Raw genomic sequence first — 54872 nt, 5'->3', positions numbered from 1 at the left:
TCGAAGTGCCGGCCGCCGAGCGGCGAGCGGTGCAGGTTGACGGTCGGCGCGAGCAGCACGTCGACGTTCTTCCGCCGGGCCTCGGCGGCGAGCAGTCGCCCGAGCCGCTCCACCAGCGCCCGGTCCCAGGAGGCCGCGAGCGCCGTCGGCGACGGAATGTTCGCCGACCGATCACGTTCGTCCCAATTGTTCCCACGTACTCCGGCCGGGCCGTCGGACACGACGATCTTGCGCAGCCCGATCGCCGGTTCGGCGTAGAGCGACCAGAAGTCCTCGCCGGTCAGCAGCCGGACCTTCTGCTCCAGGGTCAGATCCTTCATGCCACACTCCGAACTCTCGTCACGAGCAGCGCGCCGACGATTCCGACGACGGCTCCGGCGGCGAACAGCAGCGGGTAACCGCCGATCGCCAGGAACACCGGCGCGATCGCCGGGGCCAGGGACTGGGGAAGCGCGTTGGCGATGTTGATGATGCCGAGGTCCTTGCCGGTGTCGTCCGTGCTCGGCAGCACCTGCGTGACCAGCGCCAGGTCGACCGCGTAGAAGCACCCGGTGCCGATGCCGAAGATCACGAACCCGACGACGACCTGCGAGAACGTCCCGGCGAAGGCCACCACGAGCAGACCGGCCATCGCGACGACGGCGGCGACCATCACGAACGGCTTCCGCCGTCCGATCCGGTCGGAGAGCAGGCCCCCGACGACGCTGGTCACGACCGTCAGGATCGTCAGGACGACGGTGGCGAGCGCGACCTTGCCGGGGACGTCGTCCTTCGGGATGCCGATCTCGTCGGTGAGGAAGTACGGCAGGTAGGTGACGCCGGTGGCGGTCGCGAACATGAACGCGAACCGGGTCAGCCAGGTCCAGGCGAAGTCGGGGTGGCGGCGCGGGTCGAACACGAACGTGCCGAGCAGCTGCCGTAATCCGAGGGCCGTGGCCGGGCGGGTCGCCAGCACGCGGTCGCGCAGCACCGCGGCGAAGACCCCGATCAAAACCAGCGCGATGGCCGCCGGCACCAGGAACCGGGCCAGGTCACCGGAGAAGACCGCCGCGGTCACCGCGCCGGCCACGATCGCCACCTGCAGGGCGATCCCGGCCAGGCCGCTGACCGCGCCCCGGCGCGCGTCCGGCACCTGGTCCGGCAGCGTCGCGGTCAGCGCGGCGAGCGCGCCGTTGTACGACACCTGCGTGATGCACCAGCCGACGCCGATGAGCGGGACGTCTTCCGCGGTGGCGACGAGCACCAGACCGGCCGTACCGAGGAGCGTGCCGCCGATCAGCCACGGGCGGCGCATGCCGAAGCGGGAGGCGGTGCGATCGGAGAGCCGGCCCGCGATCGGGTTGCTGATCATCGCCAGCAACGCCCCGACGCCGAGCACCAGGCCGAGATCGCGCTCTTTGCTGCCGGGCGCCACCGCCTCGACCTTCAGCGCGAGCGTCACCACGACCGGCGTCAGCAGCGCCACGTAGAGCCCGAACCCGGCGAGCGGCATCGTCGCGACGAACACGCCCAGCGGGGTCCTGCGCTCGACGGCCTGGGTCATGGACCGCTCCTCTGCGGTTTCTCGGCCGGGGGTCGAAAACCGACTGGCCGATAGGTTTTCATCTTAGGGTGTGTGGTGTGACAAAGCCACGCGGCAGCTATACCAAGGGGCGGGCCAAGCGTGCGGAGATCCTGCACGAAGCGATGGCCGTGTTCGCCGAGTCCGGCTACCGCGGCGGCTCGCTGAAGGAGATCGCCGACCGGGTCGGGCTGAGCCAGGCCGGGCTGCTGCACCACTTTTCGTCCAAAGAGCACCTACTGGCCGAGGTGATCGCGCTCCGTGACGCGTCGGACCAGGCCAGGCGTTTTGCGGAGTCGACGCCGTCGGGCCGGGACGCGCTGGCCGGCCTGGCCGAGCAGGTCCGCCACAACACGACGGTGCCGGGGCTCGTTCAGCTGTACGTGACGCTGTCGGGCGAGGCGGTGGCGGAGGGTCATCCTGCGCACACGTCGTTCGTGGAGCGGTACCGGGCGCTTCGTCGGTATCTGGGGGTGGCGGTGGCCGAGGGGCAGCGGGCCGGGGACGTCGATCCGGCCCTCGATCCGGCGGTGATCGCTACCGCGCTGATCGCGCTGATGGACGGTTTGCAGATCCAGTGGCTACTCGACCCGGCCGCCGTCGACATGCCCACGGTCGTCGAGTCCTACCTGAAGTCCCTCGGCCCCTAACGGGCCTACCGGGGCCGTCGCGCGCTCACTGGTAGTAAGAGCATCCGCACGCAGGTAAGTGCATCCGCAGGCCTGACAGTTCAATTGCTGCACCCGACGTTTAACGCTCGCACCAGGGGTATCTGCCTCGGTGCGGATGGGGCCGCCGGGCTCTCGAGTGAGCCGTTCCGGCCGGCAAACGACTCCCCCGCGACTACCGAACGCTGCCGCTGGAAGGGAGCCGCCGATGCGTGTGCTCGGCATCAACGCGCTGTTCCACGATCCCTCCGCGTGCCTCGTGGTGGACGGAAAGGTCGTGGCCGCAGCTGAAGAAGAGCGATTCTCCCGGCGCAAGCACGGCAAGCGTCCGCTGCCGTTCTCGGCCTGGGAGCTGCCCGAGAAAGCGGCCGCCTGGTGCCTCGCGCAGGCCGGCCTCCGTCCGCAGGACATCGACTACGTGGGGTACTCGTACGACCCCGCACTGTCGGAGCCGGCCGAGGACCTCGGACTGAACGACCCCTGGGACCACCTTCGACAGAGATACGCCCGAGAAGCTCCGGGCTTCCTGGCCGAGGCCCTGCCCGGCCTCGACCCGGCCAAGGTCAAGTTCGTCCGCCACCACGTCGCCCACGCCGCCTCGGCCGCGTACGCGGCTCCGGACTCCGCGACCGGCTCCGTGCTGGTGCTCGACGGCCGCGGCGAGGCGACGTCCCACCTCGCCGGACGCCGGGTCGGCAACGAACTGCACACGCTCGCCTCGCAGCGGCTCCCGCACTCGCTCGGTCTGTTCTACGAGGACCTCACCGCCCACCTCGGTTTCCTCCGCTCGTCGGACGAGTTCAAGGTGATGGCGCTGGCCTCCTACGGGTCGCCACGGATGGCCGACGAACTACGCAAGCGGGTGTACTCCACCCAGGACGGCGGCTTCCACGCCACCGGCATCGACTGGACCGAGTTCGCCCCGATCCGCGGCGAGAACGAGGCCTGGACCCAGGAGCACGCCGACATCGCCGCCTCCGCCCAGCTGGTGCTCGAGGACGTCCTGCTCGACCTGGCCCGCTGGCTGCACGGCCAGACCGGCGACTCGCTGCTCACGATGGCCGGCGGCACCGCGCTGAACTGCGTCGCGAACTCCCGGATCGTCCGCGAAGGGCCGTTCGACCGGGTCTGGGTGCAGCCGGCCGCGGGCGACGCGGGCACCGCGCTGGGCGCCGCGGTCTTCCTGTCGGCCCTCAACGGGATCGATCCCGAACCGCTGTCCGGCGCCGACCTCGGCCGCGGCTGGCCCGACGCCGAGATCGAGGCCTGGCTGAAGACCGCCGCCGTCCCCTACGAGCGGCCCGACGACGTGGCCGAGACGGTCGCCGAGGCGCTGGCCGACAACCAGGTCGTCGCGTGGTTCCAGGGCCGGTCCGAGTTCGGTCCGCGCGCGCTCGGCCATCGGTCGCTGATGGCCCACCCCGGTCACTCCGGCAACCTCGAGCGGCTCAACGACGTCAAGGGCCGGGAGCAGTTCCGGCCGGTCGCGCCGATGGTGCTGGCCGACCGGGCCCCCGACATCTTCACCGGCGGCCCGTTCCCCAGCCCGTACATGCTGTTCGTCCACGACACCAAGCCGGAGTGGAAGGACCGCATCCCGGCCGTCGTGCACGTCGACGGCACCGCACGGATCCAGACCGTGGACCCGGCGACCGAACCCCGGGTGGCGGCGATGCTGCGCGGGTTCGAACGCCGGACCGGGCTGCCGGTCGTCGTCAACACCAGCCTGAACACGGCCGGTCGCCCGATGGTCGACGACGTCCGGGACGCGCTGGAGTGCTTCGGCTCGGCCCCGGTGGACCTGCTCGCGCTCGGCCCGTTCGTGGTCCGGCGGGGCCGGATGTTCGCATGACCTACTCGGTGGTGATCCCGACCGTCGGCCGTGCGTCGCTGGCCGACTGTCTGCGGGCTCTCGCCGAGAGCGCCGGTCCGGCTCCGGCCGAGGTCGTCGTGGTGGACGACCGGCCGCTGACCGACTGCGGGCCGCTCGGCGTCGGCCTCGACCGGGTCGACCGGGTCGTCTACAGCTGCGGGAACGGGCCGGCCGCGGCCCGGAACGCGGGCTGGCGGGCGACGACGACGCCGTGGGTCGTGTTCCTGGACGACGACGTCGTGCCGTCGCGGACCTGGGCCGCCGACCTCGCTCGCGACCTGGACGAAGCCGATCCGGCGACGGCCGCGGTGCAGGGGCGGATCACGGTGCCGCTGCCGGCCGGTCGCCGGCCGACCGACTTCGAGCGGAACACCGCCGGGCTCGAGACCTCCCGGTGGATCACCGCGGACATCGCCTACCGCCGGTCGGCGCTGGCCGCCGTCAGCGGCTTCGACGAGCGCTTCCCCCGCGCGTTCCGCGAGGACGCGGACCTCGCGCTGCGGGTCGCCGACGCCGGGTGGGGCCTGACCGTGGGACGGCGGGTCACCGTCCATCCGGTCCGGACGGCCGGCCCGCTCGTGTCGGTCTCCGCTCAAGCCGGCAATGCGGACGACGTCCTGATGCGACGGTTGCACGGGGCAGACTGGGCCGAGCGGGCCGAGGCGCCGCGCGGGCGGATCACGCGGCACGCGGTGATCGCCGCGGCCGGGGCGGCGGCGGTGGGGCTGGCGGTGTCCGGCCGGCGGCGGGCGGCGCTGGCCGCAGCGGGCGCCTGGGCGGTGGGCACGGCCGAGTTCGCGGCCGCCCGGATCGCGCCCGGCCCGCGCAGCCGGTCCGAGGTGCTCACGATGCTCGCGACCAGCGCGGTGATCCCGTTCGCGGCGGTCGGCCACCGGCTCCGCGGCGAGTGGCGCCACCGCCGAGCGACGCCCTGGCCGCCCCCGGCCGCTGCGGGCGCCGCCGCTCCCGGCGGAAGCGTGGACACTTCGGCGGCCCCGAGCCGGTCGGACGTTCCACACTCGGCGGTGGCGCGGTGAGGCACGTCCCGGCTCGCTCCGCGTTCGCGCCCGACGCGTGGGTGTACGTGGACCCGGCGCGACCCCGACCCCGGGACAGCGGCTCCGGGCTGCCCCGGGCGGTGCTGTTCGACCGGGACGGCACGCTGACCGAGGACGACCCGCCCTACAACGGCGACCCGGACAACGTCGTGCTCCGCCCGGGCGCCAAAGAGGCGGTGCTGCTCCTGCGGGCCCGCCGCATCGCGGTCGGCGTCGTCAGCAATCAGTCGGGCGTCGGCCGCGGCCTGCTCACCCGGGCCCAGGTCGAGTCCGTCGCCGACCGCATCCAGCACCTCCTCGACGACCCCCTCGACGTCTGGACGTTCTGCCCGCACACCCCGGGCGAGGGCTGCGCCTGCCGCAAACCCGAGCCGGGGATGGTGCTCGCCGGCACCGAGGCGCTCGGCGTCGATCCGGCCGACACGGTCGTGATCGGCGACATCGGCGCGGACCTCGGCGCCGCGGCCGCCGCGGGAGCCGGCGGCATCCTGGTCCCGACCCCGGTGACCAGGGCCGAGGAGATCGCCGCCGCCCCGGGCACGGCCCCGGACCTGTTCAGCGCCGTCTCGCACCTGCTCCGCCCGGGCCCGCGGTCGCTCCCGCTGGCCCGCGAGGTCTCCCGATGAGGACGCTGATCGCCCGGCTCGACAGCGCCGGTGATGTGCTGCTCGCCGGGCCCACGGTCCGGGCCGCGGCCGCGTCCTCGGCCTGGGTGACGCTGCTGTGCGGCCCGCAGGGAGCGGCCGCGGCCCGCCTGCTGCCCGGCGTCGACGACGTGATCGTCTGGGACGCGCCCTGGGTCGGCCTCGAGCCGCCGCCGGTCCGCGCCGACGACATCGCCGCGATCACCGCGTCGCTGGCCGACCGGCGCCTCGACCGCGCGCTGATCCTGACCAGCTTCCACCAGAGCCCGCTGCCGACCGCGCTGCTGCTGCGCCTGGCCGGCGTCGGCTGGATCGGCGCCGACAGCGTCGACTACCCGGGCTCGCTGCTCGACCTGCGTCACCAGCGGGGCGACGACCGCCACGAGGCCGACGCGGCCCTCGACCTGGCCCGCGCGGCCGGCTTCGCGCTCCCGTCCAACGACGACGGCCGCCTCGCGATCACGGCGCCCCCGAACGTCACCGGCCTGACCGGCCCCGAGCCTTACGTCGTCGTCCATCCGGGAGCCGCGGTTCCGGCCCGGGCGCCCGGCTTCGGGACCGCGGTGGAGATCACGACCGCGCTGCTGCAGGCCGGCCACCGCGTCGTCCTCACCGGCGGGCCCGGCGAGACCGCGCTGACCTCGTCGGTCGCCTACCGCACGGGCGCGCTCGACCTCGGCGGACGCACCGACCTGCACGGCCTGGCCGGCATCCTCGCCGGAGCCGACGCGGTCGTCGTCGGCAACACCGGCCCGGCGCACCTGGCCGCGGCCGTCGGCACCCCGGTCGTCTCATTGTTCGCGCCGGTCGTCCCGGCCCAGCGCTGGGCGCCCTACCGCGTCCCGTCGGTGGTGCTCGGCGACCAGCGGGCGGCCTGCCGGGACACCCGTGCCCGGACCTGCCCGATCCCCGGCCATCCCTGCCTCACCTCGATCCGCGGCGAGGACGTCCTGGCCGCGGTCGACGGACTCATCCCCCGGGTCAAGAAGCGGCCCGCTCCTCAGAACACCCGGGAGGTGACCGCGTGAACATCCTGCTCTGGCACGTACACGGAGCCTGGACGACGGCTTTCGTCCACGGCCCGCACCGCTACCTGATACCGATGACGCCGGACCGTGGGCCGGACGGCCTGGGACGTGCGCGCACGTACGACTGGCCGGCCACCGCCGTCGAGCTGACCCCGCAGCAGCTGCGCGAGGCCGAGATCGACGTCGTGATCGTCCAGCGCCCGCACGAGATCGCGCTGGCCCGCGAGTGGACCGGTCGCGACCTCCCGGCGATCTACCTGGAGCACAACGCCCCGGGCACCGACGGCGCCGGCACCGGGTCGGTGCCCGACACGCGTCACCCGATGGCGGACGCCGGCCTGCCGATCGTCCACGTGACGCACTTCAACCGGTTGTTCTGGGACAACGGCGGGAGCCGGACCGCGGTGATCGAGCACGGGATCCCGGACCCCGGCCACCGGTACACGGGCACCGTCGAACGGGCCGCGGTCGTCATCAACGACCCGGTCCGGCGGGGCCGGACGACCGGGACCGACCTGCTGCCGCGGCTGTCGGCCGCGGCCCCGCTGGACGTCTTCGGCATGCGCGCCGATCAGCTCCGGCTGACCGGCGTGCGGACGTTCGACCTGGCCCAGGCCGACCTGCACGACGCGATGGCGGCCCGCCGTTGCTACCTGCACCCGATCCGGTGGACGTCGCTGGGCCTGTCGTTGCTGGAGGCGATGCACCTGGGGATGCCGGTGGTCGCGCTGGCCACGACCGAGGTGTACCGCGCGGTTCCGGACGGCGCCGGGGTGATCTCGACCGACCCGGACGAGCTGGCCGCGGCCGCCCGCCGCTACCTCGACGACCCGGACCTGGCCGCCGCCCACGGCACCGCGGCCCGGCAGGCCGCGCTCGAGCGGTACGGACTCAAACGATTCCTCGACGACTGGGACGTGCTCCTGGAGGAGGTGGTCGCGTGAGGATCTCCCTGGTCTCCGAACACGCGAGCCCGCTGGCCGTCCTCGGTGAGGTCGACGCAGGCGGGCAGAACGTCCACGTGGCCAGCCTGGCCGTCGCGCTGGCCGAGCGCGGCCACCAGGTGACCGTCCACACCCGCCGGGACGACCCGGCGCTGCCCGAGACGATGCCGTTCGCGCCGGGCGTCACCGTGCACCACGTGACCGCGGGCCCGGCGTCGGTGATCCCGAAGGACGACCTGCTGCCGTACATGCCGACGTTCGGCGCCGAGCTGGCACGGTTCTGGCGGACGTCCGAGCCGGACGTCGTGCACGCGCACTTCTGGATGTCGGGGCTGGCCGCGCTGGCCGGGGCGCGGGACTTCCCCGGGCTGCCGGTCGTGCAGACGTTCCACGCGCTGGGCAGCGTCAAGCGGCGCCACCAGGGCGACGACGACACCAGCCCGCCCGACCGGGTCGAGTACGAGACGACGATCGGGCACAGCGTCGCCACGACGATCGCGACCTGCACCGACGAGGTGCGCGAGCTGCGCGCGCTCGGGATCCCGGCCGGCCGGCTGCAGGTCGTGCCGTGCGGGGTGGACGTCACCGCGTTCGCCCCGGCCGGGCCGGTCGAGCCGCGGTCCGGGCGGCCGCGGCTGCTGCAGGTCGGCCGGCTGGTCCGGCGCAAGGGCGCCGACGTCGCCCTGCGCGCGCTGACGTCGATCCCCGACGCCGAGCTGGTGCTGGCCGGTGGTCCGCCCGCCGACCGGCTGGACGCCGACCCCGAGGCGCAGCGGCTGCGGGCGCTGGCCGCGTCGCTGGGGCTGGCCGACCGGTTCGTGCTGCTCGGCGGCGTCGAGCGGAGCCGGATGCCGGCCCTGTTCCGCAGCGCCGACCTGGTGCTCTGCCCGCCGCACTACGAGCCGTTCGGCATCGTCCCGCTGGAGGCCATGGCCTGCGCGCGGCCGGTCGTGGCCAGCGCCGTCGGCGGGCACCTCGACACGGTCGCCGAGGGCCGCACCGGCCGCCTGGTGCCGCCGGGCGACCCGGACGCGCTGGCCGGCGCCGTGACCGCGCTGCTGGCCGACCCGGCCGGCCGGAGCGCGTTCGGCGCGGCCGGACGTCGCCGGGCCGAGGCCCACTACGGCTGGGACCGCGTCGCCGCGGCGACCGAAGCCGCCTACCGGGGCGTGTGCGCGCCCCCCGTCCCCCGTCGCATCTCGGCGGTCCGGCGCAGCCGGTCGGCCGCCACCGCCACAGGAGCAACCCGATGACCTCTCAACTCGACCGGGTGGGCACGAGCGCCGCCGCGGACCACTGTCTCGCGCTGGAGCAGACGCTGGCCCGGCTGCGCCGGACCCAGATCCCGCTGCTGACGGGCTGGGGCGAGACGCTCGCGGCCCGGCTGCCGTCCGGGTCGCGGTTGCTCGCGGCCGGCAACGGCGGCAGCGCCGCGCAGGCCCAGCACCTGACCGCCGAGTTGGTCGGCCGCTACCGCGACGACCGGCCCGCGTACTCGGCGATCGCGCTGCACGCGGAGACGTCGACGCTGACCGCGATCGGCAACGACTACGGGTTCGAGGAGCTGTTCGCCCGGCAGGTCGCCGCGCACGGCCGGCCCGGTGACGTCCTGGTCGCGATGTCGACGTCGGGCAGCAGCCGCAACCTGCTGCGCGCGGTCGAGGTGGCCAGGGACCTCGGGATCACGGTGTGGGCGATGACCGGGCCGCAGCCCAACCCGCTCGCGGCCGCGGCCGACTCGGCGCTGTGCGTCGACGCCGACGCGACCGCGACCGTGCAGGAGGCGCACCTGGTCGCGCTGCATCTGATGTGTGCGGCGTTCGACGAGGCGCTGCTCGGCCGCAGGCTCTCGGCATGACCGCTCCGCTGGTCGTGGTCGGCGACGCGCTGCTCGACCGGGACGTGACCGGGACCGCGACGCGGCTGGCACCGGACGCTCCGGTGCCGGTAGTCGACGTGTCCGGGTCGCGGGACCGGCCGGGCGGTGCGGCGCTGGCCGCGTGCCTGGCCGCGGAGCGGACCCATCGCGAGGTCGTGCTGGTCACCGCGATCGGGTCGGGGCCCGACGCCGACGCGCTGCGGGAGTTGCTGGCCGGGCGGGTGCGGCTGGTCGAGCTGCCGCTGCGGGGCACGGTGCCGGTGAAGACGCGCGTGCTGGCCGGTGGGCGTCCGGTGGTGCGGCTGGATCGCGGGGACGGGGTTCCGCTGCCCTATCCGGACGCCGGAGTGGGGGCGCTGCTCTCGCGGGCGGCCGGGGTGCTGGTGGCCGACTACGGGCGGGGTGTGGCCGACGCGGTGCGTCCGGAGCTGGCCGCGGTGGCGTCCCGGGTGCTGTGGGATCCGCATCCGCGGGGGTCGGCGCCGGTGGCGGGGGTGCGGCTGGCTACGCCGAACGCCTCGGAGGCCGGGGGGCGGTCGGCGTCTTCGCTGGCCGAATCGTGGGGTGCTTCGTCGGTGGTGATCACGATGGGTGCCCGGGGGGCGATGCTGAGCCGCGGGACCGCGTCGCCGATGCTGGTGCCCGCGCCGTTCGAGGCGTCGGGTGATCCGTGCGGAGCCGGGGACTGTTTCGCCGCTACCGCGGCGGCCGCGCTCGCCGACGGGGCGCTGCCCGAGGAGGCGGTGGCGCGCGCGGTGGCGTCGGCCACGGCTTTCGTGGACGCCGGAGGCGCGTTCGCCTGGCCCGGCCGGGGCGCCGGTGCGCCGCGCAGCGGCGCGGGCGGGGCCGGAGCACGCGGCGGCGTGAGCGGGGCCGGAGCCCGCGGCGGCGCGGGCGGGGCGGGTATCGGGCTGGCGGAGGCCGTTGGGCTGGCGGAGGCCGTGCGGGCCGAGGGCGGGACCGTGGTGGCTACCGGGGGGTGCTTCGATCTCGTGCACGCGGGGCACGTCGGGTTGCTGGAGGCGGCCCGGCGAGCCGGGGACTGCCTGATCGTGCTGCTCAACTCGGACGCCTCGGTGACCCGGCTGAAGGGCGCCGGGCGGCCGCTGAACACCGCCGCCGACCGGGCCGCCGTCCTCTCCGGGCTGGCCGCCGTCGACGCGGTCGTCGTGTTCGACGAGGACACCCCCGAGCAGGTGCTGAACGAGCTGCGCCCGGACCGCTGGGTCAAGGGCGGCGACTACACGGTGGACGCGCTGCCCGAGGCCGCGGCCGTGCGGTCCTGGGGCGGCGAGGCCGTCGTGCTGCCCTATCTGGACGGACGGTCGACGACCGGGCTGCTGGAACGGGCCCGGGGATGACGGCCAGGGTACTGGTGCTGCGGGCGCTCGGACTGGGCGACCTGCTCACCGCGGTGCCGGCCCTGCGGGGCCTGCGCCGAGCGCTGCCCGACGCCGAGATCGTGCTGGCCGCGCCGGACCGCTTCGCGGCGGTCGCGCTGGCCTCCGGTGCGGTCGACCGGGTGCTGCCGACGACCGCGCCGGGCCGGTCGGTGCCGCCGGTGCTGCCCTGGGACGGGCCGGCGCCGGACGTCGCGGTGGATCTGCACGGCAACGGGCTGCCGAGCAGGCAGGTGCTGCGGGCGCTCTCGCCGGGCGCGGTGCTGGGCTGGGCGCTGCCCGGGTTCGACGGGCCGATGTGGCGCGAGGACGAGCACGAGCGCGTGCGCTGGTGCCGGATGCTGGAGTGGTACGGGGTCGAGTGCGACCCGCTCGACCTGCGGATCGGCGAACCAGCCGGGAACGGCCCGGTCGTGCTCCATCCGGGCGCCGACGCCGGGTCCCGCCGCTGGCCGCCCGACCGGTTCGCCGCCGTGGCCCGCGAGCTCGCGCGGGCGCACGTCCCGGTCGTGATCACCGCCGGCCGGGGCGAGCGCGCCCTGGCCGAGTCCGTCGCGGCCGACGCCGGCCTCCCCGCGGACGCGGTCCTGGGTGGTACCGGTGACCTGGGGTTCTCCGATCTCGTCCGGCTGATCGGCGCGGCCCGGGCCGTCGTCGTCGGGGACACCGGGATCGCTCACCTCGCGACCGCGCTGGGCACGCCCTCGGTCGTGCTGTTCGGCCCGGTCTCCCCCGCGCTCTGGGGTCCTCCGCCCGACGTCCGGCACCGGATCCTGTGGCGCCCCGACGACCCGTCCGACCTGCGTCCCGGCGACGCCCACGGAGCCGCCCCCGACGCGCGGCTGCTCCGCGTCCAGAAGGAGGACGTGCTGACCGAGCTCGAGAACCTCGGGGTACTGGCCGGAGCCGTCCGATGACCGGAACCGGGATCGTCATGATCACCCGCGACCGGCGGGAGCGGACCCTCGCCACCCTGGAGCAGCTGGTCGCGCTGCCGGAGCAGCCACCGGTCGTGGTCGTGGACAACGGGTCGCGGGACGGGACCGCGGACGCGGTCGCGGCCCGCCACCCGGACGTGCGGGTGATCCGATCGGCGCGCAACCACGGCGCGGCCGCCCGGACGATCGGCGCGCGGGCCCTCGACACCGAGTTCGTGGCGTTCAGCGACGACGACTCCTGGTGGGCCCCGGGGGCGATCCGCACCGGCGAGCGGCTGCTCCGCGAGCACCCGCGGCTCGGGCTGGTCGCGGCTCGGACCCTGGTCGGCCCGGACGAGACCGAGGACCCGCTGAACGCCGTGCTGGCGGACTCCCCGCTCGGCACCGCCGCCGACCTCCCCGGGCCGTCGGTGCTCGGGTTCCTGGCCTGCGCGAGCATCGTGCGCCGGTCGGCGTTCCTGGAGGCCGGCGGGTTCTCCCCGGTGCTGCACTTCGGCTCCGAAGAGACGCTGCTGGCGATCGACCTGGCCACCGCCGGGTGGGGCGTCGCCTACTGTCCGGAGGTGGTCGCGCACCACCATCCGGCCGACGGCGGACGGCCCGGCCGGGTCGCCCAGCTGCGCCGCAACGCGCTGCTCACGACCTGGCTGCGCCGGCCCTGGCCGGTGATCGCGGCCGACACCGCTGCGCTGGCCCGCTCCGCCCGTGACGACGCGATCGCCCGCCGGGCGCTCGTCGCCGCGCTCTCCAAGTTTCCCGACGCGATGCGCCACCGGAGGCGCCTGCCGGGCCGCGTCGAGAAGGACCTCGAAAGGATTTCATGAACGACGGACGGGTGACGGTCGCCGTCATCACGCACAACCGGCGCGACGAGCTGCTGCACACGCTCGACCGGCTGGCCGCGCTTCCGGAGCGGCCGCCGGTGATCGTGGTCGACAACGCGTCCACCGACGGAACCGCGGCGGCCGTCGCGTCGTCCTTTCCCGACGTGCGGCTGCTCGAGCCCGGGCGGAATCTCGGGGCGACGGGTCGGAACCTGGCCGCCCGCGAGGCGGCGACGCCGTACCTGGCGTTCTGCGACGACGACACCTGGTGGGAGCCGTCGTCGCTGGCTCGGGCGGCCGACCTGCTGGACGCGCATCCGCTGGTCGCGGCCGTGACCGCGCGGATCCTGGTGCACGCCGACGGCGCCGTGTTCGAGGACCCGATCGTGCCCGAGCTGCGCGATTCGCCGGTGCCGCGGCCGCCGTGGCTGCCCGGCCCGGCGCTCGGATCGTTCCTGGCCGGGGCCACCGTGATGCGGCTGGAGCCGTTCCGGGACGCCGGCGGGTTCTCGCCCCGGCTCTGGCTCGGGGGCGAGGAGGAGCTGCTGGCCGTCGACCTGGTGGCGGCCGGGTGGTGGCTGGTCTACGCGTCCGAGCTGACCGTGCACCACCGTCCGTCGCCCGCGCGGGACGCGACGCTGCGCCGCCGGCACGGGATCCGGAACACGCTCTGGTTCACCTGGCTGCGGCGTCCGCTCGGGCGGGCGGTGCGCCGGAGCGCGTTCCTGGCCTCGACCGTCCCCCGCGACCGGACCTCGCTGCTGGCGTTCGCCGACGCGGCGGCCGGCCTGCCGTGGGTGCTGCGCGAGCGGCGCCCGGCGCCGCCGTGGGTCGAACGCGGTCTGCGGGCCCTGGAGGCCCCGCAGCGCGAGTCCGGAGCGCGGTCCTATGTGGGCTGACCGGGTACTGGTCACCGGGTGGTACAGCTTCCTGCACGGCGAGGCGACGGCCGGGGACGTGCTGGCCGGCGACGCGGTCACCGCGACGCTGGACGCGGCCGGGATCCCGTACGACGTGGCCTGGTCGCCGGGGTTCCGGGCTGACGGTCTGCACCTGGAGGACGCCGACCCGGACGAGTACCACACGGTCGTTTTCGCGTGCGGGCCGCTGCACAGCAACGCACCGGGGTCGGGCATCCCGAGCCCGCTGCTCGACCTGCACGCCCGGTTCACGCGCTGCCGGAGGATCGCGGTCGGCGTCTCGGTGCTCGACGCGACCGACCCGGCGGTGACCGGCTTCGACGTGGTCCTGCCCCGCGACGGCGCCGGATCGGACCCGCAACCGGATCTGGCCCTCGCAGCCCCGGAGCCGGACGCCGTACCGGTGGTCGGTGTGATCCTCACCGACGGTCAGCACGAGTACGGCGTCCGGCGCCGGCACGGCTCGGTGGCGTCGGCCCTCACCGGCTGGCTGCACGGCCTGGACGTGGCCCGGGTCCCGCTCGACACCCGCCTCGACGCCCACGACTGGCGCCTGTTCGCGACCCCCGGCCAGCTGCGGTCGGTGCTCAGCCGTCTTGACGTGGTGGTGACGACCCGCCTGCACGGGCTGGTGCTCGGCCTGCAGGCCGGCGTCCCGGTGCTGGCGGTCGACCCGGTCGACGGCGGCGCGAAGGTCACCGCCCAGGCCCGGGCCCTGGACTGGCCCGCCGTCCTGGACGCCGACCGGCTCGACGAGCTGCCGGAGTGGTGGGACTGGTGCCGATCCCCGGCCGCCCACCACCGCGCGGCCGCCTACCGCTCCGGCCGCCCGGACGGCCTCACCAGGGGATTGATCGAAGCCCTCGGGGTACTGCCGCAGGTATGACACGGGTTCTGGCGGTCACCGCCGGGTCGCACAGCGTCGGGGTCGCGCTCCTGGAGCCGGGGGACGACCCGGACGCCATGACCGAGCTGGCGGCCGAGACGCTCGACCTCGAGCCCGGCTCTCCGGACGCCGCCGACGCGTTCGGGGCGTTCGTCGCGGATCTGCCGGCCGCGCCGGACGCGGTGGGGCACCGGCTCGTGCACGGCGGCGGGCTCGTCGCGGTGCCGACGGTCGTGGACGACGCGCTGGTCGCGGCGCTGCACGAGGTCGCCGACCTGGCGCCGCAGCACGATCCGCCGGCGCTGGCGCTGCTGGCCGCGGCCCGCACCGCGCTGCCCGACGTCCCGCACTACGTGTGCCCGGACACCGCGTTCCACGCCACGCTCCCGCCGGCCGCGGCGATGCTGCCGCTGCCCGCGGAATGGCGCGGCCGCTGGAACCTGCACCGCTACGGGTTCCACGGGCTGTCGTACGCGTGGTCGTCCCGCCGGGCCGCGGTGCTGCTCGGCAATCCGTCGCCGAACCTGGTGATCGCCCACCTGGGCGGCGGGGCGTCGGTCTGCGCGGTCGCCGGCGGGATGAGCGTCGACACGACGATGGGGATGACACCGTTGGACGGGATCCCGATGTCGCGCCGCTCCGGCGCGGTCGACCCGGGCTTGCTGCTCTGGCTGCTCGACGGCCGGCTGTCGGTCGACGACCTCGCCGACGGGCTGCAGAAGAGGTCCGGGCTGCTCGGGATGTCGGGCGGGATCTCCGGCGACACCCGCGAGCTGGTGGCCTCGAGCGACCCGGCCGCGGCCGCCGCGCTGGACGCCTACGCGCACGCGGTGCGGCGGGCCGTCGGCGCGATGGCGGCGTCGCTGCCGCACCTGGACGCGCTGGTGTTCACCGGGGAGATCGGCTGGGACCAGCCCGAGGTCCGTGCGGCGGTCTGTTCCGAGCTGGCCGTCCTCGGGATCCAGCCGGTCACCGGCGGCAACCGGGACGACGACGGCCCGATCTCCGAGCCCTCCGCCGACGTTCCGGTCCTGGTCGTCCGGGTCCGCGAAGAACACCAGCTGGCCCTGGAAGTCACGAGAGCCTAGCCTCCCGGGGGCGGCACCTGGCCGCGCCGCCCCCGGGAAGAACCAACTCAGGCCGGCGGAACCTGCGACGCCATCACCGAGTCGGCGCGCTCCCACACCCGGTGCAGGCCGAGCGCGGCCACGAACGACGTCGCGAACTCCTCGTCCGGCGAGTCGCCGAGCAGGACGCCCGGCCCGCTGATGCCGGCCCCGGCCAGCACCTTCGCTCCGTCGCCCCAGGCGCCGATCGCCTTGAGGTGCCGGAACGCCTCGAGCAGCATGATCTGCGCCTTGATGTCACCGGCGTCCGGCGACTCGGCGACGCCGGCCGCGATCACCAGCGCGTCGAACTCGATCGACCGCGCGGTCACGAACGTCCGCTCGACGACCTGCTTGTTCTTGCCCTTGCCGAGGATCCCGCCCTGCGGCGCGATCACCCGCAGCACGGCTCCGGCCTCCTCGAGCGGCTTGCGCAGCTTCTCGATCCCGGCCAGGTCGGCGCCCGGCCCGGCGACCACGCCGACGATCCGCCCGGTGATCGGCCCCGGCGCGGCGACGATCTGCGACAGCGTCGGCGAGACGTCGCCGTGCGTCACCGGCTTGTCCGACGGCGCGGGCAGGCCGAGCCCGGCCGCCACCGTCTCGCACAGCGCGGTGTCGATCCGGGCCAGCACGGTCAGGTAGCGCTCCTTGATCGCCTGCTCGTAGCACTTGCCGAGCTCGAACGTGAACGCCTCGGCGATGTGCACCTGCTCGACCGCGGTCAGCGAGTGGTAGAACAGCGCCGGCTGGCTGAAGTGGTCGTCGAACGAGACCGGGTTCTGCCGAACCTTCGGCCCGTCGACCAGAACCGGCACCTCGACGTAGCCGTCGGTCGTGAAGGGGCCGCCGCCGTCGATCGTGTTCGGCAGGTACGGGGCCAGGCCGGTGTGCACCGCGGTCTGGTGCATGCCGTCCCGCAGGTTGTCGTTGACCTCGGTGTGCGGCCGGTTGATCGGCAGCTGCGAGAAGTTCGGCCCGCCCAGCCGGGTCAGCTGGGTGTCCACGTAGGAGAACAGCCGGCCCTGCAGCAGCGGGTCGTTCGTGACGTGGATGCCCGGCACCAGGTTGCCCAGGTGGAACGCGACCTGCTCGGTCTCGGCGAAGTAGTTCGTCGGGTTCCGGTCGAGGGTCAGCTTGCCGACGAGCTGCACCGGCGCCAGCTCTTCGGGGACGATCTTCGTCGGGTCGAGCAGGTCGATGCCCTCGAACGTCTCCTCGCCCGAGTCCGGGAACAGCTGCAGGCCCAGCTCGTACTCCAGCGGCGCACCGGCCTCGATCGAGTCGGCCATGTCACGCCGGTGGAAGTCAGGGTCGACCCCGGCCGCGATCTGGGCTTCCTCCCAGACCAGCGAGTGCACCCCGGCGATCGGCTTCCAGTGGAACTTCACCAGCACGGTCTCCCCGGAACCGTTCTCCAGCCGGAACGTGTGGACGCCGAAGCCCTCCATCGTCCGGTAGGAGCGCGGGATGCCCCGGTCGGACATGTTCCAGAACACGTGGTGGGTGGCCTCGGTGTGCAGGCCGACGAAGTCCCAGAACGTGTCGTGGGCCGACTGGGCCTGCGGGATCTCGCGGTCCGGGTGCGGCTTGCCCGCGTGGATGACGTCGGGGAACTTGATCGCGTCCTGGATGAAGAACACCGGGATGTTGTTGCCGACGAGGTCGAAGTTTCCCTCGTCGGTGTAGAACTTCACGGCGAACCCGCGCGTGTCCCGCACCGTGTCCGCGGACCCGCGGGAGCCGAGGACGGTCGAGAAACGGACGAAGACGTCGGTCTCCTTGCCCTTCTGGGACAGGAACCCGGCCTTCGTGGCCGAGGCCGCGTTGCCGTAGGCGACGAACGTGCCGTGGGCGGCCGCACCGCGGGCGTGGACGACCCGCTCGGGGATGCGCTCGTGGTCGAAGTGGGTGATCTTTTCGCGCAGGTGGTGATCCTCGAGCAGCGACGGGCCGCGCGGCCCGGCCTTCAGCGAGTGATCGGTGTCGGAGAGCCGGAGACCCTGAGCCGTCGTGAGGTGGTCACCCGCCTGAGCGCGGGGATCGCCACCGAGCAGACCTTCGCGTTCGGACCGCCCGGTCGGGCTGACCTTCTTCGGGGCGGCCTGGTCGGGCTGGCGTTTCGCAGGGGGCATGGAGGAGCTCCTGGACAGCGTCGATGAGGCGGACCGCGTCCGTGTGCCCGGGGAAACCCGCTTCAAACCGCCCGTTTTCCCAGCTCGGTTCCGGGCATCCCGGCCACATGGTGAGCATCGGATACTTCCTGTCCTGCGAGGAGTTCGGCCCGCGCGAGCTCGTCGACCAAGCGCGCAAGGCCGAGCAGGCCGGGTTCACCCGGCTGTGGATCTCCGATCACTTCCACCCCTGGAACGGCGAGCAGGGCAACAGCCCGTTCGTCTGGTCGGTGATCGGCGCGCTGTCCGAGGCCGTCTCGCTGCCGGTCACCACGGCCGTCACCTGCCCGACCGTGCGGATCCACCCGGCGATCATCGCCCAGGCCGCGGCCACGGCCGCCGTGCAACTGCAGGGCCGTTTCGTGCTCGGCGTCGGCTCGGGCGAGGCTCTCAACGAACACATCCTGGGGGACGCGTGGCCGCCGGCCGGAGTGCGCCAGGAAATGCTCGAGGAGGCGGTCGCGCTCATTCGTGAACTCCACGGCGGGAAGATCGTCACCCACCACGGTGAGCACTACGTCGTCGAGAACGCCCGGATCTACACGCTGCCCGAGCAGCCGGTGCCGATCTACGTCTCGGCGTTCGGCGAGCAGGCCGCGACGCTGGCCGCGGAGATCGGCGACGGGTTCTGCACCACCCAGCCCGACGCTGACCTGGTGAAGGCCTACCGGGAAGCCGGGGGCAAGGGACCGACGCAGGGCGGGATGAAGGTCTGTTACGCGGCCGACCGGGCGTCGGCGGTGAAGACCGTGCACCGGCTGTGGCCGAACGAGCAGCTGCCGGGCCAGCTGGCCCAGGAGCTGCCCACGCCGTTGCTGTTCGAGCAGGCGTCGGAGCTGATCACCGAGGACATCATCGACTCGTCGCCGCTGCCGTTGGGGCCCGATCTGGACCAGCACGCGCAGTCCGTGCAGCAGTACGTCGACGCGGGCTTCGACGAGGTCTACGTGCAGCAGATCGGCGCCGACCAGGACGCGTTCTTCGCGGCCTGGAGCAAGGACGTCCTGCCCCGGTTCAGCTGACCAGGACCACCTTCTCGCGCAGGCGGCCGCTCTCCAGCTCGGTGTGGGCGGCCGCCGCGTCGTCGCGCGGGAACTCGCGCTGGGCCCGGAGACGCAGGGTCTTCGCGGCCAGCAGCGGGAGCGTCACGTCGAGGGCGTCCGGGGCGCGGTCGGGCGTCGGCGCGGAGAACCGGACCCCGGACGTGTGGTCGGCCAGCGTGATCGCCCGGTCCGGGCTCTTGATCAGCGCCAGCGCGTCGGTGAGCCCGTGGCCGGCGGCGTCCAGGACGACGTCGACCGGGGTCTTCACCTGGGCGGCGAGCGGCCGGTCGTAGCGGACCGGCTGCGCGCCGACGTCGGAGATCAGCTGTTCGTCGCGGGCGCCGACGACGGCGAGGACGCGGGCGCCGGCCGCCACCGCGAGCTGGGTCGCGATCAGCCCGACCGACCCACCGCCGCCGAGGACGAGGACCGTGTCGCCGGCCGTCACCCCGGTCTGGCGCAGGGTGCCGACGGCCGCCTCGGCCGAGGCGGGCAGCGCGGCCGCGTCGGCCCAGCCGACCGCGTCGGGCTTGACGGCCCAGGTCGCAGCCAGCGCGTAGTCGCCGTAGCCGCCGAGCCCGGGCAGGAACGCGGCCACCGGGTCGCCCGCTTCGACGCCGGTGACGCCCGGCCCGAGCGCGTCCACGACGCCGGCCGCCTCGAACCCGAGCACGGCCGGGAGCGTCAGCGGGAAGGCCTGCTGCAGGTGGCCGGCGCGGATGTCGAGGTCGGTCGGCCCGACCCCGGCCGCTCGGACCCGGATCCGGATCTGCCCCGGGCCCGGCTCCGGCATCTCGACGTCGGCCGGGCGCAGGACGTCGGGGGCGCCGTACGCGGACAGGACCACAGCTCTGGACATGCCCGCGAAGATACGCGCTGTCGCGCGCGAGCCGTCGCCGGAGGACCGGCGGGCGGCCGGCAGCCCGCCTCAGCCGGAGAACCTCGCGTAGATGCTCATGACCCGGCGCAGCCCCCGGCGTTCGTAGAAGCGTTCGGCGCCCGTGTTGCCCTCGACGACGTCGAGCATCAGGTCGTGGATCCCGCGGGCGTCGAGCTCGGCGTCGACCCGGTCGGCGAGCACCGTGCCCAAGCCTCGGCCGCGCCACAACGGCGCGATCGACAGCGACTGGAGCATCGCGATCCGGTCGCCGGTCACCCAGGTGTCTTCCGGCCCGTCCAGGACCTCGACCAGCGCGTACCCCACCGGCGCGGCCCCGGCGTACGCGACCAGCACGAACGAGCCCGGCCGGGCCAGCCAGCGCCGGTACTCGTCGCTCCGGACCGCCCACGACACCTCGTCGGGGTGGTAGGCGAAGCCCGGTAGGCCGAGCTGATGGTGCCGGTGCAGGGCCTTCCACAGCTCTTCGACGTCGTCGATCAGCTCGGCCCCGCCGAGCACGATGGTCGGTTCCACCGCCGAAGTATGTCGCGGCCGGCCGGGCGCGTTCCGGACGATTCTTGGCTAGGAAGCCTCGACAGGAGGCTGTGGCGCGCGTCACGATGCTGGCACTGCCGACCGCGCGAGGTGTTGCCCGTGTACCCAGGAGCCTATGCCGCCTCCTCCCCCGACAAGCCCGCCGTCGTCATGGAGGACGACAGCGAAGTTCTCACCTACGCTCAGCTGGAAGAACGCTCCGTCCGCCTGGCCAACGCGTTCACCGCGGCCGGGTTGCGACCGGGCGACGTCGTTGCGCTGCTGACCGAGAACAGCCCGCGGGTGTTCGAGGTGTACTGGGCCTGCTTACGGTCCGGGCTCTACCTCACCGCGGTGAACTGGCACCTGGCCAAGCCCGAGGTCGGCTACATCCTGCAGGACTGCGGAGCCTCGGCTCTCGTCGTCTCCGAGAGCCTCAACCCGCTGGCCGAGGGCGACTTCCCCGCCCTGCACACCCGGATCGTCATCGGCGACGACTACGAGGCCGTCCTCGCGTCCGCGTCGCCCGAACCGCCGGCGAACCAGCCCCGGGGCGGGGACATGCTTTACTCCTCCGGCACCACCGGACGCCCGAAGGGCATCAAACCGAATCTGCCCGACCGGCAGGTGGACGAGCCCGGCGATCCGTACGTCGGGGTGTTCGGGCCGCTCTACGGGTTCGACGAGAACTCGGTGTACCTCTCCCCCGCGCCGCTCTACCACGCCGCCCCGCTGCGGTTCGGCATGGTCGTGACCAGCCTCGGCGGCACGGTCGTCGTCATGACGTCGTTCGACGCCGAGCGGGCGATCCGGGCGATCGCGCGGTACCGGGTCACGCACAGCCAGTGGGTGCCGACGCACTTCGTCCGGATGCTGCGGCTGCCCGTGTCGGTGCGCGGCGGCTTCGACCTCAGCTCGCACCGGGTGGCGATCCACGCGGCCGCGCCGTGCCCGGTCGAGGTCAAGCGGGCGATGATCGAGTGGTGGGGGCCGATCCTCGAGGAGTACTACGCGTCCACCGAGGGGGCCGGCGGCACGTTCATCGGGTCCGAGGAGTGGCTCAAGCACCCGGGCTCGGTCGGCCGGCCGATGATCGGTGTGCCCCGGATCTGCGACGACAAGGGCGCGCTGCTGCCCGGCGGCGAGCCCGGCCTGATCTTCTTCGAGCGCGACGACCTGCCGTTCACCTACCACAACGACCCGGAGAAGACCCGGGGCGCGCAGCACCCCGACCATCCGACGTGGACCACGGTCGGGGACGTCGGCTACGTCGACGACGAGGGCTACCTGTTTCTCAGCGACCGCAAGGCGTTCACGATCATCTCCGGCGGTGTGAACATCTACCCGCAGGAGATCGAGGACGCGATCCTGCAGCACCCCGCGGTGCTCGACGTCGCGGTGATCGGGGTCGGAGATCCGGAGTTCGGCGAGTCGGTCCTCGCCGTCGTCGAGCTGATCGCGTCGGCCTCCCCGGACGACGAGACGCGCGCGTCGATCACCGAGTTCGCCCGGGCCCGCCTGGCCGGCTTCAAGGTTCCCCGCCGGATCGAGTTCACCGACGCTCTACCGCGGACGCCGACCGGCAAGCTGGTGAAGGGGAAGCTGCGGGAGGAGTACGCGGGCTGACCAGGCCCCGGCCCGCGCCGCACCGTCCGGGAACGGCGCGGGCCGGCTTCAGCCGTTCCTCAGGGCCCGGTGGACGGCGGCCCGGCGCCGGTTGGCCTCCGCGTCGGTGAGCGTGCGCCCGATCGGACGGAAGGTGATCCGGAGCAGGACGTTGACCTGGCCCGGTTCGATGCCGAGCCGCTTCCGGGCCGCGTCCGGCAGCGCGTCGTACGTCGTCGTGGACAGGATCGCGACCTCCTCCAGATCGTCGGCGTCGTCACCGAGCGCGGTGCGGACCGCGTCGCCGAGGAGCTCGGCATCGGGAGGGTCGTCGAGCGCGACCGACAGGTCGCGCCGGATCGGCGGACGGCGGGACACCGGGCGCCAAGGGTCCAGATCGGACATCTGCGCCGCCACCCGCGGGTCTTCCGAGCGGAGCAGCCGGATGTCGTCGAGGCGCTTGCGCAGCATCACGGCCCGGTCGAGCCCCAGCCCGAGCGCCAGGCCGCTCCGCTGCCCCACGACGTGCGGCGCGGCCAGGCCGCACTCGGCCAGCTCGACCCATCCGTCCGGCGTCTCGACGTCCACCTGCAGGCCGTCGTTCGTGTACGGATGGGACGCCGGCGTGGCCCGCCAGCGCGCCCCGGGCAGCACGGCCCGGACGACCAGGTCGATCATCCGGTGCAGGTCGGCGCGGCCGAGCGGCCGGGCCGAAAGCCGCCAGAGGTCGACCTGGTGCGGCGCGCCGGTGTGCAGGCGGTCGAAAGTGTCACGGCGGTAGACGAGGCCGGGCAGGGCGAGCAGCACGTCGTCGTCGGTGTCGAGGGTGCGCAGCGCGGCCGGGACCCCAGCGGTGGTGTGGCTGCGCAGCACCACGGTCTCGGCGGCGTACCTGGTGTAGCGGACGTCCCGGGCGACCGCGTCCGGCGGATACCCGAGGCGGTCGTAATTGTCTTCGACGCTGACCAGCGAGTGCCGCCGCTGGACGTCGAGGCGGCACCCCCAGGCGTCGGTGAGCGCACGGAGCACGTCGGCCAGCAGCAGCTGCAGGGCGTGCGGGCCGGAGGCGGGGTCGGTGAGGTCGCGCAGCCGCAGCGCGGCGGCCAGTTCGTCGACGGAGAGGAGTTGCACGGCGAGTCCTTCGAGGGCCGGCGGAAAGGGCGTCATCTCCCCCGGCCGCCGGCCTCGCGGTTCACCGACGGACGTCGGCACCCCCGCGGCCGATCCCCGGCCGGGGGCGAAGAAATGCCCGACTCGCCATGCCACTCACCGTAGCTCCGTCAGTCCGCGAGCACGATCGTGTTTTGGCCGACGGCGATGCGCCACTCGCCGTCTTCCCGGGTGAGGACGTAGAGCGGGCTGCCCGGCGGCTCGTTCTCGATCGGCTCGCCGTCGAGGGTCACCGCGCGCTGGCGCACCTTCACCGCGGCGACGTCCGGGCGCAGGAACAGCACGTGCTCGATCTCGTAGGTCGCGGTCGACTCGGCCATCGCGCCCGGCAGCACCTGACGGGTGAAAGCCGCGATTTCGTCCCGGCCGAACAGGCGCTTGCCGTGGGCGGTCGTCCAGAACGCGTCGTCCCGGAACAGGCCGATGAACTCGTCGGGCAGCTCGTGCTGCTGTGAGTGCTCGAGGGTCGCGACGACGTCGGCCAAGGCGTCCAGATCGGTGTTCGTCATGGACGGAAGCGTGCAACCTGAAGCCACCTTCAGGTCAAGCGACGGCGACCGGCCTCACGTTCGAGCCTGGCGCCCGCCTAGGAGGTCAGGTTGACCGAGGCTTCGCTGGTCTGGACGAGGAACGTGAGCGACTCCTGGAAGTAGAGCTCGATCGAGTTCGCGTCGTGCGACAGGTAGCCGATCGACACGTCCTGGCCCAGGTACAGCTCGAAGTCCCCGCCGCGGGTCGAGAGCACGACCGCCCCGTCGATCGCCGGCGCCCAGATGATCTCGCCGTCGCGCAGGACGCGGGCGATGTGCTCGTGGATCGGGTAGCCGTGGTCGGCGGTCTCGGCGACCGCGGTGTAGGCCTCGGCCGAGAGCAGCAGGCTGTACGGACCGTCCACACCGGCCAGCCGCAGCGACGAGATCGCCTGCGCGACCGCGGTCGGGTACTCCCGGACGTCGCCGGGCAGCGCGATCGTCGCGTTGCTGCTGCCCGGGCGGAGGCCGACGATGCCGGCGGCCGCGTACCCGTCGAGGATCGCGCGGTCCTCGGCGAACGCCAGCGCCTTGGCCGCGTCCTTGACCGGCTGCCAGTCCGAGTCCTTCGCGCCCCGCTCGACGTCGTCCACGGCCTGGCGGTCGACGACGAACGGGATCCGGAACTCGACGATCGACTGGACGTTCCGGCTGCGGGCCCGCACGCCGTCGGCCGGGGCGGCGAGCTCGGTCAGGTGACCGGTGCCGACGGCGGACAGCTCCTCGCCCGACGGGCCGAGCACGTCGACGACCCGGCGCGCGGCCAGGTGACGGGTGAACGTGCGGCGCGCCTCGGTCTCGATGTCGGCCCAGGCGACGTCGGAGATCGGCGCGAGCTCGCGGTACAGGTTGTTCACGGTGCGGTGCTCCTCTTGAGGCTGCCGATGCGCAGGGATCCGTCGTCAGTGGTGGTCGTTTGTTCGACGCGCGGCCCGGGCGGGTCGTCCAGGAAGTCGGCGCTGGGGACGAAGAACAGGCTGCCGGTGACCGCGGTCGAGAAGTCGAGGATCCGGTCGGTGACGCCCGGCGGATCGCCGAGGAACATGTTCCGCAGCATCCGCTCGGTGATCGACGGCGTCTTCGCGTACCCGATGAAGTACGTGCCGAACTCCCCCGACCCGACCGACCCGAACGGCATGTTGTCGCGGACGATCTGCAGCTCGTTGCCGTCCTCGTCCTCGATCGTGTTCAGCGCCACGTGCGAGTTCGCCGGCTTGACGTCGTCGGGGAGCTCGATGTCGTCGAGCTTCGTGCGGCCGATCACGTGCTCCTGGGCCTCCACCGGCAGCGCGTTCCAGGCGTCGATGTCGTGGAGGTACTTCTGCACGACGACGTAGCTGCCGCCGGTGAAGTCCGGGTCCTCGTCGCCGATCGCGGCGGCGTCGAGCGCGGCCGCGCCGGTGGGGTTCTCGGTGCCGTCGACGAAGCCCATCAGGTCGCGCTGGTCGAAGTACCGGAAGCCGACCGTCTCGTCGACGACCTCGACCGCGCCGCGCAACCGCTTCATCAGCTGCGTCGCGAACTCGAAGCAGAGGTCCATCCGGCGGGCCCGGACGTGGAAGATCAGGTCACCCGGCGTGGACGGCGCCCGGTGACGAGGCCCGTCGAGCGGGACGAACGGGTGCAGCTCGGCCGGGCGCGGGCCGCCGAACAGCCGGTCCCAGGCGTCCGAGCCGAACCCGGCGACGACCTTGAGGTCACCCTCGGGCGATCGGAACCCGACCGACCGGCCGAGGCCCGCGATGTCGGGCACCAGGTCGCGGACCACGTCCTCGCCGCCGTCCCGGATCACCAGCACGAGGAACAGCGCCGCCTCGGTGAGCGGGGTGAGCACCGGCTGCGATTCGACCGGCTTGACCATCGCGTTCGTTCCCTCCGCTCACGCCGCCAACGACCCTATCCTGCACCGTCCGCACGCAAGCGCATCAGTCAGATGACCGGGTGCACGATCGAGGTGGTGACTGCGCGGAGCTTGTCAGGGTTCGCCACGTTGTGGATGGCCGCGATGCGTCCGTCCGCATTCAACGCGAACGTCAGCGTCGAGACGACGCGGCCGGCGCCGCGGAAGACGACCCCGGGTGCCCCGTTGAGGTCCACGACCTCGGCCGCCATCTCGGTCGGGTGCACGCCTTCATACGGACGCGTGGCCACGCCGGCGAACCACGCGGCGACCCGCTCGGCCCCGACGACCGGCCGCATCGCCTGCCGGACCTTGCCGCCGCCGTCGGTCCAGAGCGTCACGTCCGGGGCGAGCAGCTCCATCAGCGTGTTCAGATCGCCGCCGATCGCCGCGGCGAAGAACCGCTCGGTGACCTCACGGTGCCGGGCCTTCGTCGCCCGGAACCGCGGTCGCCGGTCGTCGACGTGGGCCCGGGCTCGGACCCCGGCCTGACGCACGGCCTCGGCGGAGCGCCCGACGGCGTCCGCGATCTCGGTGTAGTCGAAGCCGAAGGCTTCCCGGAGCACGAAGACCGCGCGTTCCAGCGGGCTCAGGCTCTCCAACACGACGAGCAGCGCGACCGAGACCGACTCCGCGACCTCGGCCGTGTCGGAGCTGGTCAGGATCGGCTCGGGCAGCCAGGGGCCGACGTAGGTCTCCCGCCGGGCCTGGGCCGCCCGCAGCCGGTCCAGCGCGGTGTTCGTGACGATCCGCACCAGGTAGGCGCGGGGGTCGGCGACCTTCGACCGGTCGGCCGCGGACCACTTCAGCCAGGCGTCCTGCACCGCGTCCTCGGCGTCGGCGGCGCTGCCGAGGACGCGGTAGGCCACCGAGAACAGCAGGTCGCGGTGTTCGTCGAAGGGGTTCATCGGGTGTAGCGACCGCCCCTCCGCCAGCCGAGCATCGTGATCTTCGGTGCCGCGGCCGTGCGGCTCAGCGTGGGCCACGGTGATCCGCTCACGGTCTCCTTGTACCAGCGGGCGAGGCCTCCGGTCAGCGCGAGGCGCTTCGGTGAATCGTCCGGATGGGTGAACTGGACGACCGCGTCGCGGCGGCCGAGGCTGATCGGCACGTGCAGGTAGCCGAACCGGAACGGCTTGACCGGCTTACCGGCCAGCGCGCGGGCGATCGCCCAGGCCGCGTAGGCGCCGGTGGGCATGCCGCTCTGGCAGGTGCCGTGCAGAACGCCGTACGACTGCCGGATCGCGGCCGCGTCGCCGATCGCGACGACGTCCGGGTGCGAGAGCGAGCGGAGCGTCGGGCCGGTGCGGATCCGGCCGCGCTCGTCGACGTCGAGACCGGCCTTCGCGGCCAGCGGCGAGACCCGGACGCCGCTGGTCCAGAGCACGGCGTCGGCCGGGAGGTGCCCGTCGGCCAGCGTGACGCCGTCGGCGTCGATCGCGACGATCTCGGCTCGGCGGACGTGTATCCCGAGGCGGTCGAGAGCGCGGTCGAGGTGGGCCTTGGCTTTGGGGCCGAGGCGCGCACCGGGTTCGTCGCGGCCGACGAGCGTGACGGTCAGGCCGGGGTGGGACTCGGCGAGTTCGGTGGCGGCCTCGATGCCGGTGAGGCCGGTGCCGCAGACCGCGACCGTGCGCTTACCGGGGAGGCGCTCGGCGAACAGGCGGGCGTTGTCGACCGTGTACGCGTGCTCGTCGGCGCCGGGCACCGCGGCGGTGTCGGCGACCGCGCCCAGTGCGTACACGAGCGTGTCGTAGGCCAGTTCCCGCTCGTCGTCGATGCGGACGGTCCGGGCGTCGGCGTCGACCGCGGTCACCCAGCCCGGCACCAGCCGGACGCCGGTCTTCCGCAGGAGGTCCGGGATCCGCAGGTCCGCGACCTGCTGACCGGCCGCCACCTGGTGCAGCCGCAGTCGTTCGGTGAACCGTTCGCCGGGGTTCACCACCGTGATGCGGACGTCGCTCCGCGCGCCGAGACGGCCGGCCAGACCCGTCGTCGCGGAGAGCCCCGAGTAGCCCGCGCCGAGTACCACGATCTCGTGCATGGTCGTTCCTCTCTCTCGTCGCGCAGGGGACGGAGTGGGAACGTCTCGTCGTGAGCCGGTGTGTCCGGGGTCACAGGTCAGACTGGGGGCGTGATCTCTGCTCTCGTGTCGTTTGCCGTGGTGGCCGCGTTGCTGACGATCGTGCCGGGGCTGGATACGACGTATGTGCTGCGGACCGCGATCGTGAGTGGGCGTCGTCCGGCGTTCGCGGCCGCGGTGGGGATCGGGACCGGGGCGCTGGCGTGGGGGGCGGCGGCCGCGGTGGGGGTGTCGGCGCTGCTCACGGCGTCGACGGTGGCGTACACCGTGCTCCGGGTGGCGGGCGCTGCGTACCTGGTGTTCCTGGGCGTTCAGCTGATCCGGGAGACGCTCGGCCCCCGCGCGGCCACCCCGGGCCCGGGCGCGGGCAGCGCAGGCGCGGGCAGCGCGGGCGCGGGCGCGGGCGGCGCGGGCGCGGGGCGGGATGGGGGGTGGCGGGCTTGGCGGCGGGGGGTGTTGACCAATCTGTTGAATCCGAAGGTGGGTGCGTTCTACCTGGCGGTGATCCCGCAGTTCCTGCCCGAGCACGCCCCGCACCTGCTCATGGGCCTCCTGCTGGCGCTCGTGCACAACGCCGAGGGCATGCTCTGGTTCACCGGCCTGATCCTGGCCGCCCACACCCTGCGCCGCTGGCTGAGCCGTCCCGCCGTCCGCCGCGCGATCGACCGGGTCACCGGCACCGCCCTGATCGGCTTCGGCCTCAAACTGGCCGCCACCCCGAGCTAGCGTTCGGTCCCGGCCCGGCATTTCTCGCGCGGCGACGGTGACCGGACACTGGTCGCGATCGCCCTCGGTCACAGCGGCGGACCCGGTCGTTGTCGAGTTGGGCATCATGCTCGTCGGTTTCGCGCTCGCCGGATCGCCTGCTACTTCTGGGAATTGGTCAACTTACTTGACCAAGTAGTCAGGAAAGTTGACCAAACCGCAGAACAACACGTCGGCCGATGCGGACGCTGAGCACTAGCCGTGCTGCCCACATAGGTTGGTGACGGTCGTCGAACCACTGGTCGTGGGCGCGGATCGTGTCCAATCTGCGGTCTCGGACCCAGGCTCGCGGGCTAATCACCTCGGACGTGTCGGTCGACTCGACCGTGGTCCGCGCGCACCAGCAGACGCCCGTGAAGACGACCCGCTACCGCCTGACCGGCCCATCTCGACCGCGCCACCGGTGTCACGATCCGCCGCCACGAAGGCGGCGCACCCGGCGATCCGATCCACGTCGACGTCAAGAAACTCGGCCGGATCCGCGACGGCGGCGGCCACCGCGTCCCCGGACGCGCGACCGGCGGACGCCCCGCCCGGGCCACGCCCATCGCCCGCAAGAACCGCCACCCGATGAGCGGCTACGCCTGCCTGCACCGCGACCGGCGACCACTCACACCCACCACCCTGTCGGAGCCGAACAACTAGCCCGCGAGCGGCCGACTGCGGCACCACGCGCGGAAGTCGGCGTCCAGGTCGCGGGCGGTCACGCCGACGGCGGGACGGGACCAGCGGAACTCCGCCCCGGTGTCGAGGCGCAGCATCACGACCGGCCGGCCTGCCGCCGTCGCGGTCACCGACGACGCCACGACCCGGGCCGGACCGGTGCCCGCGAGCCGCGCGACCCGGTCAACGAGATCGACGAGGTCGACGGCGTCTACGAAATCGCCGACGTCGGTCATCGGAGCAGGGTCAGGCCGCCGACGAGCTTGTCGACCTGATTCCGCGGCCCGACCAGCGCGACCGCGTAATAAGCCATCTCCTCCTCCGACGTCGCCGCCATCACGGCCTGGTAGTCCGTGTGCGACGTCGCCTGCTGGGCGGCCCGAGGCACGTCGGCCACGAACAGCGTCGGCTTCGTCGCGGCCTTCGTGCGGATGCGGTGCACGGTCTCGGCGTCCGCGCCGAGAATCGAACATCCGACGTACGGCAGCGGCTGGTGCTCGAACCCCGACCCGTCGGTCACGACCGGCCCGAGCAGATCCGGCACCTGCTGCCCGACGCTCGCCGACAGCAGCGCGGCCGCATTCGCGATCAGCCCGATCGGCAGGTCACGGTCAACGACCACGACCCACTTCGTCCGCTGCTGACGCGTCGTCAGCGCCAGCCGTTCGTCATTCGCCTCGAGAAGTTGCACGGCCGGAACACTAGGCTGCCGTTGCAGGGTTCGGCGGCTTCGTCGAACTTCGTTTGACGAAAGCGAGAAACACCGATGCTTGATGCGATCGACCGCGCCCTCCTGCGGGAACTGGAGAACGATGCGCGGGCGACGAACCGCGACCTGGCGTCCGCGGTCGGCGTCGTCCCGTCCACGTCGCTGCTGCGGGTGCGGGCGCTGCGCGACCGGGGCGTCATCGCCGGGTACCGGGCCGAGATCGACCTGGCCGCGGTCGGGCGGCCGATCCAGGCGCTGATCTCGGTGCGCATCCGGCCGCCGTCCCGGCCGGTGATCACCGCGTTCCGGGAGTGGGCGGCCGCGCTCCCGGAGACCGTCGGCCTGTTCGTGACCGCCGGGGGCTGGGACTTCCTGCTCCACGTCGCGGTGCCCGACAACGAGGGCCTCTACGCGTTCGTGATCGACCGGCTGACCGAGCGCAGGGAGGTCGCCGACGTGAACACGAGCGTGATCTTCGAGCACGTCCGCTCGCCGCATGTTGTCTGAGGCGTCACCAGGGGGTGGTGGTGGCACCGGGCAAACCGCCGGTCGCGGCCCGGTCCTCGGCCGCCAGGACCGCGAGGAGCCGCTCGGCCTCGGCGGGCGTCGTGTACGCGCCGGTCGTCGTCCGCCGGGCCGGGTGGGGCGACTCGACCCACAGGCGCCCCTCGGGCCGGCTCAGCTGGACGACTCCCCCGCTGCGGCCCTGCGCGGACAGCCAGGTCTCGGACGTCGGCATCGCGCGCACCAGGTCCACGACCTCGGCGAGCGTCACCGGACGGTCGTGGTGGTAGGTGCCGTCGTCGTACCGGACCGCCAGGAGGTCCGGCTCGTCGGCCGGCGCCGGGACGGGCGCGCGGCGCAGCAGCGGCAGGCCGTCGAAGCGGCCGGCGACCCGGCCGTCGTCGGTCACCAGCCGGTCGAAGTCCCGGCGGACGACGACCGGTCCGCCCCCGCCGTCCAGCGGCTCGACCCGCAGCCGCACCCCGCCGGGCAGCCACGGCAGCTCGAGGAGCGCCAGCACCTCCGCCGAGTGCCGACCCTCCGGCACTCCCGGCCGCCCGCCGTACACCTCCACGTCGACGTCCGGCCGCGGCTCGGGCGCGGGTGCGAACGCGGCCCGGCGGCCGTGCCGGCGCACCGCCCAGTCGAGCGGGACGCGGATGCGCTGCCCGGTCGTGCCGTCCCAGTCGACGGTCAGCCCGGCCGTGGTCAGCGCGGACGCGACCTCGGCGCCGATCTCGGTGGTCGGCGGCTGCCCGAACCGTCCGTAAGCCAGGTAGACGCCGTGACCGGCGACCGCGGACTCCGTGTCCTGCCGGTGATAGAACGCGTAGCCGCGCGCCGGGCCCCGCGCCTCGTCGCCGATCTCCGTCAGCCCGCAATTCTGGCAGCAGGCGAAGTCCTGCCGAGCGACGATCCCGGCCGCGTCCAGCGCCCGGAACGCCTCGGTGAGACGGTCGTTGTCGGTGCGCGCGGGCCAGGACGCCTGGGCGGCCAGCGCGGCCGCGAAGTCCTCGCTCGCCACCGACCAGGCCAGCGCCCGTAACTCGTCCGGCTCGGCCTCGCCCTCGAGGTACTCGAGCGTGCTGTTCACGACGTCCAGGAACGCCGCCGACCCCCGCCCGACCTCGCCACGAACGTGCTCGATCGCCGCCGCGCGCAACTCCGCCTCCATGCCGAGCACCGTACTCATGGTCCGAGCGCCGCCCGCCACGCTCGGAAGCCGTCACGTCAGGAACGAACGAGTAGGTCGGCGTGCACGGTGTCGTACGCGATCCGCCAGCGGGCCAGAAGTCGGTCTCGATCCGCCTGGCTGATCTTGATGCAGCCATCAGTGGCGTAATTGCCGTTCCATCTTGTTCCTCTCACGCCGTTGGAGTGGATGAACAACTCGGTTCGCGAATTCAGATTGCCATGGCACAGATGGTTGCCGAGGTACCAAACCGGCCCGCCCAGCGTGGTCTTGGTGGTATGCGGGGTTCCCGGAACATTCCACTGTCGCACCGGATACGTGCCGTCCGGCAGAAATCCGCGGTTCCGCTGACAGTCATCAGTGCTTCCAACACCACTTCCGGCGCGCATCACGATGTAATAGCGCTGAGGATCGTTCGGCTTCGAATAGTAGAGATACAACCGGCTGTCCAAAGGGTTGGCCATGTTCTTGACGAACACTAGATGCGGATGACGCGGCGTGTCCGCGCTGGCTGCCGGGCCGAAAAGGCTCGTCACTATCAAGCCGAAAAGAACAGCGACAAGCCCACGACCTAACCGTCTGATGAGCATGTGTTTCATCATCCCCCCAAGGGCACGGTAAAGTAATAGCAGAACGGAGTTCCGCAGCGGTTCACTTTAGCCGACAATGCCGACTGAAAATCGCCGCTGAGCCGGTCAACCGATCAGCGGAATAGGCTGGTATTGCTGGCCGATCGGTCACCCCGATCGGCGCACCCATTCTGGTTAAGTTCGGGCTTCGGGCCGTACTCCCCGGATCGAGGCGTCGAGCAGTGTCATCGGGTGATAAACCGGGGTCGGCACCGAGAGGTGCGCGGTGATCTGCAGCGCGCAGCCGGGGTTCGCCGCGGCGATCGCCTGGGCCCCGGTCGCGGCCAGATTCGCCGCCTTGCGCGCACCGAGCTCGGCCGCGGCGGCCGGCTGGGTCAGGTTGTAGATGCCGGCCGAGCCGCAGCAGAGCTCCCACTCGGCCGGCTCGACCAGCGTCAGCTCGGGAATCCCCCGCAGCAGGTCACGCGGCTGCGTGCGCACCCCCTGGGCGTGCGCCAGGTGACACGCGTCGTGGTACGCGACGGTCAGCGGAATCGGATACCGACGGGCCTGCGGCTCGACCGACCCCAGCACCTCGTGCACATCGCGCACCTTGGCCGAGAAAGCCTCGGCCCGCGAGGCCCAGGCCGAGTCGTCCGACAGCAGGTGCCCGTAGTCCTTCATCGCCGACCCGCAGCCGGCGACGTTCACCGCGATCGTGTCGAAGCCCTCGTAGGCGGCGATCGTCTTCCGCGCCTCGACCAGCGCCGACTCCTCGACCCCGCCGTGCAGCTGCAGCGCACCGCAGCAGCGCGGAGACCGGGGTGAATGCACCTCGAAGCCCTCGGCCGCCAGCACCCGGACCGTCGCCGCGTTGACGTCGCCGAACAGCGCCCGCTGGATGCACCCCTGCATGAACGCGATCCGCCCCCGGGGCGTCACCCCGGGCGCAGCCGGCGTCACCCGATCCAGCTGCCGGACCGTGGCCCCCAGCGAGACCGGCGGCGCCAGCGACAGCAACGCCCCAACCCGGGTCCGCGGCACCAGCCGGGCGATCCGCGCCCCGAGGCGCCCCGGCACCGCCAGCACCGGCACCAGCGCACGCACCCGCCCCGGATGCGTGAACAGCGCGAAGATCAGCGCCCGGTACGCGCGGTCGGCCCGCGACCGGGGCACGTTCCGCTCGATCTGTGGCCGGACCTGCTCGATCAGCCGGTCGTACTGCACCCCGGACGGGCACGCGGTGACGCAGGCCATGCAGCCCAGACAGCGGTCGAAGTGCGTCTGCATGGTCTCGCCGAGAACATCGTCATGCCCCACCCGCATGAGCACGATCCGCCCGCGCGGCGAGTCGGCCTCGTCCTGGAACACCGTGTAGCTCGGGCAGGTCGTCAGGCAGAAGCCACAGTGGACGCAGTCCTTGATCAGCTCCGGGTCGGGCGGGCGGTGCGCGTCCCACCCGCTCGGAGCGCCGTGCAGCGAGGGCTCGTCGCCGCCCGACGGGGTCGTGTTCGAGAGGTCGGCCGTCACTAGATCCCTCCCACGAACGCGCCGGGCCGGAAGATCCGGGCCGGGTCGAACCGCGCCTTCACCCGGCGCATCACCGCGGCCGCTCCCGGGTCCACGTCCGGCCACGCGTCCGGCACGCGGTCGCCGCCGTCGAGCACGGTGACCGCTCGCGGCGCGAGCGCCTCCCGCACCTGCTTCACGAGCGCGGGGTCCGGAACGGTGATCCAGGCCAGGCCGAGGGCGGCCCGCGCCACCACCGACCCGCCGACCGCGTCCGCCGCGCGGAGGACCCGGTCGAGGTCCGTCGGGCGTCCGCTCACCTTGAGGACGGCTCCGTCGGCGCACCGCTGACCGGCCCGCTGGGCGTCCCAGAGTGCTTCGTCGTCCGCTACGACGTCGGCCTGGCCCAGGAAAGAGGCGACGGACGACGCCTGCGAGCCCGCCGTCACTCCCCCGAAGCGGACGAGCAGCCGGCCCGCGCCGGCGCGCCAGGCGGCGTCCACATGCAGTGCCTCGAGCGGACGGCGGGCCAGGTCGGCCGCGGCCCGGGCCAGCGCGGACGGGTCGGAGAACCCGGCGACGGCGGTCGCCGTCCCGGCCGGCAGCGGGTGCAGCCGGACCGCGACCTCGGCGATCAACCCCAGCGTGCCGTAGGACCCGGTGAACAGCTTGCCGAGGTCGTAGCCGGCGACGTTCTTGATGACCCGGCCGCCGGACCGGGCCACGGTGCCGTCGGAGAGGACCAGCGTCACGCCGATCACCAGGTCACGGACCCCGCCGTAGCGGTGCCGGGCCGGGCCGGAGTCGGCGGTCGCGACCAGGCCGCCGATGGTCCCACCGGGCGACGGGTCGAGCGCCAGCCACTGGCCGGCCGACGCGAACTGCTTCTGGGCGACGGCCAGCGGCACACCGGCCTCGAGGACCGCGGTGAAGTCGCCGGGATTGTGCTCGACGATCCGATTCAGGCCGGCCGTGGACAGCGGGGTCCCGGCCGCGCCGCCGCCCCAGCCGGCCCGGGAACCGCTGCCCACCGGACGCACCGCGGTGCCGGCCGCGCCCAACTCCCGGACCGCCTCGGCCGCTTCGGACACCGACGAGAACATCAGAACCGCTCCGCGAGGCCGGACGCCTCGAGCGGGTGCTGCCGGTACGGGCCCGGCACCTCCCCGCACAGCCGCGGGGTCGGCATGACCTTGCCCGGGTTGGCCAGCCCGGCCGGGTCGAACGCGCAGCGCAGCCGCTGGAACGCGTCGAGATCCGCGTCGGCGAACATCTTCGACATGTGCTTGCGCTTGTCGACGCCGACGCCGTGCTCACCGGTGATCGAGCCGCCCGCGTCCAGGCACACCTGCAGGATCGCGCCCGCGAGTTCCTCGGCCTTCTCGGCCTCGCCCGGCACCCGGCCGTCGTAGCAGACCAGCGGGTGCAGGTTCCCGTCCCCGGCGTGGAACACGTTCGCGACGGTCAGCCCGTACTCCGAGGCCAGCGCGTCGATCCGTTCGAGCACCTCGGGCAGCTGGGTGCGCGGGATCACGCCGTCCTGGACGAAGTAGTTCGGCGAGACCCGGCCCATCGCCGGGAACGCGGCCTTCCGGGTCTTCCAGAACAGCGCGCGCTCGGCCTCGTCCCGGCTCACCCGGACGTCGTCCGAGCCGCAGCGTTCGCAGGTCTTCACGACCTCCTGGAACAGCGCCTCGCACTCGTCGGCCGCGCCGTCCAGCTCGACCAGCAGCGCCGCCCCGCGGCCCACCGGGTATCCGGCGTGGGCCATCTGCTCGGCGGCGTCGATCGTCACCGCGTCCATCATCTCGATCGCGCCGGGAACCACCCCGGCGCGGACGATCTCCGAGACCGCCTCACCGGCCGCGTGCGTCGAGTCGAAGAACGCGACCAGCGTCCGGACCGCCTCGGGCGAGGGCACCACCCGCAGCCAGATCTTCGTGGTGACGCCCAGCGTCCCCTCCGAGCCGACGAACGCGCCGAGGAGGTCGTAACCGGGGGCGTCGAGCTCCTCGCCGCCGAGCCGGACCACCTCGCCGTCGGTCAGCACGACCTCGAGACCGGTGACGTAGTTCGTCGTGAACCCGTACTTGAAGCAGTGCGCGCCACCGGAGTTCTCGGCCACGTTCCCGCCGATCGAACACACGACCTGGCTGGAGGGATCCGGCGGATAGAAGAAGTCCGGCCCGACCGCCGCGGAGACCGCGGCGTTGGTCACGCCGGGCTCCACGCAGACCCGTGCGTTGTCGAGGTCGATCTCCAGAATGCGGTTGAGCCTGGTCAAGGCGACGAGGACGCCGTCGGCGACGGGAAGCGCGCCACCGGAGAGCCCGGAGCCGGCGCCCCGGGCGACCCAGGGAACCTCGGCCTCCGCGCAGAGCCGCACGACGTCGCGGACCTCGGCGGCCGTGCCGGGCAGGACCGCCACCCGGGGCAGCGCGCGGTACTGGAGCAGGCCGTCGGACTCGTAGGTGCGCAGCTCGTGCGGGTGGGTGAACGTGCGATCGGCACCGACGACCCGCCGCAGGGCGTCGACCAGGTCCCTGCGGGCGGCCTCGATGCCGTCTTTGCCCACGCTTCGACGGTAACTGTTGGGCTAGACCTCGGGGGTTGGTTTGTGCGGTTCGGAGTGCGTCCAGTCGGCGAGCAGCGTGCGCAGGCCGGTGATCAGGCTGAGCGGCTGGTCGATCATCACGTGGTGGGCCGAGAACGGAATCTCCACGACCGGTACGACCCGGCCGAGCCGCTCGGCGATCAGGTCGCCCATGTCCGGCGGCACCAGCCCGCGCTCGGCCCGGAACACCGCGACCCGGCACTGCGGCAGGGTGAGCGTCCGGAGCGTGGTCCGGCCGCGGAAGACGTTCGGGTCGAACTTCCACGACCAGCCGCTGGCCCGCTCGTGCAGGCTGGTCTCGGCGATGTGCGCGAGCACGGCCGGAACGTTGCCGTCCTGCGTCGGAATGAGCTTGAAGCGGCGGAGGGCGTCGTCCTTGGTGGGGTAGGTCCGCAGCGGGCCGAAGGCCTGCTGGGCGTTGGCGGCGGCGTCCTCGGGGAGGTTGTCCCAGAACGGGGTGTCGATCGCGACCGCCCCGGCCAGCTCGCTGCCCCGCAGCCGGGCCGTCGTCAGCGAGACCATCCCGCCCATGCTGTGGCCGATGACCAGCGGGTGCGGGCCGGCCCTTCCGGCCTCGGCCGTGGCGAGCACCTCGTCGGCCCAGAGCTCCATCCGGTACTCGGGCCGGCGTCCGGAGTCGCCGTGGCCGGAGAGGTCGAGCGCGACCACGCGCCGGTCACCGGCCAGGAACGGCGCGATGTGGTCCCACCACCGGCTGTGGGCGGCACCGCCGTGCACGAGGACGATCCCGCTCTCGTCACCGGGCTTGCCCCAGGCCCGGTAGTGGATGTCGGCGCCGCCGACGTTCACGATGCCGACCTCGACGGACGCCGCCAACGCCTCGGTGAACCAGGCGGGCGCGCCCTCGGGCGTCGTTGCGGTCATCGGGCGTCCTCTCGCGGAATGGGTAGCCCCACTCAACCATGCGTCCGGCGTAATTCGATCGCGCCGGAACCTCCGGGCCGGGACGATACGGCGATGGCCGGGACACCCGAGGGGTTCACCTATCGCGTCCGCAAGAGCGGGGACGTGGAGGTGCGCCATCACGGGCGCGCGGCGACCGTGCTCCGGGGCGCGGTCGCGGCCCGGTTCCTGGCCGACGTGGAGCGCGGGGATCCCCAGCAGCTGATGGCCCGCCTCACCGGCAACTACAAGCACGGCAACGAGCGCCGCTAGGCCGTCGTCGGCTCGAACTCGGGGAGCGGCCGGTCGGTCTCGGCGACCTGGGTGAGCTTGGCCGCCAGCGGCCTGAACAGCGTCGACGTCAGTACCTTGTCGGCCACGCCCTTCACGGCCAGGCCGAGCCGGGTCTGCGGGTAGGCGAAGAGCTCGAGCCCGGGCGGCAGCGTCTGCACCTCGTCGACCAGCGGCCGCATCCACTTCTCGTAGGCGGCCAGCGCGGCCGGGAGGTCGGGCTCCGTCGCCAGGTACGCGGCCAGCACGTAGCCGCTGGTGAGGGCCAGCGACGCGCCCCCGCCGCCCATCGGCGTGACGCACCAGCCGGCGTCGCCGGCCAGCACGACCCGGCCGCGGTGCCAGGTGCTCATCCTGATCTGGGTCAGGTGGTCGATGTAGACGTCGTCGGACGTGTCGAACGCGTCCAGGATCCGGGGGGCCTCCCAGCCGGCGTCGGCGTACCGGCGGCGCACCTCGGCCAGGGCTTCGCGCTGGTCGAGGTCGCTCAGGTCGTCGCTGCGGGAGTAGGAGAGGATCGCCCGGGTGGTGCCGTGGTTGTCGGGCCGGAGGTGGATCTGGCGTCCGCCGACGGTGTTGTACCACCGCCAGCGGTCGTCGTCGTCCGGGGTGCGGGGGATCGTGCCGAACACCATCGTGATGCCCAGCTCGCGCCGGTCGACCGCGTCGCCGAACAGCCGGTCGCGGGTGGTGGAGCGGACTCCCTCGGCGATCACCACCAGGTCCGCGCGCAGGGTCCGTCCGGTGGCGGTGGTGACGGTCTCGTCGGTCACCTCGTCGACCGTGTCGCCGTAGCTGAACTCGACGCCCTCGGGCAGCTGGTCGCGGATCGTGCGGGCCAGATCTCCGCGCAGCACCTCCAGCTCGGCCGTGGCCCCGTCCGGTCCGTCGGACGGAAGCTCGGCCCGGACCTTTCCGTCGCCGTCGACCAGGACCGTTCCGGTCTCGGTCGTGTTCTGCGCCTTGACCGCGTCGAACAGCCCCATCCGACGGAGGACGTCCCGGGCGACGCCTCGGACGTCGACGTTCTGGCCACCGTCGCGGAAGCTCGGCGCGCGTTCCAGCACGGTCACGTCCCAGCCGGTCCGCCGGAGCCAGAACGCGGCCGAGAGCCCGGCGATGCTGGCTCCGGAGATCACTGCGTGCGGTGTTGCCATTTATTGCCCCTCGCTGCTCGTGCTTTACAGTGAAGCTACTGCAGAGCAAAGGAACGTGCATGACGAGAGTCGACCCGCTGACCGCCGACTGGACGCCGGAGCAGACCGCGGCGATGCAGCGGCTGCGGGACTGGGCGGTCAGCTTCGCGGAGCTGAACCAGCACCTGGCGGCCTGGATGAACCTGCCGACCTCGGACGCGAACGCGCTCGGCCACATCGTCTGGGCCGCGGAGGACGACGAGCCGCTCTCCCCGGCCGACCTCTCCCGCCAGCTCGGCATGACGTCCGGCGCGACCACCGTGCTGCTGAACCGGCTGGAGGCGGCCGGTCACGTCCGACGCAGCCGCGAGCACGCGGATCGGCGCCGGGTCACGCTGCGGCCCGAGCCGGCCGCGCGCGAACAGGCCCGGGAATTCCTGGCCATGGCCGGCGCCGAGATCGCGGAGGTCTTCACCACGACGAGCGCCGAGGAGCTCCGCCGGGTCGTCGCGTTCGTGTCCCGCCTCACCGAGGCCAGCACGGCCGCGAACAAACGGCTGGCGGCCAGCAGCCGCCGTAGGCCTTGACCGTCGCGTCGGGCGGAACGCACGAGCCGTTGGTGAACGCCTTCGCGGCCGGTCGAGCAGCACGACGCGGACGCTACTCCTTCTAGAACCTGTTACAGTCCGGCCATGATTCTGGAACGGTTTCGGCTGGATGGGCGCGTTGCGGTCGTCACCGGCGCCGGGCGGGGCATCGGAGCCGCCACCGCGCTCGGGCTCGCCGAGGCCGGCGCCGACGTGCTCCTCGCCGCCCGCACCGAGCCCCAGCTCCAGGAGGTCGCCGACCGGATCTCGGCCCTCGGGCGCAAGGCCGAGATCGTCGTCGCCGACCTCTCCGACCCCGACAACGCGGCCGGGCTGGCCGATCGCGCGACGACCGCGTTCGGGCGGCTCGACCTCGTCGTCAACAACGTGGGCGGGGAGATGCCCCGGCCGCTGATGAAGACGTCGGTCCGGCGGCTGGAGTCCGCGTTCCGGTTCAACGTCTCCACCGCGCACGCGCTGATCACCGCGGCCGCCCCGGCCCTGCTCGAGACGAACGGCGCGATCGTCAACGTCTCGTCGGTCATGGGCCGGCTGCCGGCCCGCGGGTACGCCGCCTACGGCACCGCCAAGGCCGCGCTCGCCCACTACACGAAACTCGCCGCCGCCGACCTCGCCCCGCGCGTGCGGGTCAACGCGATCGCCGTCGGCTCGGTCGCCACGTCCGCATTAGAACTCGTTCTGGAAAACGACGAGCTGCGGACGCAGATGGAGCAGAACACCCCGCTGCGCCGGATCGGCGCACCGGAAGACATCGCCGCCGCAGTCGTCTACCTGGCCTCCCCGGCCGGGAGCTACGTCACCGGCACCGTGCTGGAGGTCGACGGCGGCCTGCGTCAGCCCAACCTCGACCTCGGCCTGCCGGACCTCTGAGGAGCACCACGATGACGTACCGGGTAGTGCAATGGAGCACCGGCAACGTCGGCCGGCACGCGATCGCCGGCATCGACGCGCGGCCCGACCTCGAGCTCGCCGGCGTGTTCGTCAGCAACCCGGCCAAGGCCGGTCGCGACGCCGGCGAACTGGCCGGCCTCGGCCGGCACCTCGGCGTGGAGGCCACCACCGACGCCGACGCGCTGATCGCCGGGAAGCCGGACTGCGTCGTCTACACCGCGATGGCCGACGACCGCCTGATGGAGGCGATCGGCGACCTGACCCGGCTGCTGGAGAACGGCATCGACGTCGTCGCCTCCGGGCCGGTGTTCCTGCAGTACCCCTACGGCGTCATCCCCGATTCCATGCTCGCGCCGCTCACCGAGGCGGCGGAGAGGGGGCAAGCGTCGCTCTGGATCAACGGCATCGACCCGGGCTGGGCCAACGACTGGATGGCGCTCACGCTGACCGGGATCTCCGAGCGCATCGACGAGGTCCGCTGCCTGGAGATCCTCGACTACTCCACTTACGACAACCCGACCGTGCTGTTCGACATCATGGGCTTCGGCCGCCCGGTCGACGACGACCTGCCGATGCTGTTGCAGCCGGGCGTGCTGAGCTTCGCCTGGGGTTCGGTGGTGCGCCAGCTGGCGGCCGGGTTGGACGTCGAGCTGGACGCGGTCGAGGAGTCGTGGACGAGACTGCCGGCCCCGGAGGATTTCGACATCCCGTCGGGCTCGATCGGCAAGGGCACTGCGGCCGCGCTGCGCTTCGAGGTCCGAGGCATACGAAACGGCCGAGCCGTGTGCGTGCTGGAGCACATCACCCGTCTGCGTCCCGACCTGGGTCCGGACTGGCCCCAGCCGACGGGTCAGGGCGGGTACCGGGTGGTCGTGACCGGGGAGCCGACATATGTGCTGGACATGACGATGATGGCGTCGGACGGAGACCACAACACGGCGGGGCTGAAGGCGACAGCGATGCGGTTGGTGAACGCGGTGCCGGCGGTGGTGGAGGCGGCGCCGGGGCTGCTCACTTCTTTGGACCTTCCGTTGATCACGGGCCGAGGCCTCGTTCGCCCTTGATTCGTGAAGTGTCTGTGACCAGTTCGTGGAGTGGAACGACTACGGACCCTGATCACGACAATGGGCTCGTCGGCTGAACGGTCGGCGCTTCGCGCGCTCAGCGGCAGTTGGGTGAGACGGTGGCGCTGGCGGCTTCTGCTCGATCGCATAGCTGCGGGTGTTCAAACTGCGGGGTCCGTGCATGCTTTCATCTGATCGCGGATGACTTCAGCGAGGCTGGTGCTCGGGCGACCGATCAGACGGCGCAGATCGCCGGTGACGGTCGCCAGTTCGCCCCGCTCGATGGCGTCCTCGGTTTCGAGGAAGACGTCGATCATCGCTTCAGGAAGGCCACTGCCGGCGAGCATTTGCCGGTATTCGGCGGCCGGGATCTGCCGGTAGGTGATGTCCTGTCCCGACTGCCGGGAGACTTCGGTGGCGTACTCGTGCAGGCTCCAGGCCTCGTCGCCGCTCAATTCGTAGACGGTGTTCTCGTGGCCGTTTCCCGCGAGGACGGCGGCCGCGGCCGCGGCGTAATCGTTGCGGGTGGCGGTCGCCAGTCGTGAGCCGGGGGCGGCGGTTCCGACGACTGCGCCGTGCTCCAGCACGGTGGGCAGTTGTGCGGTGTAGTTCTCGGTGTACCAGCCGTTGCGCAGGAAGCTGAACGGCAGTCCTGAGCCTTCGATCGCCCGTTCGGTGGCGTGGTGGTCGTCGGCGACCACGAATCGGGTGTCCGGACCGCCGAGGATGCTGGTGTAGGCCAGGAGCGTGACGTCGGCGGCCTTCGCCGCGTCGATGACAGCGTCGTGCTGAGCGCGGCGTGCTCCGAACTGGTTGCCCGAGATGAGCAGCACGCGGTCTCCGGCCTGGAAGGCGTCGGCGAGTGAAGCCGGGACGTCGTGGTCGGCGACCCGAACCTCGATGCCGTGTTCGGCCGGGTGGGTGGCGCGCGCCGGGTCACGGACCAGGACGGCGATCTGGTCGGCCGCGACCAGATCGAGCAGGTTCCGTACGACGAGCCGACCGAGCTGGCCGGTAGCTCCGGTGACGACGATCATGCAGGACTCCTCAGCGCGCGTTATCTGGCCGCCGTAAGCTACAACGCAGACTGCAAGAAAGTAAAACGCTAACTGCAAAATTGGGGACGGACGATGGATCCTGCCGAGACGCCGACCCGGCTACGCCGGGGTTGGGCCGACAAACGCGACGCCATCGGGCGAGGCGCGCGTGTGGTCTTCGCACGCGACGGCTACGCCCGGGCCAGCATCGACGCGATCGCCCAGGAAGCCGGCGTCTCCACCCGCACGGTCTACAACCACTTCGGCGACAAGGAGACGCTGTTCACGTCCGTCCTCACCGACAGTTCGGCGCAGGTCAGAGACGCCCTCGTCGCGCGAACCCGCCAACACCTGGATTTCCCCACCGATCTGGAAGCGAGCCTGGTGGCGGTCGCCCACGCCTGGGTGGCCACCATGGACGAATTCGCGGAGCATTTCGCTCTGATCCGCCTCATCACCTCGGAGGCCAATCACTTTCCGCCGCACGCGCGCGAGGCGTGGCAGAACACCGGGCCCCAAGCGGCGCGCGCCGAACTCGCCCGACACTTCGATTCACTCATCCGCCAGGGCCTCCTGGCCGGCGATGATCCACAGCGCGCGGCGACCCAGTTCCACCTCTTGGCTTTCGCCGAGATCATGGAACGGTCGCACCAAGGTGCCGCAACCCTCGACTCGGCCGAGGTCGACTCAATCATCACCGCGGGCATCCGGACGTTTCTCTACGGGCACCTTCCCCGATGAACGACGAGAAGGCGGAGCACTGCGGGGCCGGACCACGGCGTCAGGCGCATGCTCTCAGCCCATCTGCGACGCTTCACCGCGAGTGACTGAACGCACTCTCATCGGCTTCTGGGTCGTAGGACGTCACCGGGCGGGATAGCGTCCAGGCGCCCGGTCCGTCGCTCGCTTTCGGCGGCTGCCCACGCGGGTCGTGTGGCTCTCTTCTGGCCTGCGCGAGCCGGGTGTCGCTTTGCGGGTCGGTATGGCTCGAGAGGGTATTGCCCGGCTCGAAGAAGCGGTGCCCTCCGACCCGGTTTCCAGCCGTTCTCGGGGCGCACCGAGGTCGGTGAGCCTGTTGACGAACGTCCCTGGTGGTGGCGCAGTGGCCGGACCAGGTCTGGGCGATCGAGGGGTGCGCCGGGATCGGCGCGCATGTCGCGACCCGGCTTCTGGGCGAGGGCGCGCAGGTCGTCGACGTCCCGCCGAAGCTCTCGGCCAGGGCGCGGGTGTTCGCACCGGCCAGGGCCGCAAGACTGACGCCACCGACGCGCAATCGGTCGGGTTGGTCGGCACCAGGATGGCGGGGTTGCATCCAGTCGTCGACGACCAGCAACTCGCAGTACTGCGGACTCTGGCCGACCGCCAGTCCCAGCTGCATCAGCTGTTGTTGCTGCTCATCCCGGGTGGGGCGAAGAAGTTTCTGTCCGAGGCGCTGCTGGCGACGGTCCGCCCGCGGGACGCGGCCGGCAAGACTCGACGTCGGCCGGCGTAGCAAAGCCGCCGACAAGGAACTCGAGGAGCTGGTGCGGGCGGCCGGGACCAGCCCGCTGGATCTGCGTGGCATCGGCCCGTCCGGACCGGCCCGGCTGCTCGTCGAGGTCGGCGACATCACCCGCTTCCCGACCGAGGCGCACCTCGGATCCTGGGCCGGGACCGCGCCGATCGACGCCGTCCAGCTCCGCAACCAGACGCCCGGTCCTACCGCCTCCTGACACAGAGGGGAGCCAGAAGCGAGTGTTGCGAACCGAACGTTCGCGGCGTCGTCATGGCGATCGAGCCGGCGGTCGTCCGGCGGGAGGCTTACTGCAGCACGGGGACAGGCCCCGCGGAAAGCTTCTGGAGGCTGGACGACATGAGCGGCTGCTACGACTACGACTACTCGTACGACTGCAACGACTACTCGTACGACTACGACTGCCGCCCGCGCCGTCGCCACCACAAGAAGCGCCACTACAACGACTGCTGGGACTACAGCTACTGCAGCTGAACAACCCAGCACCCGGCCCGGAACGCAACATCGCGCTCCGGGCCGCTTCACGTCCAAACGAGGAACCAGCGACCATCGGACGCGGAACGTCGGCCAGCAGATCACGGCGGGTGCGGAACATTACTCCGGGCACCGGCCGGCCGGACCGTATCGCGCCGCCTACCGTGCTGACCCTGATACCGCCTGCCCGAACCGGCAACGGCCGCCCCATCCCCCGGCCAATTCCCCGCGTCCTCCCCGGCCCCGACACTGGGATCCGAACTCGGAGAGGAGCTCCACCATGCCGCGCATTCTGCCGGAAAATGTCAATTTCCGTCTCTTCAGCGTCCAGCACAACGGCCAATTCCTGTTCGTGTCGAACGATCTGGCAGGCCGCGACCACATTGTCGAGGCGCACCCATTCAGAGACGAGTTCCGCAACGAGTTCCGAGCCGAGTACCCCATCGCCAACAGCAGCCGGTGCCGGCTGCTCAACCCAGCCACCAACACGTTCCTGTTCGTCTCGAACGACATGGCGGGGCCCGACCGCATCGTCGAGGCCCACCCGGACCGGGACGAAGACCGGAACCTGTTCCGCGCCGTCGACGTCGGCGGCGGCCAGTTCCAGTTGCACCACCCCTCCACCGGATGGAACGTCTTCCTGTCCAACGACACGAAGGGCAACGACTTCGTGATCGAAGCGCACGACAACAGCGACGAGGTGCGGAACAACTTCACGTTCCAGCTGGTCTGACGGGCCCCGCGGACCGGATCGGCGCTCAACGGCAGGTCGGTGCACTCGATCGGAGTCAGCGGTAGGCGTCTGAACCATCGGGATTCGTCAGGGGCCGGTGCGATGCTCTCCGCATGCTTCCCTGGGATCTGCTGACCCTCGACGCAGCCCTACGCTCCAGTTGGGCCGCCGACACCTGCTCGCCCGACGACCTCGAACGCGAGCCATGGCGACCCGACAACCCCGCCTGGGGCCACTGCGACATCACCGCGCTGATCGTCAACGACATTTTCGGCGGCGACCTCGTCCTCGGCGAAGTCCACCTCCGTGGAGAACAACACGGCTTCCACTACTGGAACCGGCTACCCAGCGGCGTCGACATCGACCTGACCCGCGAACAGTTCCGCGCCGGCCAGATCGTCACCCCCGGGCACGTCGTCACACGTCCACCCGGCCCGCTGCGCCGCTGGGAGGAGTACCTCCGCCTCCGCGACCGCGTGATCGACCACTTAGGCCACCTCCCGGATCCGGCCGTCTGACGCCCCACCGACAACACGCCCTCGCGCTGACCGACGGCGACAAGCAGCGTCCACCACCGACGATCGCCGCCGGGCTCCCGCGAGACGGCACTCGAAGGTCGTGGAGGGGGCGGGAAATCGCTAGAGCTCGGCGGTCGAGACGGCTCACTCTCGAACCGTGCTCTCGATCCGACGATTCCGCGACGCCGACGCCTCAACGATCTGGGCCCTGAACAACCTGCCGAACATCGGCGCCACCGCCAACCCCACTGTTCCGCTGCCACTCCCACCCGCAACCCAACCGCCCCCAGGCTTCCCCGATCTGGCCGACATCACCGACAGCTTCCTCGCAGCCGGCGGCGAGTTCCTCGTCGCCGAACTCGACGGACATCTCGTCGGCATGGCCGGCCTACGCCCAGCCCACAACGGCGCGGCCAACATTCTCCGGGTCCGCGTACACCCGGCAACCCGCCGCCGCGGAATCGGCCGAGCCCTGATGGACGCGTTGGAACAACACGCACGGCACAACGGCCTACAGCGAATGTTCCTGGACACTGCCACCAACCAACCCGAGGCCATGGCCTTCTACGAAAACCTCGGCTACCAGGCCGTCGGCCGAGAACATCAACTAAGCTGGACCTGGACCCTAGTCCTCTACGAAAAGCACCTGCCCTGATCGCGGCACGACCGGACGTTTCTCGTCAATGGCTGGAATGCAGGGAGCGAACACAGTAAGTCGCTCGGGATGCTGAATGTAGGTAGAGATAGTGCCCGGTCGGTGACTTCCGGCGTCAAGCAACTCCTGGTGATATCTGACTAACTCGTCGCGCAGTTTGTCACCAGCACTGCTCTCCACGCTCCGCAGGCGCGATATTACCGGCCAAAGGACGCTCGACGGGCTCTTCCCTCCATTGCCAAGCTATAGCGGACCGGGGGTCTTGCGGCAAGACCCCAGCGCGGGTGCACACTCTGCGACCGGATCCTTTACCTGCGTAAACGGGGAGCAGAACCGTGCGAGGAATGCCAGAAACGGACGTCGACGTCATCGTTGTCGGCGCCGGTCCGACCGGTTTGATGCTGGCCACCGAGCTGTGTCTGACCGGAGCGCGACCGCTCGTGCTGGAGCGGCGCCCGGAATTGCGCGACGCTCCGAAGGCCGGCGGTCTCGGCGGTCAGATCCTGGAACTACTGCGTTACCGAGGGCTGCTGGAGCGGTTGCGTGCAGTCAGCGACGCACCGCACCCGGCGCCCCGGTTCCCGTTCGGCGGTGTGCAGGTGGACCTGACCCGCCTGGCCGCGTCCCCGCTGCACGCGATCGGTCTCCCGCAACCTCGCCTCGAGCGCTTTCTCGACGAGCACGCCCGCGAATCCGGCGTCGAGATCCGGCGCGGACGCGTGCTGACGGCGGCCAGCCAGGACGTCGACCTGGTCACCGCGCGGGTGCAGGGCCCGGACGGGCCCGAATAGGTGACCGCCCGCTACCTGGTGGGGTGCGACGGGTCGCGCAGCACGGTCCGCGACCTGACCGGAATCGCCTTCCCCGGCACCACCTATCCAGAGGTCAACCGGCTGGCCCGGGTCGCACTGCCCGACTCGGTGCGCACCTTCGCCAACGGCGACGTCGAGATCCCCCGGCGTGGGCCGGATCGGCGTGGGCTTCACCCGCACCGAACGCGGCGCTTTCGGGTTCGGAGGAGTCACAGCCGGGGTCATGTTCGCCACCACCGTCGAGGAGGAATCGGTCGAGTACGACGACGACGAACCGATGACGCTGACCGAGTTCCAGCAGAGCGTCCATCGGATGCTCGGTGCGGACCTCCCGATGGGCGAAGCGTTTCGGCTTTCCCGCTGGCAGTTCCAGGCGCGGCAGGCCGGACGCTACCGCGACGGACGGATCCTGCTCGCCGGTGACGCGGCTCATCTACTTCCCGCGACCGGAGCCGCACTCAACCTGGGCATGCTAGACGCGGTCAACCTGGCCTGGAAACTGGCCGCCGACATCCGGGGCGGGGCACCCTCCGGACTGCTCGACACGTACGAGACCGAACGACGGTACGCCGGAGAACGGGCGCTACTGCAGACCCGCGCGCAGGTAGCACTGCGACGAGGAACCGACCCGGCCGCCGATGCACTCCGCGAGGTCGTCCAGGAACTCCTCGCCGACGAACAGCCGGCGCGCCGCCTCGGTGCCCTGATCGCCGGCGCCGACCTTCGCTACCCCGGCTCCGATCCACACCCGTTGACCGGCACATTCGTCACCGACCTGACCCTGCAGACCGGCCAGGGCACCACAAGCGTCGCCGCCCTTCTGCACCGTGCACGCCCCATCCTCCTTGTCCGCGCTGACCGCGCCGACCTGCGGGAGGCCGCCGCGGGCTGGTTGGATCGCGTCGACATCCGGACCGCCGGCACCGAGCAGCGGCCGACAGACGCGCTGCTGATCCGTCCGGACGGTCACATCGCCTGGGCAGCCGCCATCGACGAACCGGCCGACACCGCGGTACCACGCCTGCATCAGGCTCTCTCGGAGTGGTTCGGCGACCCGACGCCGCCGATTACGCCTCAGAACGACACTGAGGTTCCTGGCGTCGCGCGCTGAAACGCCGAGGAGGATGGCCCGCTCTATCGGCGGCAATAGCGGACGCTACGCGCCCGCCTCGCGGCAGATGAGCGCCTCGGCATGAAGGTGAAGGAATCGCCTCGAGACTCGCGGATACTGTGCGTGTGGCGCACCGACGAGCTAGCTCCGGATCCGTGAACGACCAATGGCGCGCACGGCCCGAGTCTGCACGGGCCCTCGTCGTCCAGTCACGTGCGGACAGGTGCTATCTGGCCGTCGCGCATCAGCATGAGCGAGTGTGCGAGCACTGCTCGAATGTACTGAGCTCCGGCCTGCTGAGCATTCCGCAGCGTGTTGTCGTGCAGGGCATCAACGAACTCGACCTATTTGTCACTACCCTTCGGCGTCTCGGTCGGGCTTGCGACTTTGCTCGGGCGAGCGCGTTGCCTCTTCGGCCGATCCGTCAGGACCTGGAACTGTTCGAAAGGCTTGTTCGGGTCATATCTCCACTCCGCAACGCATTTGAGCACTTCGACGAGGCGCCGCTAGCTGCCGCCGGCCTTGGGCTGGGCGTGAACCCAGACCGACTTCTCGTCACCTTCGGTGATGCTCGGTTGGATACAGCTGAATTGATGGCAGCGGCAAGCCGGGTCCACGCGGCAATCCGGTCTGTCGTCGACCCGCTAGCGATTCACGACGTGCACTGGATGCCACCAGCGGTAGATCTCGTTCGCGGAGTTGAGACCAGCGCCTGACGGGGCGATTTGCTGCGCCCGACAGGCCGTCGGCGCAGGGCTGGCGACTGGAAGCGGTGGACATTGGGGAGCCCGAGTAGTGGCCTATGCACGCGGCCGTCGGGCGACGAAGCCGATATCGGACCCCATGCTCTATCCGCGGCAGAAGCGTGCATTCGATTCTCCAACCCCAGGCAGACGGGTCTGCGGCCGACCGAGCCGTCGGCTGAATGCTCTACTCCGGTCGACCAGGGCTCGTGCTTGCATCTCAGGTCGCCGAGTGAGCCTAAGGCATTCTGCTCGTGACAAAATCAGCTGCTGCCCGCGTGGCCGAGACCGGCGTTCGCACTCCCACCGGCCGGTTCTCGCCGGTTGGCGCCATTACGCGAGGCCGCGTAAGTCAGGCTCGCCCGGAAGTACGGTTCTTCCGGACGAGCCGACACAGCCAGTCCATTGACCACCGCAATGGACAATCGACCACAATTGCGAGAATCAGCAGTAGACGTAGTGGCCTACGGTGTGAGTGTTGAGCGTACTCCATGTCTGCGGGCCGACGATCCCGTCGACGGCGAGCCCGGTGCATGACTGTAACGTCCGCACTGCCGCCGCTGTCGCCGGACCAAAAGATCCATCGACAGTAACTTGTGTGTACCAAAGAGAGTTGTTCAACTCGCACTGCAGTTGCCGAACGGCAGTACCACTGCTTCCCTGCCGGAGGGTCGGCTCTGCTGCCGTGTACCTACACTGAAGTGAGATCTGCGCCTGGGCTGCCGAGGGTACCGCTAGGGCCCCGACCCCGGCGAAGAGTGAAACCGCGAACAATGCGGCCGTGCCCAATTTCATCCCACGCCGAAACCGACCACTGAACGTTTTCATCCCGTCTCCAAATGTATCGGGCGACAATTTCTCGATTCGGGAAGACCGCGATCCCCCCAGGAACCGGATCTCCGGAGGTGGCGTCGACGCCACATCCAGCAGTAACAGCTGTCCGGTGTGGATTCAACACCTGTTCGATTCGGAATCGATATTCATGAAACGCTACATTTTCACTACAGCCCGCGATGTAGCCGATGCATAGAAGCAACCGGGATACTAATTGGCCCCTTTCCCGGCCAGGCGCTGATCGGCAAAATTCGGCATCCGCGTCTTTGAGAGCGCGTTTTGAAACCTCCCGCGATTGATGGTTCAGGAAAGATACGGCGTTGCTGGCGGTAGCAGGTCGGCTAAGCGCGAGGCGTCGGGTGGTGGCGATGGCGGTCCAGCGGATCATCGCTTGGCTAGAGGACGTCTCGTAACCCGGCTTAGTTGGTGATTGGCCATCGCGGAGGATTCCGGTGTGTCGTCGCCGGTCATCACCGCGTCCCGTAGGGAGTGGATCGAACCGTTCACCGGTCTGTCCCAGGCCCAGTTCCGCAAGCTGGTGCGGCTGGTCGCCGAACGCGGCGGCGAGGAGATCCAAGACGGGCGTCCGGGCAGGCAGTGGGCCTTGGAAGGCCGCCTGTCCTCATGAACCGCAACCTGGTTGTCGCCGCCACTGCGGTGAGTCTGTCACTTACCGGCCTCACCGGCTGCTCGTCCGGCAATCCTGACGTCGCACCGCGTCCGGACTCGGCTCAAGCCAGCGCCACCGCTTCGACATCGGTCCTGACCGTCAAGGAGGCTGGCGACACCTACCTTCGGCTCAGCGCCCCTCCGATGCGGCGCGAGATGCCTGGATGCGCGACACGATGCTGACCGACGCCAACCTCGGCGCGCACAAGCAGCTCGCCGAGCGCGCCGCCGACGCCACCACCGCCTTCTCCCGAGGGCTTCAGGGGTATCGCTGGCCCAGCCAGACACAGCCCTACATCGACGCTCTCCACCAGCACCTCCAGCTGCGCGCCGCCGCGTACCGGCGCGTCGCGGCGGCGGACACGGTCGACGAGTACATCGCCGCCGCCCAGCAGGTACCGGTAACTACCACCCTGACGGCCAAGGTACGGGAATCGCTCGGCCTGCCAGAAGGCACAACCGTTCGCGGCGTAAACCCTCAGTAGCTCGGCGAACTCCTCCCAATCACGATCCGGTCCCGGCACAGTCGCGAAGATTTCAATGTGCCCGGACCGGGCACCGGCGGCCACGCGAGCGCCGGACACCTGCGGCGGAGCCGCACAGGGTGGGCGAGCAACTCACCATCGGCGGCAGATGAGTTCGTCTCCGGCGGTCGGAATAGCCTGTGCCAGGCATTTATCAAAGGCCGCTCCACTTGCCACCATGACCTCATGACTGTCGATCAGGTTCTTGTGCGCCAGTACCGGCCATCCGATCGTGACGCAGTTCTTCTGCTCGCGCCTCGGTTGCAGATCGGGGTCGCGTCCTGGCGGGATCCGACAGCGGTCGGCTCGGCGGTGGCCGGCTGGATCGAGGAGTCGCTTGATCACAGTGCAGACGCTGACCGCGCGGTACAGGTGGCGGTCGCCTCGGACGAGATTGTCGGCGTGGTGACCACCGGCCAGCGCCAGCATTTCACTGGCGAGGTCGACGCCTACGTCGGAGAGCTCGTGGTGAAGGCCGGTAGCGAGCGACGGGGTATCGGCACGCTGCTCCTGCGAGCAGCCGAGCAATGGGCACTGGGTCGCGGTCTTCGTCGCCTCACGCTGGAGACTGGCGCCGCCAACAGCTCAGCGCGGGCCTTCTACTCCCGCGGCGGCTACCAGGAGGAAGACGTCCGGCTGACCAAAGCCCTCTGACACGGAACGCCTTGGCAGCGGCATAGGAGTGCTCCGCACTCAGCGCGGCACGAGCGAGTGTTGGGAACCGAACGTTCGCGGCGTCGCCACGGCGATCGAGCCGGCGGCCGCCCGGCGGGAAGCTGATTTCAGCACGGGGACAGGCCCCGAGAAACGGCTTCTGGAGGCTGGACGACATGAGCGGCTGCTACGACAACTCGTACGACTACTGCAACGACAACTACTCGTACGACTACGACTGCCGCCCGCGCCGTCGCCACCACAAGCGTCGCCACCACAACGACTGCTGGGACTACAGCTACTGCAACTGAACCACCCAGCAGGACCCGGCCCGGAACGCGAACCCGCGCTCCGGGCCGCTTCACGTCCAGACCTATGAGCCAGCTATCGGCGGCAATTGAGTGAGCTGCTGGAGGCCTACGGTAGGAATTCACGGAAGTGATCGGCCACCAGACTTGCTATGGCGTGGACGTCCCGGGATCCGTCCACCTCGATGACGCGGATGTGCAGCCGCTTGGCCTGAGCTACCGCGTCATCGGCAATCAGCAGATCGCGCGCGATTCGATTGTGCTGCGCCAGATCGGGGTCGCTGACGTTGCGTCGAATATTGCTGGCTCGCGGTAGCCGCCTCATTTGGTACAGCCGAAATTCCTCAGTGGGCACCATGACGACCATGCGCCGCGGCGAGGAGGTGATCGGCGCGACCAGTTCCGGACGAAGACCCCAACCGTCAGCGATGAGGGGGTATGGCGACGCGAGCGCCCGGAGGTCGTCCTGGACGTACTCGAAGCGTTCCACGAAGCTGGCCAAGCTGTCCTCGACGGCCTGCTCGACAGTCGTCCGAATCCACATGCGCTCAGGGTCCGGCTCGGCGAGGGCCTCGCCACGGCGGAAGCGCCGGGCGACTTTGCGGTCCCAGTGACCTCGGGCGTCGTGGTAGTCATAGTGGTAGTGGGTAAGACCGTACTGCTCGGCGAGAATCCCGGCGACGGTCGATTTTCCGGCCCATTGGCCGCCGCCGATCCAAAGAGCATTTCGGAGCGTCGTGAATTCGTCCCAAAGCATGGACGAAGCATCAGCGCGATCATTGCAAAATTCAAGTCTTGTACTTGCCGACCGGCAGTGATTATCTATCTACTAGGGGCCTCCGAGCGCCATGAATATGCTCTTCTCGGCACGGTCGCGTGTCGGTGCTACGTCCCGGAGGCCATATATGCGGCGAGGATGTAGTTCGGGTGACGATCAAGGTTCTTGCGAGCTCGGTCGTAGCGCATCGTGGTTCGCGGGTCGGCGTGGCGGCCGCGATCTGGGTGTCGCGGAGGCTGACGCCGGCGTCGAGCATCGTGGTGACGAAGGTGTGCCGGAGCATGTGCGGGTGCATCCTGGGCATCCGGACCCCGGCGATCGCCGCGAGGTGCTTGAGCCGACGGGTCGCTGCATGCCGATCCATCCGGCCGCCACGGATGTTCCGGAGGATCGGTCCACCGAGTCGTTCGTCGACGGCGCGGTCGAGCGCTCGGCCGACGGCTGGCGGGAGCGGGACGAGGACTACCTTGCCGCCTTTGCCGCGGACACGCAGGACGCGGTGACCGTGTTCCTCGCCGAGGTCGGCGATGTTGGCTCCGGTGGCTTCGAAGATCCGTAATCCGAGCAGGCCGACCATCGCGATGAGCGCGAAGTCGTTGGTGTTCGCCGAGAGTCTGGCGGTCGTGAGTAGCGCCTCAAACTGCAGGTGACCGAGTCCGAGCGTCGGGGATTCAGGTGGAACAGGGGGTCTGCGGACGTAGTCGGCCGGCGAGTGGGACAGGACCTGGTCGATGACGCAGACGCGGCAGAAGCCGACCACGACTGACAGCCTTCGGGACACCGTGGAGGGCTGGAAGCAGCGGACGTCTTGGAGCCAGCGGAGGTAGCGCTCGATGTCCACGCGGGCGACCGCCAGCGGATCGAGGGCTTCGCTGGCGCACCAGCGGAGGTATACCCGCAGGTCGGACTCGGAGTGCAGCCGAGACGTTCCGCGGTAGCGCCGCAGATAGGCCGCCACCGCCAGATCAAAGAGACCCTGGCCAGAGCGAGACGCAGCAGAAGTAGTCATACCTCACGGTCAACCGCCACCAGCGCCATCACAACCACTCGCCGGCAGCGGCAACACCACGTCGGGCGCACCCGATTTCGCATCAAGATGCGGACGCTGTTGCACCAATTTCCAGCCAGAGCCCGAATCCGTGAGACACGATGTCCGACGTGGATCCAGTGAAGGACCCCATCGACTGGGCCGGGGTGTGGGCGGCGACCGCCAGTGCGCTGGACCGTCACCGAGTTGCCGGTCTGGAAGCACTACTGACCGAGGACGTGCTGCGGTTCGCTGCCGTCTGCGAACTCGTCGAGGCCAGCGTTGCCCCCGTGCGGCTCGAAGCGGAGTGGCGCCGGCCGGGTGTACCCGACTCCGTCGATTTGGTCGTGACGGGCCCGACGCCTGCGGCCGTGGAATTCAAATTCCCACGCGAGCCGCGCGAGACCAACGCAGCGTGGACACAGCATCTGGGTGAGGCGCTCAAGGACTTCTACCGCCTGGCGCACATGCCGAGTGGATTCGTTGATCGGTGGTGCGTCCAACTACTGTCCGCCCGGGTGCGCCGATACTTCGACGGTGTTGCCCAACGGCATGGTGTGGCATTCGGGCTGAGACCCGGCGAGGTCACAGAGTTGGACCCCGCACGCGTGCGGACGCTGCCGGCGACAGCCCAGAGAGGGCTCGGGCGCTGGCTGACGGATCTCCCGCCAGTTCATGCGCGTTGCGAGGCGGTGCACCCGACAGGCGAAGACCTCCGGCTGGTGACTCACCGGGTCAGTCCAGTCTCGTGACGGTCGGCAAGCCGTCGAGTTACACCGCTGACGGTAATCGCGTGTGCGCTCCACGCGCCCGGCGCGGCAGGAGAGTACGCCAAGGGCGGCGGAGCGGTCAGCGTCGGCGCCGGCCAGACAACTCTTGATCTCGGCGATCATCAGGTCGCCTGCCAGTCGCGCCAGGCGAGGTCCACCGGCACGTCGATCCGTTCGCCGGCGGCGATCCCCGCGGCGGCGAGATGATCGCGCAGCGGGCGAAAAAGAGGGGGGCTCGCGGTCGGCCGCGCGTCCGGGCATCCCGGTGGCTGCGGTCGCGGGCGAGGCGATCGGGCGGTCCCGCGGCGGGCTGAGCAGCAAGATCCCGGCGCGGTCGATGGCCGGGGACGGCCGATGGCCGTCCGGCTGACCGCTGGTCAAGCCGGCGACTACCCACCACTCCTGCCGCTGCTCGATGAGATCTCGGTGCCCCGGCAGGGACCCGGCCGGCCGCGGAAGCGACCGGACCGGGTTGTGGCTGACAAGGCCTACTCTCATCCCTCGACCCACGCGGCGCTGCGACGCCGCAAGGTCGCGGTGACGATTCCGGAACGCTCGGACCAGGTCGCCCGGCGCGGCGGAACGAGACCGGACAGCCCCGGAGGCTCCCGGTCCTCACCGGCGAGACCGGCCAGGCAGGACAGCC

Annotated in this window: 57 protein-coding genes and 5 pseudogenes (1 of these 62 only partly in view); 38 read left to right on the top strand and 24 right to left on the bottom strand. The window is 71.4% G+C overall.

The window, feature by feature from the left end; all coding sequences use genetic code 11:
* Both FL583_RS05480 and FL583_RS05475 read right to left on the bottom strand, forming a co-directional pair.
* Positions 1-320, bottom strand: the 5' end (the start) of a protein-coding gene (locus FL583_RS05480) for a beta-glucosidase (RefSeq protein WP_142703353.1). It extends 2074 nt beyond the left edge of the window; the window shows 320 of its 2394 coding nt (coding positions 1-320); the start codon lies at positions 318-320; its stop codon lies off the left edge, out of view.
* Positions 317-1543: an MFS transporter gene (locus FL583_RS05475; protein ID WP_142703352.1), complete on the bottom strand. Its 1227-nt coding sequence runs from the start codon at positions 1541-1543 to the stop codon at positions 317-319. The genes FL583_RS05480 and FL583_RS05475 overlap by 4 nt, the downstream gene beginning before the upstream one ends.
* Positions 1544-1620: 77 nt before the next feature.
* On the opposite strand from FL583_RS05475, the gene FL583_RS05470 reads away from it, so the two are divergent.
* The 14 genes from FL583_RS05470 (at position 1621) to FL583_RS05405 (ending at position 15711) form a co-directional block, all read left to right on the top strand.
* Positions 1621-2211, top strand: a complete 591-nt coding sequence (locus tag FL583_RS05470) for a TetR/AcrR family transcriptional regulator (RefSeq protein ID WP_205751866.1) — start codon at positions 1621-1623, stop codon at positions 2209-2211.
* A gap of 226 nt (positions 2212-2437) precedes the next feature.
* Positions 2438-4081, top strand: a complete 1644-nt coding sequence (locus FL583_RS05465; protein ID WP_142703351.1) for a carbamoyltransferase family protein — start codon at positions 2438-2440, stop codon at positions 4079-4081.
* The gene (locus tag FL583_RS05460) at positions 4078-5139 is read left to right on the top strand and encodes a glycosyltransferase family 2 protein (RefSeq protein ID WP_142703350.1); all 1062 of its coding nucleotides are present in this window, start codon (positions 4078-4080) and stop codon (positions 5137-5139) included. The genes FL583_RS05465 and FL583_RS05460 overlap by 4 nt, the downstream gene beginning before the upstream one ends.
* The gene (locus FL583_RS05455; RefSeq protein WP_142703349.1) at positions 5136-5786 is read left to right on the top strand and encodes a D-glycero-alpha-D-manno-heptose-1,7-bisphosphate 7-phosphatase; all 651 of its coding nucleotides are present in this window, start codon (positions 5136-5138) and stop codon (positions 5784-5786) included. Before FL583_RS05460 ends, FL583_RS05455 begins: the two co-directional genes overlap by 4 nt.
* Complete coding sequence (locus FL583_RS05450; protein WP_142703348.1) at positions 5783-6832, top strand: glycosyltransferase family 9 protein; 1050 nt, start codon at positions 5783-5785, stop codon at positions 6830-6832. Before FL583_RS05455 ends, FL583_RS05450 begins: the two co-directional genes overlap by 4 nt.
* Positions 6829-7776, top strand: coding sequence for a glycosyltransferase (locus FL583_RS05445; protein ID WP_142703347.1), 948 nt, complete (start codon positions 6829-6831; stop codon positions 7774-7776). Before FL583_RS05450 ends, FL583_RS05445 begins: the two co-directional genes overlap by 4 nt.
* On the top strand, positions 7773-9029 hold the full coding sequence (locus FL583_RS05440) for a glycosyltransferase (protein ID WP_205751865.1): 1257 nt from the start codon (positions 7773-7775) through the stop codon (positions 9027-9029). The genes FL583_RS05445 and FL583_RS05440 overlap by 4 nt, the downstream gene beginning before the upstream one ends.
* Positions 9026-9634, top strand: a complete 609-nt coding sequence (locus FL583_RS05435; RefSeq protein WP_142703346.1) for a D-sedoheptulose-7-phosphate isomerase — start codon at positions 9026-9028, stop codon at positions 9632-9634. Before FL583_RS05440 ends, FL583_RS05435 begins: the two co-directional genes overlap by 4 nt.
* Positions 9631-11016, top strand: a complete 1386-nt coding sequence (gene rfaE2 / locus FL583_RS05430; protein WP_142703345.1) for a D-glycero-beta-D-manno-heptose 1-phosphate adenylyltransferase — start codon at positions 9631-9633, stop codon at positions 11014-11016. Before FL583_RS05435 ends, rfaE2 begins: the two co-directional genes overlap by 4 nt.
* The gene (locus FL583_RS05425; protein WP_142703344.1) at positions 11013-11972 is read left to right on the top strand and encodes a glycosyltransferase family 9 protein; all 960 of its coding nucleotides are present in this window, start codon (positions 11013-11015) and stop codon (positions 11970-11972) included. The genes rfaE2 and FL583_RS05425 overlap by 4 nt, the downstream gene beginning before the upstream one ends.
* Complete coding sequence (locus FL583_RS05420; RefSeq protein ID WP_142703343.1) at positions 11969-12817, top strand: glycosyltransferase family 2 protein; 849 nt, start codon at positions 11969-11971, stop codon at positions 12815-12817. The genes FL583_RS05425 and FL583_RS05420 overlap by 4 nt, the downstream gene beginning before the upstream one ends.
* Positions 12814-13716 (top strand): glycosyltransferase family 2 protein, encoded by a 903-nt coding sequence (locus tag FL583_RS05415; protein WP_142703342.1) that lies wholly within the window; start codon positions 12814-12816, stop codon positions 13714-13716. The genes FL583_RS05420 and FL583_RS05415 overlap by 4 nt, the downstream gene beginning before the upstream one ends.
* Positions 13706-14623: a polysaccharide pyruvyl transferase family protein gene (locus FL583_RS05410; RefSeq protein ID WP_142703341.1), complete on the top strand. Its 918-nt coding sequence runs from the start codon at positions 13706-13708 to the stop codon at positions 14621-14623. Before FL583_RS05415 ends, FL583_RS05410 begins: the two co-directional genes overlap by 11 nt.
* Positions 14620-15711, top strand: a complete 1092-nt coding sequence (locus FL583_RS05405; RefSeq protein WP_142703340.1) for an acetate/propionate family kinase — start codon at positions 14620-14622, stop codon at positions 15709-15711. Before FL583_RS05410 ends, FL583_RS05405 begins: the two co-directional genes overlap by 4 nt.
* A gap of 47 nt (positions 15712-15758) precedes the next feature.
* Here the strand turns inward: FL583_RS05405 and FL583_RS05400 are convergent, their stop codons facing one another.
* A complete protein-coding gene (locus tag FL583_RS05400) occupies positions 15759-17864 on the bottom strand; it encodes a catalase (RefSeq protein WP_142703339.1) in 2106 nt (701 codons plus the stop codon).
* A 107-nt stretch (positions 17865-17971) separates the two neighbouring features.
* Between FL583_RS05400 and FL583_RS05395 the strand changes: the two genes are divergently transcribed.
* A complete protein-coding gene (locus tag FL583_RS05395; RefSeq protein ID WP_142703338.1) occupies positions 17972-18925 on the top strand; it encodes a TIGR03557 family F420-dependent LLM class oxidoreductase in 954 nt (317 codons plus the stop codon).
* On the opposite strand, the gene FL583_RS05390 is transcribed toward FL583_RS05395, so the two are convergent.
* Together FL583_RS05390 and FL583_RS05385 are read right to left on the bottom strand one after the other, a co-directional pair.
* Entirely contained in the window at positions 18918-19805 is an 888-nt protein-coding gene (locus tag FL583_RS05390; protein WP_142703337.1) for an alcohol dehydrogenase catalytic domain-containing protein, read from the bottom strand. The two genes, FL583_RS05395 and FL583_RS05390, sit on opposite strands and share 8 nt — an antisense overlap.
* A gap of 69 nt (positions 19806-19874) precedes the next feature.
* Positions 19875-20360, bottom strand: coding sequence for a GNAT family N-acetyltransferase (locus FL583_RS05385; protein WP_170323493.1), 486 nt, complete (start codon positions 20358-20360; stop codon positions 19875-19877).
* 120 nt (positions 20361-20480) lie between these two features.
* On the opposite strand from FL583_RS05385, the gene FL583_RS05380 reads away from it, so the two are divergent.
* The gene (locus tag FL583_RS05380; protein WP_142703335.1) at positions 20481-21986 is read left to right on the top strand and encodes an acyl-CoA synthetase; all 1506 of its coding nucleotides are present in this window, start codon (positions 20481-20483) and stop codon (positions 21984-21986) included.
* 48 nt (positions 21987-22034) lie between these two features.
* Here FL583_RS05380 and srmL read toward each other — a convergent pair whose 3' ends face one another.
* The 6 genes from srmL to FL583_RS05350 form a co-directional block, all read right to left on the bottom strand.
* The gene (gene srmL, locus FL583_RS05375) at positions 22035-23096 is read right to left on the bottom strand and encodes a PheS-related mystery ligase SrmL (protein ID WP_205751864.1); all 1062 of its coding nucleotides are present in this window, start codon (positions 23094-23096) and stop codon (positions 22035-22037) included.
* A gap of 149 nt (positions 23097-23245) precedes the next feature.
* Complete coding sequence (locus FL583_RS05370; protein WP_142703333.1) at positions 23246-23644, bottom strand: SgcJ/EcaC family oxidoreductase; 399 nt, start codon at positions 23642-23644, stop codon at positions 23246-23248.
* A 77-nt stretch (positions 23645-23721) separates the two neighbouring features.
* Positions 23722-24522: a family 1 encapsulin nanocompartment shell protein gene (locus FL583_RS05365; protein WP_142703332.1), complete on the bottom strand. Its 801-nt coding sequence runs from the start codon at positions 24520-24522 to the stop codon at positions 23722-23724.
* Positions 24519-25526: a Dyp-type peroxidase gene (locus FL583_RS05360; protein ID WP_142703331.1), complete on the bottom strand. Its 1008-nt coding sequence runs from the start codon at positions 25524-25526 to the stop codon at positions 24519-24521. The genes FL583_RS05365 and FL583_RS05360 overlap by 4 nt, the downstream gene beginning before the upstream one ends.
* Before the next feature lie 68 nt (positions 25527-25594).
* Entirely contained in the window at positions 25595-26473 is an 879-nt protein-coding gene (locus FL583_RS05355) for an RNA polymerase sigma-70 factor (protein ID WP_142703330.1), read from the bottom strand.
* Entirely contained in the window at positions 26470-27609 is a 1140-nt protein-coding gene (locus FL583_RS05350) for an NAD(P)/FAD-dependent oxidoreductase (protein ID WP_142703329.1), read from the bottom strand. The genes FL583_RS05355 and FL583_RS05350 overlap by 4 nt, the downstream gene beginning before the upstream one ends.
* A 90-nt stretch (positions 27610-27699) precedes the next feature.
* Between FL583_RS05350 and FL583_RS05345 the strand changes: the two genes are divergently transcribed.
* Both FL583_RS05345 and FL583_RS41440 read left to right on the top strand, forming a co-directional pair.
* Complete coding sequence (locus FL583_RS05345) at positions 27700-28374, top strand: LysE family translocator (protein ID WP_142703328.1); 675 nt, start codon at positions 27700-27702, stop codon at positions 28372-28374.
* 420 nt (positions 28375-28794) lie between these two features.
* Positions 28795-29007, top strand: a pseudogene (locus tag FL583_RS41440) (IS481 family transposase); the annotation flags it as partial.
* 47 nt (positions 29008-29054) lie between these two features.
* On the opposite strand, the gene FL583_RS39955 reads toward FL583_RS41440, so the two are convergent.
* Together FL583_RS39955 and FL583_RS05330 are read right to left on the bottom strand one after the other, a co-directional pair.
* Complete coding sequence (locus tag FL583_RS39955) at positions 29055-29312, bottom strand: hypothetical protein (RefSeq protein WP_170323492.1); 258 nt, start codon at positions 29310-29312, stop codon at positions 29055-29057.
* Positions 29309-29767, bottom strand: coding sequence for a DUF2000 domain-containing protein (locus tag FL583_RS05330; protein ID WP_142703327.1), 459 nt, complete (start codon positions 29765-29767; stop codon positions 29309-29311). The genes FL583_RS39955 and FL583_RS05330 overlap by 4 nt, the downstream gene beginning before the upstream one ends.
* Before the next feature lie 75 nt (positions 29768-29842).
* Between FL583_RS05330 and FL583_RS05325 the strand changes: the two genes are divergently transcribed.
* On the top strand, positions 29843-30292 hold the full coding sequence (locus tag FL583_RS05325) for an Lrp/AsnC family transcriptional regulator (RefSeq protein WP_142703326.1): 450 nt from the start codon (positions 29843-29845) through the stop codon (positions 30290-30292).
* Between the two features lie 4 nt (positions 30293-30296).
* Here FL583_RS05325 and FL583_RS05320 read toward each other — a convergent pair whose 3' ends face one another.
* From FL583_RS05320 to FL583_RS05295, 6 genes are all read right to left on the bottom strand, one after another.
* A complete protein-coding gene (locus FL583_RS05320; protein ID WP_142703325.1) occupies positions 30297-31481 on the bottom strand; it encodes a DUF6891 domain-containing protein in 1185 nt (394 codons plus the stop codon).
* A gap of 38 nt (positions 31482-31519) precedes the next feature.
* Positions 31520-32071 carry a L,D-transpeptidase family protein gene (locus FL583_RS05315; RefSeq protein ID WP_142703324.1) on the bottom strand — a complete coding sequence of 184 codons (552 nt, stop codon included), beginning with the start codon at positions 32069-32071 and terminating at the stop codon, positions 31520-31522.
* A gap of 174 nt (positions 32072-32245) precedes the next feature.
* On the bottom strand, positions 32246-33580 hold the full coding sequence (locus tag FL583_RS05310) for a (Fe-S)-binding protein (protein WP_205751863.1): 1335 nt from the start codon (positions 33578-33580) through the stop codon (positions 32246-32248).
* Positions 33580-34662, bottom strand: coding sequence for an FAD-binding oxidoreductase (locus FL583_RS05305; RefSeq protein ID WP_142703323.1), 1083 nt, complete (start codon positions 34660-34662; stop codon positions 33580-33582). The genes FL583_RS05310 and FL583_RS05305 overlap by 1 nt, the downstream gene beginning before the upstream one ends.
* Positions 34662-36134, bottom strand: coding sequence for an FAD-linked oxidase C-terminal domain-containing protein (locus tag FL583_RS05300; RefSeq protein WP_205751862.1), 1473 nt, complete (start codon positions 36132-36134; stop codon positions 34662-34664). The genes FL583_RS05305 and FL583_RS05300 overlap by 1 nt, the downstream gene beginning before the upstream one ends.
* A gap of 21 nt (positions 36135-36155) precedes the next feature.
* Entirely contained in the window at positions 36156-37058 is a 903-nt protein-coding gene (locus FL583_RS05295; RefSeq protein WP_142703322.1) for an alpha/beta fold hydrolase, read from the bottom strand.
* A gap of 93 nt (positions 37059-37151) precedes the next feature.
* Here FL583_RS05295 and FL583_RS05290 point away from each other — a divergent pair, with 93 nt between their 5' ends.
* Positions 37152-37349: a hypothetical protein gene (locus tag FL583_RS05290; protein ID WP_142703321.1), complete on the top strand. Its 198-nt coding sequence runs from the start codon at positions 37152-37154 to the stop codon at positions 37347-37349.
* On the opposite strand, the gene FL583_RS05285 is transcribed toward FL583_RS05290, so the two are convergent.
* Positions 37346-38524, bottom strand: a complete 1179-nt coding sequence (locus FL583_RS05285) for an FAD-dependent monooxygenase (protein WP_142703320.1) — start codon at positions 38522-38524, stop codon at positions 37346-37348. The genes FL583_RS05290 and FL583_RS05285 overlap by 4 nt on opposite strands.
* A gap of 59 nt (positions 38525-38583) precedes the next feature.
* On the opposite strand from FL583_RS05285, the gene FL583_RS05280 reads away from it, so the two are divergent.
* The 3 genes from FL583_RS05280 to FL583_RS05270 all read left to right on the top strand — a co-directional run bounded on the left by FL583_RS05280 (position 38584) and on the right by FL583_RS05270 (position 41066).
* A complete protein-coding gene (locus tag FL583_RS05280) occupies positions 38584-39090 on the top strand; it encodes a MarR family winged helix-turn-helix transcriptional regulator (protein WP_142703319.1) in 507 nt (168 codons plus the stop codon).
* 105 nt (positions 39091-39195) lie between these two features.
* Positions 39196-39981 carry an SDR family oxidoreductase gene (locus FL583_RS05275; protein WP_142703318.1) on the top strand — a complete coding sequence of 262 codons (786 nt, stop codon included), beginning with the start codon at positions 39196-39198 and terminating at the stop codon, positions 39979-39981.
* 11 nt (positions 39982-39992) lie between these two features.
* Positions 39993-41066 (top strand): NAD(P)H-dependent amine dehydrogenase family protein, encoded by a 1074-nt coding sequence (locus tag FL583_RS05270; protein ID WP_142703317.1) that lies wholly within the window; start codon positions 39993-39995, stop codon positions 41064-41066.
* A gap of 161 nt (positions 41067-41227) precedes the next feature.
* On the opposite strand, the gene FL583_RS05265 is transcribed toward FL583_RS05270, so the two are convergent.
* Complete coding sequence (locus tag FL583_RS05265; protein WP_142703629.1) at positions 41228-42103, bottom strand: SDR family oxidoreductase; 876 nt, start codon at positions 42101-42103, stop codon at positions 41228-41230.
* Between the two features lie 93 nt (positions 42104-42196).
* Here FL583_RS05265 and FL583_RS05260 point away from each other — a divergent pair, with 93 nt between their 5' ends.
* The 9 genes and pseudogenes from FL583_RS05260 to FL583_RS05220 all read left to right on the top strand — a co-directional run bounded on the left by FL583_RS05260 (position 42197) and on the right by FL583_RS05220 (position 48635).
* Positions 42197-42844 (top strand): TetR/AcrR family transcriptional regulator, encoded by a 648-nt coding sequence (locus tag FL583_RS05260; RefSeq protein WP_142703316.1) that lies wholly within the window; start codon positions 42197-42199, stop codon positions 42842-42844.
* A gap of 359 nt (positions 42845-43203) precedes the next feature.
* Positions 43204-43773: pseudogene (locus FL583_RS43325) on the top strand (transposase); the annotation flags it as partial.
* A 182-nt stretch (positions 43774-43955) separates the two neighbouring features.
* Positions 43956-44090 carry a hypothetical protein gene (locus FL583_RS42345; protein WP_276611560.1) on the top strand — a complete coding sequence of 45 codons (135 nt, stop codon included), beginning with the start codon at positions 43956-43958 and terminating at the stop codon, positions 44088-44090.
* A 280-nt stretch (positions 44091-44370) separates the two neighbouring features.
* Positions 44371-44823, top strand: coding sequence for a hypothetical protein (locus tag FL583_RS05250; protein WP_142703315.1), 453 nt, complete (start codon positions 44371-44373; stop codon positions 44821-44823).
* A 113-nt stretch (positions 44824-44936) separates the two neighbouring features.
* Positions 44937-45341, top strand: a complete 405-nt coding sequence (locus FL583_RS05245; RefSeq protein ID WP_142703314.1) for a YunG family protein — start codon at positions 44937-44939, stop codon at positions 45339-45341.
* 157 nt (positions 45342-45498) lie between these two features.
* Entirely contained in the window at positions 45499-45996 is a 498-nt protein-coding gene (locus FL583_RS05240) for a GNAT family N-acetyltransferase (RefSeq protein ID WP_142703313.1), read from the top strand.
* Between the two features lie 344 nt (positions 45997-46340).
* Positions 46341-46931, top strand: a pseudogene (locus FL583_RS42340) (FAD-dependent monooxygenase); the annotation flags it as partial.
* 100 nt (positions 46932-47031) lie between these two features.
* Positions 47032-47919 carry an FAD-dependent monooxygenase gene (locus FL583_RS42805; RefSeq protein WP_142703310.1) on the top strand — a complete coding sequence of 296 codons (888 nt, stop codon included), beginning with the start codon at positions 47032-47034 and terminating at the stop codon, positions 47917-47919.
* 155 nt (positions 47920-48074) lie between these two features.
* Positions 48075-48635 carry a hypothetical protein gene (locus tag FL583_RS05220; protein ID WP_142703309.1) on the top strand — a complete coding sequence of 187 codons (561 nt, stop codon included), beginning with the start codon at positions 48075-48077 and terminating at the stop codon, positions 48633-48635.
* A gap of 471 nt (positions 48636-49106) precedes the next feature.
* On the opposite strand, the gene FL583_RS42800 is transcribed toward FL583_RS05220, so the two are convergent.
* Positions 49107-49457, bottom strand: a complete 351-nt coding sequence (locus FL583_RS42800) for a peptidoglycan-binding domain-containing protein (protein ID WP_420843118.1) — start codon at positions 49455-49457, stop codon at positions 49107-49109.
* A 493-nt stretch (positions 49458-49950) separates the two neighbouring features.
* On the opposite strand from FL583_RS42800, the pseudogene FL583_RS05210 reads away from it, so the two are divergent.
* The 4 genes and pseudogenes from FL583_RS05210 to FL583_RS42330 all read left to right on the top strand — a co-directional run.
* A pseudogene (locus tag FL583_RS05210) lies at positions 49951-50106 on the top strand (IS5/IS1182 family transposase); the annotation flags it as partial.
* Between the two features lie 223 nt (positions 50107-50329).
* Positions 50330-50650, top strand: a complete 321-nt coding sequence (locus FL583_RS05205; RefSeq protein ID WP_142703307.1) for a hypothetical protein — start codon at positions 50330-50332, stop codon at positions 50648-50650.
* A 225-nt stretch (positions 50651-50875) separates the two neighbouring features.
* Positions 50876-51343 (top strand): GNAT family N-acetyltransferase, encoded by a 468-nt coding sequence (locus FL583_RS05200; protein ID WP_142703306.1) that lies wholly within the window; start codon positions 50876-50878, stop codon positions 51341-51343.
* Positions 51344-51519: 176 nt separating this feature from the next.
* Positions 51520-51654: a hypothetical protein gene (locus tag FL583_RS42330; protein ID WP_276611559.1), complete on the top strand. Its 135-nt coding sequence runs from the start codon at positions 51520-51522 to the stop codon at positions 51652-51654.
* A 106-nt stretch (positions 51655-51760) separates the two neighbouring features.
* On the opposite strand, the gene FL583_RS05195 is transcribed toward FL583_RS42330, so the two are convergent.
* Entirely contained in the window at positions 51761-52408 is a 648-nt protein-coding gene (locus tag FL583_RS05195; protein WP_142703305.1) for a hypothetical protein, read from the bottom strand.
* 61 nt (positions 52409-52469) lie between these two features.
* Positions 52470-53270 (bottom strand): tyrosine-type recombinase/integrase, encoded by an 801-nt coding sequence (locus FL583_RS05190; protein WP_205751858.1) that lies wholly within the window; start codon positions 53268-53270, stop codon positions 52470-52472.
* Between the two features lie 317 nt (positions 53271-53587).
* On the opposite strand from FL583_RS05190, the gene FL583_RS05185 reads away from it, so the two are divergent.
* Both FL583_RS05185 and FL583_RS41430 read left to right on the top strand, forming a co-directional pair.
* Positions 53588-54208, top strand: coding sequence for a hypothetical protein (locus FL583_RS05185; protein ID WP_142703304.1), 621 nt, complete (start codon positions 53588-53590; stop codon positions 54206-54208).
* Positions 54209-54512: 304 nt separating this feature from the next.
* Positions 54513-54802 (top strand): annotated as a pseudogene (locus FL583_RS41430) (transposase); the annotation flags it as partial.
* Positions 54803-54872: the final 70 nt, after the last annotated feature.

Source organism: Cryptosporangium phraense (assembly GCF_006912135.1).
In the GTDB taxonomy this organism is placed as follows: Bacteria; Actinomycetota; Actinomycetes; order Mycobacteriales; family Cryptosporangiaceae; genus Cryptosporangium; species Cryptosporangium phraense.
Note: the sequence above shows the minus strand (reverse complement) of the source record. Positions and strands in the feature narration are given on the sequence as shown.

Excerpts from the sequence above, each read along its gene's own strand:
- FL583_RS05475 (WP_142703352.1), bottom strand. The coding sequence starts at position 1,543 with ATGACCCAGGCCGTCGAGCGCAGGACCCCGCTGGGCGTGTTCGTCGCG.
- FL583_RS05465 (WP_142703351.1), top strand. The coding sequence starts at position 2,438 with ATGCGTGTGCTCGGCATCAACGCGCTGTTCCACGATCCCTCCGCGTGC.
- FL583_RS05460 (WP_142703350.1), top strand. The coding sequence starts at position 4,078 with ATGACCTACTCGGTGGTGATCCCGACCGTCGGCCGTGCGTCGCTGGCC.
- FL583_RS05450 (WP_142703348.1), top strand. The coding sequence starts at position 5,783 with ATGAGGACGCTGATCGCCCGGCTCGACAGCGCCGGTGATGTGCTGCTC.
- FL583_RS05435 (WP_142703346.1), top strand. The coding sequence starts at position 9,026 with ATGACCTCTCAACTCGACCGGGTGGGCACGAGCGCCGCCGCGGACCAC.
- rfaE2 (WP_142703345.1), top strand. The coding sequence starts at position 9,631 with ATGACCGCTCCGCTGGTCGTGGTCGGCGACGCGCTGCTCGACCGGGAC.
- FL583_RS05425 (WP_142703344.1), top strand. The coding sequence starts at position 11,013 with ATGACGGCCAGGGTACTGGTGCTGCGGGCGCTCGGACTGGGCGACCTG.
- FL583_RS05420 (WP_142703343.1), top strand. The coding sequence starts at position 11,969 with ATGACCGGAACCGGGATCGTCATGATCACCCGCGACCGGCGGGAGCGG.
- FL583_RS05415 (WP_142703342.1), top strand. The coding sequence starts at position 12,814 with ATGAACGACGGACGGGTGACGGTCGCCGTCATCACGCACAACCGGCGC.
- FL583_RS05410 (WP_142703341.1), top strand. The coding sequence starts at position 13,706 with ATGTGGGCTGACCGGGTACTGGTCACCGGGTGGTACAGCTTCCTGCAC.
- FL583_RS05405 (WP_142703340.1), top strand. The coding sequence starts at position 14,620 with ATGACACGGGTTCTGGCGGTCACCGCCGGGTCGCACAGCGTCGGGGTC.
- FL583_RS05400 (WP_142703339.1), bottom strand. The coding sequence starts at position 17,864 with ATGCCCCCTGCGAAACGCCAGCCCGACCAGGCCGCCCCGAAGAAGGTC.
- FL583_RS05395 (WP_142703338.1), top strand. The coding sequence starts at position 17,972 with ATGGTGAGCATCGGATACTTCCTGTCCTGCGAGGAGTTCGGCCCGCGC.
- FL583_RS05390 (WP_142703337.1), bottom strand. The coding sequence starts at position 19,805 with ATGTCCAGAGCTGTGGTCCTGTCCGCGTACGGCGCCCCCGACGTCCTG.
- FL583_RS05370 (WP_142703333.1), bottom strand. The coding sequence starts at position 23,644 with ATGACGAACACCGATCTGGACGCCTTGGCCGACGTCGTCGCGACCCTC.
- FL583_RS05360 (WP_142703331.1), bottom strand. The coding sequence starts at position 25,526 with ATGGTCAAGCCGGTCGAATCGCAGCCGGTGCTCACCCCGCTCACCGAG.
- FL583_RS05355 (WP_142703330.1), bottom strand. The coding sequence starts at position 26,473 with ATGAACCCCTTCGACGAACACCGCGACCTGCTGTTCTCGGTGGCCTAC.
- FL583_RS05350 (WP_142703329.1), bottom strand. The coding sequence starts at position 27,609 with ATGCACGAGATCGTGGTACTCGGCGCGGGCTACTCGGGGCTCTCCGCG.
- FL583_RS39955 (WP_170323492.1), bottom strand. The coding sequence starts at position 29,312 with ATGACCGACGTCGGCGATTTCGTAGACGCCGTCGACCTCGTCGATCTC.
- FL583_RS05325 (WP_142703326.1), top strand. The coding sequence starts at position 29,843 with ATGCTTGATGCGATCGACCGCGCCCTCCTGCGGGAACTGGAGAACGAT.
- FL583_RS05320 (WP_142703325.1), bottom strand. The coding sequence starts at position 31,481 with ATGAGTACGGTGCTCGGCATGGAGGCGGAGTTGCGCGCGGCGGCGATC.
- FL583_RS05315 (WP_142703324.1), bottom strand. The coding sequence starts at position 32,071 with ATGCTCATCAGACGGTTAGGTCGTGGGCTTGTCGCTGTTCTTTTCGGC.
- FL583_RS05305 (WP_142703323.1), bottom strand. The coding sequence starts at position 34,662 with ATGTTCTCGTCGGTGTCCGAAGCGGCCGAGGCGGTCCGGGAGTTGGGC.
- FL583_RS05295 (WP_142703322.1), bottom strand. The coding sequence starts at position 37,058 with ATGACCGCAACGACGCCCGAGGGCGCGCCCGCCTGGTTCACCGAGGCG.
- FL583_RS05290 (WP_142703321.1), top strand. The coding sequence starts at position 37,152 with ATGGCCGGGACACCCGAGGGGTTCACCTATCGCGTCCGCAAGAGCGGG.
- FL583_RS05285 (WP_142703320.1), bottom strand. The coding sequence starts at position 38,524 with ATGGCAACACCGCACGCAGTGATCTCCGGAGCCAGCATCGCCGGGCTC.
- FL583_RS05280 (WP_142703319.1), top strand. The coding sequence starts at position 38,584 with ATGACGAGAGTCGACCCGCTGACCGCCGACTGGACGCCGGAGCAGACC.
- FL583_RS05275 (WP_142703318.1), top strand. The coding sequence starts at position 39,196 with ATGATTCTGGAACGGTTTCGGCTGGATGGGCGCGTTGCGGTCGTCACC.
- FL583_RS05270 (WP_142703317.1), top strand. The coding sequence starts at position 39,993 with ATGACGTACCGGGTAGTGCAATGGAGCACCGGCAACGTCGGCCGGCAC.
- FL583_RS05265 (WP_142703629.1), bottom strand. The coding sequence starts at position 42,103 with ATGATCGTCGTCACCGGAGCTACCGGCCAGCTCGGTCGGCTCGTCGTA.
- FL583_RS05260 (WP_142703316.1), top strand. The coding sequence starts at position 42,197 with ATGGATCCTGCCGAGACGCCGACCCGGCTACGCCGGGGTTGGGCCGAC.
- FL583_RS42345 (WP_276611560.1), top strand. The coding sequence starts at position 43,956 with ATGAGCGGCTGCTACGACTACGACTACTCGTACGACTGCAACGACTAC.
- FL583_RS05250 (WP_142703315.1), top strand. The coding sequence starts at position 44,371 with ATGCCGCGCATTCTGCCGGAAAATGTCAATTTCCGTCTCTTCAGCGTC.
- FL583_RS05245 (WP_142703314.1), top strand. The coding sequence starts at position 44,937 with ATGCTTCCCTGGGATCTGCTGACCCTCGACGCAGCCCTACGCTCCAGT.
- FL583_RS42805 (WP_142703310.1), top strand. The coding sequence starts at position 47,032 with ATGTTCGCCACCACCGTCGAGGAGGAATCGGTCGAGTACGACGACGAC.
- FL583_RS42800 (WP_420843118.1), bottom strand. The coding sequence starts at position 49,457 with ATGAAATTGGGCACGGCCGCATTGTTCGCGGTTTCACTCTTCGCCGGG.
- FL583_RS05205 (WP_142703307.1), top strand. The coding sequence starts at position 50,330 with ATGCGCGACACGATGCTGACCGACGCCAACCTCGGCGCGCACAAGCAG.
- FL583_RS05200 (WP_142703306.1), top strand. The coding sequence starts at position 50,876 with ATGACTGTCGATCAGGTTCTTGTGCGCCAGTACCGGCCATCCGATCGT.
- FL583_RS42330 (WP_276611559.1), top strand. The coding sequence starts at position 51,520 with ATGAGCGGCTGCTACGACAACTCGTACGACTACTGCAACGACAACTAC.
- FL583_RS05195 (WP_142703305.1), bottom strand. The coding sequence starts at position 52,408 with ATGCTTTGGGACGAATTCACGACGCTCCGAAATGCTCTTTGGATCGGC.